We start from the raw sequence: 57,671 nt of genomic DNA on the forward strand, positions 1-57,671 counted from the left end.
TAAACAGTATCCAGACGGTCACGGTGTTACACCGGAAAATTTACGTGATTTAACTGCATTTTTAGCACAGGAATTACAAGATAATATTCAATGAAATGAAAAGCCGAGACATGAATGATGTCTCGGCTTCATTTTTTACTTTAGTAGATCAATCAAGCGCTATTTTGATAAGCTTCGATCTTTGTTAGTCACTGCAGCTACTGCATCGTGAATCGTTGTTTCAAAATGATTGCTTTGTAATGAGGATACACCTTGAATAGTTGTCCCTCCCGGTGAGCATACCTGATCTACGAGTGCCCAGGGATGTTCTTGTGATTGTATAATCATTTTTGCACTGCCGAGTACTGCATTTGCCGCAATATCAAGCGCCATGCTTTTTGGCATCCCTTCACGTACAGCAGCACGTGCTAAAGCGTCAATATACATATAAGTGAAGGCTGGTGAAGCACCACCAATCGTTGTGAATATGGAAAATAAATGTTCAGGTACCTCGATTATTGTGCCAACTGTTTCAAACAGGGAAACGACATGCTGTAGCTGGATATCTGAGACTGGTTCACTCGCTGTAAAGCAGCTTGTGGAGGCACCAATAATCGCATTAATGTTTGGCATTACACGAACAATAGGGGTAGCTTCAGATAGATAACCTTGAAAATATGAAATATTTTTACCTGCAGCAATAGAAACAATGACATGGTTGTCTTGTAAATGTTTTTTCACCTCTGGTAAAACATCTGGTAACATTTGGGGTTTGACACCGAGGATAATGACGTCACAATTTGACATAATATCTTCAATAGAACTTGCGGCTTGAATACCGTAAGAGGCTGCTAATTTTGTTGTTTTGGCTTGGGTACGATTATAGCCATAAATAAAAGTAGGATCAAAATCTCTGCTTTTACACATTCCTTTAATAATGGCCGTTGTCATATTTCCAAGGCCGATAAATCCGTATTTCACGTGATAGACACTCCTTCATATAGTTAAAACATACACCTTAGTATAGAGTAGATTGTTTTACTTGAATAGTAATATGCAAAGAATCAAGCCAATTAGGTTCAAATTCACGTCAGTCGGTGGTATCATAGAAGATGTTGTGAATGAACGTGTATCTCTATTTTCATTATGTAGAATATAAAGAGTAAGAAAATCATGTACTTTATGTGAACATTGAGACAGACTCTATCTAAAAGAGGTAGAATAATAATTTGAAATGTCTAATGCGAAATTTGTCGCTTTCTAATGGTAAAGCGTGTAGAAATTAAGAGAGAAAAGGGATTAAGATGATGGAACAAAATCTAAAAACGGAGCATAAACCACATTCTTCCAAGGAATCGTTGGAGAAGTCCTCACGCTCTTCTATATTAGCGCAGACAGTAAAGACAGGAATCATTAAATCTAATTTAATTCCTATGTGGGCTGGTTTAACGCTAGGTATGTACAAAAATAAAATGACTTTTGTAGAGAATATACCTGAGATCATTTTCGCAACAATTGGTTCTGCACTTGTTATTGGTGCTGCCGGTGCATTTAATAATGTGTATGACCGCGACATTGACGCTATAATGCCACGTACGCAAAGTCGACCAACCGTAACTGGTGAAATGTCCGCTAAATCAGCGTTAACTTTAGCTTTTGCCATGCTCATTATCGGGGCAGCTGTATTGGCACTTGCATCACCACTAGCTGCAGGATTTGGTCTCTTAGGGGTGTTTTTATATGTAGTACCCTATACAATGTGGACAAAACGACATACGATTTATAATACGGAAATTGGGAGTATTGGAGGTGCGATTCCAGCTTTAATTGGTTGGGCCGCTGTTTCTACTGATATTACACATCCTGCGATACTTGGCCTATTTTTGGTTATGGTCATTTGGCAGATGCCCCATTTCTATGCCATTGCCATTCGTAAGCATGCCGATTACGAAGCGGCCGGTGTTCCAATGCTTCCAGTTGTAAAAGGGATGCGACGTACTTATTATCAAACGAACTTTTATTTAATCTTATTAATCTTATCAAGCCTCTTATTTGGCACTTTAAGTGTTGGCATAATGCTTGTTGCACTATTGCTAAGTATTGCTTGGCTTATTATGAGTATTTACGGTTATCACAGTAATAAAGATCAAATAAAGTGGGCGACAAAAATGTTTGTTTTCTCACTTATCCATATGACAATTTTATTTACAACGGTTATTGTGTACTCTTTAGTAGGTGTAATTTTTAAATTGTATTAAATCTTTTATCTTCATTAAACACGAAAAGCCAACAGGTTATTCTACACTTGTTGGCTTTTCTTTTTCTACCGAGATTATTTGACGACTTGGCCATTCTAATGCGTGTAACTGACCTCCAAAAACAGCTCCACCATCTATACCAATGATATTATTTTCGCCAAAATAGACACTGTAATCTGTTGGATTTTGGTGAAGTCTATAGGTAGGTGTATGGCCAAAGATTACAGTTTTCTCGCCTTGATAACCTACATGAAACTCTTCACGAATCCATAAAAATTGCATGGGATCCATTTCTGCCAAAGCTACTCCTGGAACAACGCCGCCATGTACAAAAATTGCATCCTCTAATTCGATGTAAGTATCAAAGGTTTCGATAAGCTGTAAATGTTCTTCGAGCTTTGGTAAGGTTTGAATAAAGCTAGGTAATGTCTCATTTTCGATGACTTCCTTAAAGTCGTCTAAATGATAACCATAGCTTGCAAGTGTTGCCTCGCCACCACACAGTTCCACCCAATGATTCCACGGCTTAGGATGGCCAGAGCGACAGGCTTTTAGCATAATGGCTTCATGATTTCCTAATAGAACACGTGCACCTTTTGCATGCAATTCTCCAACTAAGTTTAAAACGCCACAAGATGCAGGTCCTCGATCAACATAATCGCCAAGTAAAAATAGCTGATCTTGCATAGTATCATAATTTGCTTTTAATAATAATTCTTCAAAAAGTTCTAATTCCCCATGTATATCACTAATTGCTAGTATTCGATCCATAAAAGAGCATCCTTTCCAGTATTAGAGAAGCTATTGTTAAGTATAGAGAATAGTGTTACAAATTTCGACTAATGTAACTTTTAACCAAAAACTTGATTGTAATGTTATCATTCCATACTTTCGGTTTCTAGTTACACTTTATCATATGAAAAAGTTACTCCATTTCCGTATTCATTCGTCTATAGTATTCGAATAGAGAAGAGAGAGTATATATTTTTATTTATAGGCGGTGAGATAAATGTATTTAGTGTGTGTAAAAGAAAAGAGCTAGGAGAGGGGAAAGTGGTACAACAAATACAAAAGGAGAATAAAGATACAAATAGAGCACCATCATTGACAGTTTCCGATTCTGATACTACTTACATAGCATAGAAGTATTTGGATGCAATGCTTCTACGCTGTGTGCAAGTACAGTACATTGATTATTCTTGAAACTTTTCCCATTCTTGCTTGGCTATTGACTCGTCGAATGTTGACAGTAGTCGAAAGTTATTCGTATCTAAAATTCGAAAATGCTGACTAATGACGTTTTGTTGTAGACGATAACCTTTGTGCTCGCTAAGATTTTTCCACCATATGTATCCACCCATCGTCTTTTCCTTAGGTTGTATTGTGCCGTTATTAGCGATTAAGTCAACAACCTCAAGTGGATCCCCGCCAAGCTCATGCTGTAAAATTGAGCTTTCTCGGCATAATGCACAAATTGCAACCGCTGTAGTCCAACCAGTATAAATACGACCTTTTTCAATTTGAACAAGTGTTTTTTTAGATAGTCCTAGTAAATCACTCATCTGATCCTGTGTTAAATCTTTTTCAGTACGGATTAATTTCAGTTTTTCTGAAATAAGTGTGATTAATTGTTCACGATTCATCCAAAACACCCTTTCTTTCAGATAGTTAAATACTATTATACATGAAAGTGGTTTGAGGTGTTTTCTGTTTCGCGGGAAACTGCGGTTAAATTACGTGTACAGTACTGAATATTTGTAACGTAAAAAACAGACTGTCCCGCAATCTACTCTTAGACAGTCTGTTAAGTATTTAAATCTCGTATTTTTTCGTGTCAGAAATAACACGGAAATGGATACCTTTAATTTGAGCACTTACTTTATGACGTAGTGTATCGATATCAACTAGCTCATCATTTTCATTGACACATTCTGCAATTTCTTGTAATAGCTTCGTAAATGCCTCTTTGAAAAGTGAACGCATATTATCAAAATCTAAGCTACGGAAGCTCCCATCAATATCAAATGCCTCTACAGAATTTAATTGCTTTGAAGCACCTGCAAAGCGATCATCGTATACCGTGTAGTTTTCATCTGTTACTACGATAATATATAATACTTCACCTGTAATTGTTTTTAATTCAATGTTAGTTTTGTGTTTTTTGACGTCGGTAATGATATGAATACCGTCCGAATGATATAGTTTAAACAATTTCATATGTAATGCCCCCTGATAATAGAATCATATCCATATATCTATTATATATGGATATGTCTAATAATGGAATACTAAGAAAGTATTTGGAAACACTAGAATGGACCTATTTGAATGAAACTATGGAGTTAAAACTGTTATAAACTATTAAGAAAATCGTATCAGTCAGATTATGCTTCTAATACAGTTGGTAAAATATTGCGAAGGGGACGAACTTCGATGTAATGAATCCGATGCCCTTGCTGCTCATAAATACTAAAAATATATGGGGCCAGCTCAATATTTTTAGTTGCTCTAATGCCATTATTTACAGTTAAAAACCAACCACCTATTGTTTCGACTTCTTCTGCTTCAAGTGTTACATTTAACAGTTTTTCAACATCTTCAATGAGCATTTTTGCATTTAAAATATAATGATTGTCACTTACTTTTCGGATTTCCGCAATTTCATCATCGTCGAACTCATCGCGAATCTCACCTACTATTTCTTCTAAAATATCCTCGACTGTTACAAGCCCTGATGTCCCACCATATTCATCCATTAAAATGGCCATATGAATTCGCTCTTTTTGCATACGTACAAGTAATTCTTGAATAGGAATCGTTTCAATTACTCGTATAACAGGATTAATGAAATCTTCAAGGATTAATGAATCGTCTGTAAGTTGCTCAAGCAAACCGTGTGTAAACAATTCCTTGACGTTGATAAAGCCCAAAATATTATCACGATCACCATCATAAACAGGATAACGAGTATATTTTTCAGCGGCGATAAAATGAATCATATTTGTAAAAGATTCATTTTTTTCAATTCCAACAATCTCTGTTCGAGGAACCATAATTTCACGAGCAATACGTTCATCAAATTCAAAGACATTATTCACAAACTTTAGCTCTGTTTTATTGATTTCACCACTTTCAAAGCTTTCAGATAGCAGTAATCGTAATTCTTCCTCAGTATGTGATAACTCATGCTCTGAAGCAGGCTTCATACCGAATAGGCCAACTAATACTCGAGCTGAGCCGTTCAAGAACCAGATAAATGGATACATCACTTTATAGAACAGCATAATAGGTTTGGCAAAACGGAGTGTAATCGTTTCAGCCTTTTGAATCGCAGCAGTTTTAGGTGCCAACTCACCGACTACAACATGTAAAAATGTTGCAAGGGCAAAAGCACTACCAATTGTAAAAATCGTCATATATTTATCTGAAATACCAATCAAGTTAAAAAGAGGGTGTAGCATAAATTCAAAGGTTTTTTCGCCGACCATCCCGATACCAAGCGCTGTTACAGTAATACCAAGCTGACAGGCAGATAAGTACTCGTCTAAATGCCTGACAACATACTTTGCAGAAATGGCTCTTTTATTACCTTCCGCAATTAATTGGTCAAGTCTTGAGGAACGTACTTTTACAATAGCAAATTCTGTTGCTACGAAAAAGCCAGTTAAAGCTAATAAAATGGTGAAAATCGATAAGTTGAGTATGGTCTCCAAATAGTCGTTCTGTATGAACAGAACGTCACCTCCTAATTATGAATAAGTAAAAGTAAAGATTGCATGAGTGCAATGCTTTCGGGAGAAACATTTTTTTTAATCTTTTCAATATCTTTATTGTCTTGTTTGTTTATTCGTTCAAGTAGAAAAGTTACATCTTGCTCTAAGTTTTGCATTTTTACACGTAGCATTTGTACATCGATTTCTTCATGCGGTGTGATGTTTAGTTCATGCTGTATATCTACGAGTGAAAGACCTTGCTGTTTGCGTTGCTCAATAAAATGAAGTCGTTCAATCATTGCAGGGGCATAGTAGCGATAATTGGATGTAGAACGTTCTGCTTCTAATAAGCCAATGTGTGTATAATAATCGATTGTTCTTTTTGTAATGCCTGTTTTTTCTGCAAGCTCGCCAATTTTTAATCTCTCTGTCCCAATGCAAACACCTCCAAACCATCACGTGATACTTTGATTATAACTTGCTGGTTTGGTCGGTTTCAAATAAGAGAGTCCAATATTTCGAAATTGTAAGATTTCTATTGGGGGAGGGAGTATTTGTGAATGAACATAAAATAGCTTTCCTAACAACTGAAATGTTAGAAAAGCTATATGTTCTTGAAAAAATAATAAGCGAGTGAAATTGTTATGTTAAACAATATACGGCTCCTCGGCACGATGTTGGTCACAAAGGCGTTATTACAGGACGTGATGCTTTTAGTCTTCGTTCCTCTGCCTACTCGTTCCAGGGTTTCATCTGTGACGCTGATCCCCAAGGAGTCGCCCAGTCACTACTCCAATCAACTAATCCACATGACTTACGTTTTAACAAAATGTCATCCAACTTTTGTGTTTTATAGGCACACTTTTACGTTTTATCGACTAACTTTTGAATTTTATCGACTAACTTTTACGTTTTATCGCCCAACTTTTGATAATTATCCACATCCACCTGTCAAAGAGCAAAAAAAGATTCACACACAAAACTGTGTGCGAATCCTTTATTATGTCGCCCCGTCGCTACTCCAATCAACTACTGCGCTTAAAATGTATCTTCAGGCATTGCTTTTTAATTTATAGTGATGGAGCAAAAATAATTTAAAAACAGGGTCTTGTCTGTGCGAAAGCGTAGTGCTATCGAGGTGGCTTGACGCTCGCCCGCTAGCCTGGAACGGAAATCAACCCCATGTTTTGCCGAAGAGCTATACATTATATAAATTTTTAAAAATAGAAAACTACGAAGTTTCTTTTTGTAAATATGTATCATATAGGTGATGAAGTGCCTCTTCGTCAGTCATTTCTACAATCGTTTCATCATTAAAAATTAGTGTTACATTTGTGAGAGCGCTATCAATTTTATTGTTCTTAATAGTGCACGTAACCTTTACTACACCTGTTTCTGCTAGTTGTTTTTTCATCGTATCATCCCACGGTTGCTCAGAAAATAGTGGTGCTTGCCATGTACCTCTCACATGAAGCTCACTTTTTTCAGCGTCATAATCCCAGCGTACGTCACGTAAAATAGTTTTAAACAGGTCATTAACCGTAAAAGATGTATCTTTATAGTTAATGGCAATTGCTCGTATAGCATGTACATCACGACCAACTGCACTGGCTGCAGTTTCTGCTGCTGAATTTATGCCTGTAACCGCTTCTTTAATTTCAGATAATCGATCATCACAGCCAGCTAGCAGCGCGGAAAGACATGTTATACAAGCTACCTTTGTCATCCATCTCACAAGTAGTCCCTCCAGTATTGCAAATTGTTACTACTATATTAACGAAAAGAAAACTACGAAGAAAGGGCATGAAGGCGGTAGATTGTGACGGTTTTGCAACGATGCGACCTCCACTAGAATGTTCGGAAAAATGGGAATTTAAGTATCTGAAAATTTGGGTAATTATTCAAAGAAAGGGAGCGGTTTGTGATGAAGATTAATGATGAATTACTTGAGCGATTAGGAACTTATTTCGTGTACCATGCTGTTTATGAAAATTATGGTATTACTTTTGAAAGTTTTGTGGAGCGTTGGTTGCGAGGGATACTTGAGATATAAAAAATCAAGAGTCGTGTTCAATGCACGAACACGACCCTTGATTTATTTAAAATAGTTTGTGATAAATTGGTTGGCTTCTTGCCAGTTATAAACGCGTACTACATTGTCCGGAACAGCAAGACGATTATACGGAGTGTCAAATAATACGACCGGTATTTTTAATTCCTCCGCAAGCATGACCGCATTATCATGCTTATCTTCAAAGAATGCCTCAACACCATGTTTTTTTGCTACTGAAATCTTATCGTGACTACCAATGAGCTCGATATGATCGTAATGAATAGACTGTGATTTAAACCAATTTACCGTAACTTCTGATACATTCTCACCACGAGCAGAGATGTAATAAAGTTCGTAGTTTTCTTTCCACGTATTTAAAATATCTTTTGCATCTTTAGCTGCTTCAGAAACTTCATACATAAATGGCTCATTTTCTTTAAACCATGTATTAAATGCTACACGATCAACAGGGTGGGGAAATGCTGATAAAAAATCATATTCGCACACATCGTCGAGTGTAATATTTACATTGTATTGTTTATTGATATGTGGAATGAGAGTACTAGGACATGTCACTGTTCCATCGATATCAATACCAAAGCGGGGCTTTTTCATGCTAGCACCTCCTTAGGCGTTCGCTTTTTCTGCTTCTTCAGCCGCACGTTTTTCAGCCATTTCAGCTGCTAATTTATCGATTTCTTTTTTCAACTCTTCTACCATTGTTTCTTCAGGCACTTTACGAACTGTTTTGCCCTTCATAAATAGTAAACCTTCACCACGAGCACCAGCAATACCGATATCGGCTTCACGTGCTTCACCAGGACCGTTTACCGCACAACCAAGAACAGCTACTTTTAACGGTACACTAAGTTTAGAAATATATTCTTCTACTTCATTGGCAATTGAAATTAAATCAATTTCAATACGACCACATGTAGGGCAAGAAATAAGTGTTGCCATATTAGAAGCAAGACCGAATGATTTTAATAGCTCACGTGCTACTTTAACTTCTTCAACAGGGTCTGCTGATAGTGAAATACGTAGCGTATTACCAATACCTTTTGAAAGGATTGCGCCAAGGCCAGCCGCTGATTTTACTGTACCCGCAAATAATGTGCCTGATTCAGTAATTCCTAAATGTAGAGGATAATCAAAGGCTTTAGCCGCTTTCTCATAGGCCTCAATCGCTAGATTTACATCTGATGCCTTCATCGATACGATAATATCGTGGAAGTCCAAGTCTTCCAAAATTTTAATATGGTGAAGGGCAGATTCTACCATACCGTCTGCAGTAGGGTAACCATATTTTTCTAAAATATGACGCTCTAATGAACCGGCGTTTACCCCGATACGGATTGGAATACCTTTAGCCTTAGCTGCATTAACAACAGCTTCTACTTTTTCCTTACGCCCAATATTACCTGGGTTAATACGAACTTTATCGATGCCATTTTCAATTGCTTTTAAAGCTAATTTATAGTCAAAGTGAATATCAGCTACTAATGGAATATTGATACGTTTTTTGATTTCAGCAATCGCATCAGCTGCACGCTCATCTGGTACTGCGACGCGAACAATTTGACAGCCTGCTTCCTCAAGACGAAGAATTTCTGCTACTGTTGCTTCGACATCATGTGTTTTTGTTGTACACATACTTTGAATGAATAATTCATTACTACCACCAATTGTTAAATTACCGACACGCACGGGACGTGTATTTGTACGGTGACAAATTTCACTCATTAACTTTCTCTCCTTTTCGGGCCATACTTTCGACCGTCACTGACATTTATTTTAGCAGTGTAAGAAAATAAGGACAAGGAAGAAACGCTAACTTTTCATTTTCCACATGTGTTTTCAAATTCAAATGACAGCGGAAGCTTAATATTTTCACCAGGAACAAGCGCCTGTAACTGTAAGTGTGGATTTAATTCATAAAATAGTTGTAAACGTTCAGGGAAGGTCATTGGTACTTTGGCAGGATGTAGTGCAAATAAACTGTGGATGGTATCGCCTTGAATAGTCTGGACAGTGATATAATTTGGCTCTCGCTGCTTTTCACAAAGGGCGTTTTCAGTATTTTTCGGATTAATGGCAGCAAATTGTAATGAACCTTCTGTTAAATCTACTTTCACAACAAAAGCAAAAATAATAATGATAGCTGTTAACACTAAAGCACGCAAAAAATCCCCTCCTTTTCTAACACTATATTTAGAAGAGAGGGGAATCATGCATATTATTTTGTAATTGGTTGTTTTGGATATTTTGTGAGGGCTACGATTAGTAGAGTCACAGTTAAAAATAAAGAAAAAACAGAGATAATTGTACTGTTAATCGGTAAATAATCTGATAGCATACTTATTAGAATTGCCCAAGTCATGGCAAATGTCGTAGTTCTCCAAATGTGACGGTATTCTCCACGACGCTTCATGACATTTAAAATCAGTAGACCTGCTAAGGCATAGAGAGCAATTTGTGCAAAAATAAGCATCGTTGTAAAAACAAAAAGCATGATGAATGTCACGGGATACAATACCCATTTAACGCCTTCTATGTATTCAGTAATACCATTTAAACTATTCATATCAAGTGTATCAACAGACAATCCTGCCGTAAAACGACCAAAAGAGAAAACTGTAACAACAGTAATTAGAAGAAAGGTATATTGAATAACTTTTCCGATAGGTAATAAACGATAGGCAGCAAGTTTTTTTGGATGAATTAAGCTATCGATAAATAGTTGTGAGTGTTTCATAAGCATATCTCCTCCAATCGCTATTCTACCATGTTCAACTTTGACAAGAAATGAAATTAGTAATAATTACTGAGAATACGGTAATGAAATGTTAATATTGTGTAAAGAAGTTAAAGGTTTTCTTTACTTTTTTTAAACTATCATTTAAAGATTAGGAATAGAGAAGTAGAGATGTAGGAATTGGAGCGAATACAATTGACAATAGATTGGCAAAGCATACTGTTTCAATTTTTAGGCGGTTTAGGAGTCTTTTTATTTTCCATAAAATTTATGGGGGATGGGCTTCAAAAATCAGCAGATGATCGACTGCGTGAATGGTTAAATCGTTTTACAACAAACCCTTTAATGGGCGTTCTAGTGGGCATAATTGTAACGATTTGTATCCAGTCGAGTTCTGCAACAACGGTGATTACGGTGGGGCTAGTGAGTGCAGGTTTTTTAACATTACGTCAAGCAATCGGTGTCATTATGGGGGCAAATATTGGGACGACCATAACCGCCTTTATTATTGGTATTAATATCGGCATATATTTCTATCCATTATTGGCGATTGGTGCTGGGTTGTTATTTTTCTTTAAGAAAGCGACGTATCAGTATATCGGACAAATATTATTTGGCTTCGGTGGATTATTTTTAGGATTAGAGCTAATGAGTGCAAGCATGCAGTCACTTCATCAATTAGCGGACCTAACATCATTAACGCTTCATCTAAGGGATCAGCCCATTGTAGGAATTTTTCTAGGGACAGTGTTTACGTTGCTTGTCCAAAGCTCAACAGCCACTGTTGGTGTGCTACAGGGCTTATATGCTGAGCATTTAATTGGCTTAGATAGTGCTTTGCCTATTTTATTTGGTGAAAATATAGGCACGACCATTACGGCAGTTTTAGCTTCACTTGGTGCTTCTGTATATGCTAAACGTGCAGCGGCAGCCCATGTGCTATTTAATATTATAGGTACGATCATTTTCATGATGTTTTTTATACCCTTTATGCATTACGTTCAGTGGATTAGTGGGCTATTCCATTTAGAAGCGAAAATGCAAATAGCGATAGCGCATGGCTCATTTAACGTGATTAATATGATGATTCAGCTACCATTTATCGGAGGATTGGCTGCACTTGTCACGAAGCTAGTACCTGGGCATGATGGAAATATTAATGTGACAACGAAGCATTTAGATCCATCATTCATTGATTCTTCTCCGGCGATTGCACTTGGGCAAGCGAAAGAAGAAGTGTTACGTATGGGGGAACATGCACTTCATGGTTTAGAAGAAACATTTTTATATATGAAAACTGGTGAAGGTGCTCATATCCCTACAGTTTTACAATTAGAAGTAGCGCTCAATCATTTAGACAAGGAAATCACGAATTATTTAGTGATGGTGTCTAAGCAACCACTGTCTCGAGCAGACTCAGTAAGACACCATACACTGCTAACAAATGTACGAGACATTGAACGTATTGGCGATCATTTTGAAAATATTTTAGAGCTTTTACAATATAAAGATCATCATGAGGTAAGTTTAAGTAAGTCAGCCCGACAAGATTTAATAGGCATGTTTAGCTTGGCGATTGAAGCTGTACGAAAGAGTATAGCGGCTCTAGATACAGCTAGTTTGAGCTTGGCGCAGGAAGTAACTGAGCTCGAAAGCTTGATAGATGATATGGAAGATAAGCTAAGACAAAAGCATATTGCGCGCTTAAATACAAATGAATGTAATGGAGCGGCAGGAATCGTCTATACGGATATCGTTAGCAATTTAGAGCGTATAGGAGATCATGCTGTAAATATAGCTGATTCAATTTTAGGGATTCGACATTAAATCAACGAAACTTTTAGCTTTGTGAATCCGTATGAAAGGTAATGCACGATCAGGCTGGTTGAGAAGGAACAAGGATTTCTTTGTTAATTTAGAGCTATGTATGCTCATTTAGAGCAAATTGTAGCGAAGGAAGTGGCTCAGCTCACGTCAATAGAATAGATTAGCTTCTTCTTAGTTAACTAACCTGATGCACGACAAAAGGAGAGAATTTTTTTTATGGAAGTTGTTGGCTGGATCTTAGTGATTGCCTGCTTTATCATTTCATTTGTTGGATTGGTATACCCGATAATTCCAGGTGTGATTTTTTTAATCGGTGGTTTTATAGTATATGGATTATTTTTTTCATTTGCGGAGCTAAGCTGGTGGTTCTGGGCGACTGAAATTATATTTGTTGTCATTTTATTTGTTGCTGATTCTGTAGCAAATGCCTTTGGTATTAAAAAATTTGGTGGTTCAAATGCTGGTATGTGGGGCAGTACCATTGGTTTATTAATTGGTCCGTTCGTTATTCCGGTTGTAGGTATATTAATCGGCCCATTTTTAGGAGCTGTGATTGGAGAGTTAATCGTAGAGCGTCGTACTTTTGGAGAGGCTGTGAAAAGCGGTGTTGGCTCTCTCGTTGGCTTCTTAACATCAACACTTGCAAAAGCAGTAATTCAAATCGTCATGATTGTGGTGTTCTTTATAGCGATATGATTTTATTCCATATAGTTTTTTAAAGCCTTCGGTCGATTCCGGACGCAATTATGCCGAGGCATAATTGACAAAACAATAGGGTAGGATAGTAGACGTATTGTTTTTCAGTCAAAAGGCTGAAATCTTCAATTTGAAGTATTTTTCGTTGAATGGTTTGACCAATTTTGATAATCTAAGAATGTATTAATTATTTCTTTACTTTAGGGAGGAACTTAACAATGGCTTTTGAATTACCACAATTAACTTACGCTTATGACGCATTAGAACCACATATCGATGCAAAAACAATGGAAATTCACCATTCTAAACACCACAATACTTATGTAACAAATTTAAACGCAGCAGTAGAAGGCACTGAATTTGCTGAAAAAGATATTAATGATCTTATCGCAAATATTGATGCTCTTCCAGCTGACAAACAAACTGCTGTACGTAACAACGGTGGCGGACATGCAAACCACACATTATTCTGGGAATTAATCGCTCCAGGCGGTTCAAATACTCCAGTTGGCGAAGTTGCAAAAGCAATCGATGCTAAATTCGGTTCTTTCGATGCATTCAAAGAAGAATTTGCAAAAGCTGCTACAACTCGCTTCGGTTCAGGTTGGGCTTGGTTAATCGTTGATGGTGACTCAGTTGCTGTTACATCTACTCCAAACCAAGACTCTCCAGTTATGGAAGGTAAAACTCCAGTTCTAGGTTTAGACGTTTGGGAGCATGCTTACTACTTAAACTACCAAAACCGTCGTCCAGATTACATCGGTGCATTCTGGAACGTAGTAAACTGGGATGTAGTTGAAGCTAAATTCCAAGCTGCAAAATAATTAATGTTTATTAGAAGGCTATGCCAAAGGTGATTACTCGCCAAGGCATAGCCTTTTTTGCTGTCTTTTTTTGGGTTCTATAATGTTTGATGTATCCAATACAATTTAAGGTGAATGCCTCGATACGCCCATTAGTAGAAAGGGCGGAGCAATCGCCGGAACGTTTGGTGAAGAAGCTTCACATTGTACCTCACCCTCCAATATTTAATGTAAAAACTATTTTTCTAACAATCGATAAAAAACAGAAACTTTTCATCTTAAAGTGCCGTCAAATAAATGATGTTTTCAAGCATAAATTCTCAAGTGCATGCTTTCCTGTCGTACCTTCGAATGGTATACTAGATATCGTGTATTTAAATTGTAATTAGATGAGGAGGGGAATACATATGCGCAAAGCACCGGGAAAAAATCGCGCGACGAGTGTTAAAGCAAAACATCACTCTAATTTAACATTTCGTATGAATGTCCTTTTCTTTGCTATATTTCTCGTATTTTCAATGCTAATTTTTAGGCTTGGCTATATGCAAATCGTAAAAGGGGAAGATTATGTACGTGATTTAGAGCGTAAAGAGGAGGTATCTGTCAATACAAGTGTGCCAAGGGGACGAATGTATGATCGATACGGGCGTATTTTAGTGGATAACCAACCAGAAAACGCTATTACGTATACGAAAATGCCGGCGACAAAAACAGATGAAATCTTAGACATAGCCGAAAAGCTTGCACAATTGATTGAGCAGCCAACAAACCGTGTTACTTTACGTGACAAACAGGATTTTTGGATTATAAAAAACCACGACGCTGCCTATAAAAAAGTAACAGAGGCAGAAAAAAAGAAAATTAGTGCCCAAGAAAATGTACAGACAAGTCAAATCAATGCACAGATAGATAAACTTGTTCGTGAACGAATTACAAACGAAGAATTATTGCAGTTGACAGAAAAGGACTTAGAAGTATTAGCAATCTTTAGAGAGATGGTATCAGGCTACAATTTATCACCACAAATTATTAAAAGTGAAAATGTATCTGACGATGAGTTTGCACGTGTCTCTGAACGTTTAACTCAACTACCTGGCGTTAACACAACAACTGACTGGAAGCGTTTGAAATTATCATCACTCGGTATTTTAGGACGTACAACAGTACCGGCAAAAGGGATTCCGAAAGAAAACCTGAATTATTATTTAGCTCGTGATTATTCACGAAATGACCGTGTTGGTGAAAGTTATATTGAAGCGCAATATGAAGATTTACTGCAAGGACAAAAATCAGTTGTAAAAAATATTACGAATAAAAAAGGGCAGGTAGTCGATACCGTTACGACCTATGAAGGTGAGCCTGGTAAAGATTTAAAACTTACAATTGATAGTGAGCTACAATTAGAAACAGAAAAAATTGTCGAGCGTGAATTGCTTAATTTAAAATCACGAGGGGGTTCGTATTTACTTGATCGTGCCTTTTTAGTCATGATGGACCCGAATACAGGCGATATTTTATCAATGGTTGGTAAGAAGATTGAGAAAAATCCTGAAACCGGGAAAATTGAAGTAGTCGATTATTCATATGGTACCTTTACAACAGCATATGAGGCAGGTTCTGCAGTTAAGGCAGCAACTCTCCTTACTGGTTATAATCAAGGAGTTGTTTCAATGGGTACCGTAATGGGAGATGAACCTATTGTATTAGCAGGGACATCACCAAAAGCTTCAATTTTTAACCGAAATGGTTATATTTCAATGGATGACTTAACGGCTCTAGAACGTTCGTCGAATGTTTATATGTTTAAAATTGCAATGCTTATTAATGGAACACCTTATAGCTATAAGATGCCACTTCGTTTAAAAGACGATACATTCCCTAAAATGCGTAATAATTTTGCGCAATTTGGCTTAGGTGTAAAAACAGGTATTGACTTGCCGAATGAATTTAGTGGTGTAGAGGGTCCATCAGGTCCAACGATGGGTGGTAAAACACTCGACTTAGCAATTGGACAATATGATACGTATACGCCTTTACAATTGGCGCAGTATATCTCGACAATCGCAAATGGTGGTTATCGTATTCAGCCACATGTTGTAAAAGAGGTACGTGAGCCATCAAATGATGGGCAACATTTAGGTCAATTAGTGAATGAAATAGGGCCAACAATTTTAAATCGTATCGATAATCCTGTAGAAGAAATTGATTATGTGAAAAAAGGGTTACGTCTAGTTTATACAGGTTCGCAAGGTACTGCGCGAGCTCAATTTGCAAATACTCCATATACAGCGGCAGGGAAAACAGGAACAGCAGAGGTAGTGTATTTCGGACCGTTAAAAGAGTATTATGGTACGGACACACTTACTTTTACACATGTTGGTTTTGCTCCTTATGAAAATCCTGAAATTGCCTATGCTGTTGTCATTCCTTGGGCAACTACAGGTCGTGAACATTTGCCAAATAATAACATTATCGCTCGCGATGCTTTAGACAAATATTTTGAGTTAAAAGCAAAATATAACGCTGAAAAAGTGACTGACAGTAATGTGAAACAACCAATTTTACCAGCTATTACAGAAGACAAAATTGGTGAAGATGAGCAAGAATAAGAAAAACCGCTAGTGCATTTCTATGCCTAGCGGTTTTTTTACAGTTCAGAGTTATTATTGAATATCTGCGAAAAAACACGGTATGAAAGATACATTTTCATACCGTGTTTTATTTATTATATAAAAGACTTATTATACAGATAATTGTTGAATCGCTTTTTCAAATTGTTGTTTCGGTTTTAATCCATAAAGCTCTATATTATTACAGAAATAAGACTCTACCATAAAATCAACGGCTTCCTGTAAAGTATATTCCCGATGTTCCATAACAAGTGTTAAATACGTTTTAAAGTAATCGGCATTTTGTACTTTTGCATGCTTTATCACAAAGTCAAACTCCTCTTAGATTATTTCCTGACACAATTGCATATTATAGCATTTTTCCAAAGGGAAGCAAGTTTTATCTTCATTCCAAAGAAGACTTTCACCTCTTAAGATGGTGAGATGATTGTGGAGGCGGCCCATTTACAGTAAATGCTCAATTACCAACTGAAATCGAGGAACTCAAGCTAAGAACTTCACATCCTGTGGAAAATCGATTCAATTGTAAATTCATCTTTACAATCATTTACAAAGCATTACATTCCTTTACGTCTCTTTTACGAACTGTTTATACGACTTCAACATTTAGTCATTATAGTAAAGATTGTAAGACAAACAACTATAAAAATGTTAGTGACGGAGGCAAATGAGATGAAAAAGTGGAAGTACTTAACGATGACAGCGGTAATGGGTTCAGCATTAATGCTTGGTGCATGTGGTAGCGACTCTGCACAAAAAGGTAACAACACAGAAACAAACGCACCGGCGAGTTCAGGACAAGATGCTGCTGACAAAAAACTTCAAGGAGCTGTTTCTGGAGATGGTTCATCAACTGTCGCACCAATTATTGAGGCAGTAGTTGAAGAGTATGCAGGGACTCAACCGAATGTCAAAGTATCGGTAGGTGTTTCTGGTACTGGTGGTGGTTTTGAAAAATTCATCGCAGGTGAGACAGACTTTTCAAATGCATCTCGTTCAGTAAAAGATGAAGAGAAAGCAAAACTAGAGAAAGCAGGAATTGCTTTTACAGAGCTTCCTTTAGCATATGATGGGATATCGATTGTAGTGAACCCTGAAAATGATTGGGCGAAGGATCTAACAGTTGAACAATTAAAGAAAATTTGGGTTGAAGATGGTAAACAAAAAAAATGGTCGGATATAGACCCATCTTGGCCAGATGAAAAAATCGTGTATTACTCACCAGGTACTGACTCAGGGACGTACGATTACTTTGATGAAACGATTTTAGACGGTGCTGATCTAGCAAAATCAGCAACATTATCAGAGGATGATAACATGCTAGTTCAAGGTGTAGCGGGTGACAAAAACGCAATCGGCTTCTTTGGCTACGCTTACTACCTAGAAAATAAAGATAAATTAAGTATCGTGAAAGTTAACGGCATTGAGCCAACAAATAAAACAATTGAATCTGGTGAATACGCACCGCTTTCACGACCACTATTTGTATATGTGAAAAATAGTGCTATGAAAGAAAATGAAGCGGCATATGACTTTGTCAAATATACACTTGAGCACGCAGGAGATATGGCAGAAGCAGTAGGTTATGTCAGTCTACCAGAAGATAAATATAGTGAAGCTTTAAAAACTTTAGAAGGCTTAAAATAAGTAGACATGCATGGAGGGGAAGAGATGTATGCTCTTTCCCTCTCTTATTTGAAAGGAGCACCCAATGGTTTCTCAAAAAGAAAACAAGACATCATCTGTGCAGCAATTAATTGCAAATTCGCGCAATAAAAAAACAAAGAAAATAGTGGAAAAAGCAATGCCAACCCTATTATTTTCTGCGGCACTTATTTCTATATTGACGACATTTGGCATTGTTTTCACCCTTATTTTTGAAACGTTTGAATTCTTTAAACGTGTTTCGATTACGGATTTCCTATTTGGTACACAGTGGCTACCGTTTTCAGGGAAGGAACCGTTATTTGGGATATTACCTTTAATCGCTGGAACATTGAAAGTCACACTTATTGCAGTTGTCGTAGCAGTACCGTTTGGCATTGCTTCTGCAATCTATTTAAGTGAATATGCAAGCGAAAAAATAAGACGTACGGTTAAGCCTATTTTAGAGGTGTTAGCAGGTGTACCAACGATCGTTTATGGCTTCTTCGCATTAACATTTGTCACGCCGATGTTACAGCAAATTATTCCAGGGCTGAAACTTTTTAATGCACTTAGTCCGGGGATTGTTGTAGGTATTATGATTTTACCAATGATTACATCACTTTCTGAGGATGCGATGTCATCTGTCCCAAACAGTATGCGTGAAGGTGCTTTAGCTCTTGGAGCAACAAAATTTGAAGTAGCTATAAAAGTAGTATTACCAGCTGCATTATCGGGCATTATCGCTTCGGTTGTCCTCGCCATTTCCCGGGCAATTGGAGAAACTATGATCGTATCACTTGCAGGTGGATCTACACCTAAATTCGATTTAGATGTGACAGACTCGATTCAAACGATGACTGCGTATATTGTACAAGTCGCAACAGGCGATGCTGGTTATGGTACGACGATTTATTATTCGATTTATTCAGTAGGATTCACATTATTTATCTTTACTTTAGTGATGAATTTACTTGCTCAATATATTTCTAAACGCTTCAGGGAGGTTTACTAACATGCGCTATATTGATGACACGGTCGTCATGAAACGAATGACAAAGCGTATTACGTTTAATAAAGTTTGGAAGTCATTATTCTTCTTAGCTACGACCTTTGCATTAGTGACACTAGCTATTTTGCTTTATCGAATAATTACACAAGGTTTCGACTATTTAACAATCGATTTTTTAACAAATTTTGCATCACGATTCGCAGATAAAGCGGGTGTTAAGGCAGCTTTAATAGGTTCACTTTGGCTGATGGCAGTTGTTGCTCCAGTGTCGATTATTATAGGTGTAGGGACTGCGATCTATTTAGAGGAATATGCAAAGAAAAATAGACTAAATGACTTTATTCGTATGAATATTTCTAACTTAGCAGGTGTACCTTCCATTGTTTTTGGTTTACTTGGGTTAACAATTTTTGTTCGAATGTTGGGACTAGGGAAAAGTGTTTTAGCAGCTGGTTTAACAATGAGTTTATTAATTTTACCAGTGATCATTGTTGCGGCGCAGGAGGCTATTCGTGCTGTACCGAATGAACAACGCGAAGCTTCTTACGGTATGGGCGCGACAAAATGGCAAACGATATTGCATGTTGTGCTACCGGCAGCCATTCCAGGGATTTTAACAGGAAGTATATTAGCAATGTCTCGTGCGATAGGTGAAACAGCACCACTTGTTGTAATTGGTATCCCTGTTATTTTACAGTTTTTACCTAATGGTTTATTGAGTCAATTCACAGCTTTACCGATGCAAATTTACGATTGGGCAAAACGTCCGCAAGAGGCATTTCAATATGTAGCGGCAGCCGGTATTTTAGTTCTTATGACAGTGCTTTTACTGATGAACTCTATTGCCATCTTTATTCGAAATAAATTCCAAAAACGTTATTAATGAGGTGACCTTATGGTACTGGGTATAAAAGAGGAAAATTCAATTGTCAAATCGATTCATACGGCTATAAAGCCATCTGCTGATGTTGCCAAAAAAGTAGTATATGATACACGTAATTTAAATTTATGGTACGGTGATCATCATGGTTTAAAAGACATCAATTTAAGCATCTACGAAAATGAAGTAACGGCTATAATTGGCCCTTCAGGCTGTGGGAAATCTACTTATTTAAAAACTCTAAACAGAATGGTAGAGCTTGTACCAAGTGTTCGAACATCAGGTGAAATAGTATATCGTGAGCGCAATATTCTAGATAAAAGCTATACTGTTGAGGAATTACGCACTCGTGTAGGTATGGTATTTCAAAAGCCAAACCCATTCCCGAAGTCTATTTACGATAATATTGCATATGGTCCACGTATCCACGGCATAAAGAATAAGAAGATTCTTGATGAAATCGTTGAAAAATCTTTACGCGGTGCCGCAATTTGGGATGAAGTAAAAGATCGCTTAAATCAAAATGCATACGGTTTATCAGGTGGCCAGCAACAACGAATCTGTATTGCTCGCTGTTTAGCGATTGAACCAGATGTTATTTTAATGGATGAACCAACATCTGCACTTGATCCGATTTCTACATTAAAAGTCGAGGAACTTGTACAAGAGCTGAAAAAAGATTATTCAATTATTATCGTGACACATAATATGCAACAAGCGGCGCGAATTTCTGATCGTACAGCATTTTTCCTGAGTGGAGAGGTAGTTGAGTACGATAAAACAGACGTTATCTTCCAAACACCAGCAGATCAACGCACTGAAGATTATATTTCAGGTCGTTTCGGTTAAGGAGGGGATTAGATGGTAGTACGTGAACGTTTTGAAAAGGAATTAAAAGAGGTCCAAGAACAATTTATCGAGATTGCCAATAGTAGTATCAATGCTCTTAAATTAGCATTTGAAGCATTATTAAATCAGGATTTAGAGACATCCTTAAAGATTCTTGAGGACGATTTAATCATCAATCGTCTTGAAGAAGAAATCAATGACCATGTTATTTTAATGATCGCTAAGCAGCAGCCTGTAGCTACTGATTTACGTCGTCTCATGGTGCTTGTCAAAGCGTCATCTGATATGGAGAGAGTAGGGGACTATGCAGTTAATATTGCCAAAGAGACAATTCGAATTGGCAAAGAACCGCTTGTCTTTCCTACAACAAATTTGCAAACGATGTGTAACAAGACTGTAGAAATGCTAGAGAGTATTATCAAAGCTTTTACAGAGGAAGATACTGTTCATGCTAAGGAAATTGCTGAGCTAGATGATTACGTGGATGATTTATATGGAGCGACAATAACATTATTGTTGCGCGCAGGAGCTGAAAATCCAGCACATATTTCTCAAATCACACACTTAACCTTTGTTTGCCGATATTTAGAGCGCTCAGCTGACCATGCTACAAATATTGCTGAACACTTATTTTACTTAGTTAAAGGTAAGCATTATGAATTAAATAATTAGTAAGAGAAGAGCCAATTATAGGCTCTTTTTTTCATATTGTAAAAAAACAAATGGTCAAAGAAATCTTTGTAAATGTGGTGGTACTTTAAATTAGGTGATTCCATGCTACTCGCTTTCCTGTGGGTGAGCACGAGCTACTTCCTTCGCTTACAATAATGCTGCAACTTCGCTAACATTGCGCTCAGTCGGAACAGAAATCAATCCCTTGTTTTGCCGAAGAGTCATACTAAATTTAATAATAAATACCAGCAACATTATTAATCAAAATAGCGTCAAAATACTACAAATGTTATTGTATTGTCAAAAAATTATTTTGGTTATACTATAGACATTATCCGAAAAAAAGCGCTGGGAGGTGCTGCTTCGTGAAAGACGCTGTAGAATCACTCATAAAGAAATTTGATCTGGAATTCACGTCAGAACAAAGTGACTTTTTACGTTTTCTATATGAAAACTTACATCTAGAGGAATTAAGTAACAAGGAACAACATTTTTTTATTGATTTTTTTTACAAGAGTGAAGCATTACGAAATATGGCAGCATTTGCACTTGAATTGGCAGATATTATTCATGAAATTTATGAAAATATACCAGCTATTGAGCAAAACGAACGATTGGCTAATGGAAAAGAGCAGCGCTTGTATTATGAGCGAAAGTGGCAGGTAGCTAGGCGACGAAAGCTTAATCGTCAAACAATAAAAAAAGGAAACATTCTATATGTTCCGTTTGATGAATTCAAAAAAGAAGCAGGTCCTATTATTATTTGTCTTGAGCAAACAACTGGTATGGCGGCATATTCTGAGCTTTGTAAAAGCATAATTTTACCGTTATTTATGACCGCTCACCGTGAACGTCGAGATTTATATATCGTTCCATATGACTGTCAAGTTCATGTACATTTTCAATTTGAAAAAGGGCATTTAAATTTATCCGATTTTAAGGATTTTATTGATTATAAGGCAAAGGGAGAAGCTGCCTTTTTGCCAGTGCTCCATTTTGTAAAGGGCTTGCTCCAAGAAAATCAACATTGTACAGAAGCGGATATTATTATTTTTACAGAAGGCACCCCAATCGACGGGCAGCATCTTGTTGGAAAGCAAGCGAAGGCAGTGCTTGAAGAAATGAAGCGAAAGTACCATGCTGAATTTTCGGTTATCGCTATGCATGAACATAATTTTAATGAGCAACAATTTTGGTTTGCTAATAAGGCTTTTTTTGCGGATGATGCTATTCAATAAAACGGAGCTGATCGTCATTGTTGATTGGCTCCTTTTCTGTGAATATACATAGTAGTTAGAGGAGAATGAAATTTGAATTCAATGGATTGGTTATTACCTGATATTTCAACCCCAACATGGATGGAAATTATTATTGCCATTGCACTTTGTGTAATTGGTTGGCTTTTTCAGCAGTTTGTTATAAAGAAAATTATTAATCGTACTGTTACTTTTTTGAGAGATCGTCAGCGTAACTTTCAGGCAACAGTACTCGCACAATTTAATAAAGCGATTCGCTATGCATTTATGTTTGCAGTAATTGTACTTAGCTTATCAATATTATTAGAAATCTTTTTATTTACACATGTAGCAACTAAAAATTTTGTATTGTCTATTATGGTCTTTTTTGCCTTCAAAGGCGTATATGATGTATTAAATTTTTATACAAAGCAGCCACTACTGTTGAATAACGATGATGAACCAAATGTCCTGTTACCTTTTTTTCTTCGTATAGGAAAAGTGCTTATTATGATATTGGCAATGTTTACGATTGCTTCTTTCTGGAATTTTAATTTGAATGGCTTTTTAACAGGGATTGGCTTAACTGGTGTAGCAATTGCCTTTGGTATTCGAGATACACTAGCACATGTTTTTGGCGGGATGTCAGTAGCATTAGATAACCCTTTCCAAATTGGCGATTGGATAGCAACAGAGGACCAAAAAATTGAAGGAACTATCGAGGATATTAATCTTCGAAGTACTTTAATTCAAACGGGAGATAAAGGGCTTGTTTATGTACCTAACTCCTATTTGGTAAATCGACCAATCTATAATTTATCGAAACGAGAAAAACGGAAATGTGAGCAATTTTTATTTGTAGCTGCTGAAAATGAAGAAGATAAACTACGAAGTGCTTTAAGTGCTATTCAGAAGGAAATTTATTTGCATGCTCAAACAGAAAAAGAAATGATTCATGTATTTATAGATGAGTTTTATCCAACCTCTTATCGCGTCCTAGTGCGTTTCTATGTGGCAACAAACGATACGGCAGAGATGCTAAATGTGCGACAAGATATTTTATTTGCTATTCGTCAAATCTTTCAAGAACAAAATATTATACTAGCTAATCCAGATGAAGATGAATGGCTTCGTAATAAAAAAACAAATTGAATTGTTAGTTTTTTTACTTTACAATGAATACATGTAATCAGCTTTGATGAAGAGTAGTAGCTATTATTATTTGTTATAGAGAGCTAGTGGTTGGTGGAAACTAGTACAAATAAATAGTGAATGGACTTCGGAGCTCTAATCCTGAATAAAGTATGGATTAGCGTCTGCCTACGTTACAGGGTATAGAGTGGGTCTTTAACTCTTTCAGCAGGTATCCAAGCATCAGCTGATTGTAATTATGCTAGGGCATAATTGATGAAGACCAATGAAGGTGGCACCACGGCTTTTCCGTCCTTTTGTGATGGAAAGGCCTTTTTTTATTTGTTTTGGCGGAATGAATCCGGACGCGATGTTTATAGAAGTGCTAAAGAAACGGCAGCGTTCATAACGCCAATGCATAATTGATAGATTTTGGTGTAGAAGAGCAGAGCATAGAAAAGGAGAGAAAGAGTATGACAGTTGAGCTTAGGAAGTTTGCCATGAAGGCATTACAGGGTGATATGATGACGCCAATTTCCGTTTATCAATCAATTAAAGGGGAGCATAAGATGCTTTTCGAATCATCTGCAAAACATGAAGAAAGTGGGCGTTATTCGTTTATTGCGGTCAACCCAATTGCAGAACTGATTGGTGATAGGGATGGTTATTCTTTTACTAAAGGCGGAGAAACAGAAAAATCGAGCGACAATGTATTAGAAAAATTAAAGCAAGTTATGCCGTTGCATAAGGCACAGTATCCTTTCGCCTTTTTTGGAGGAGCAATTGGGTTCTTTGGTTATGAAACAGCATTTTATACAGAAAAAATAGGTGAATACTTGCAGGATGATTTAGAAATGCCGGATGTTCATATCTTTTTCTATGATACATTTATCGTTTTTGATCATTTAAAGCAAGAGATTACATTAGCGGCAATCGATTTATTTGATGAAGGGCGTTCTCCTGAAGCGATGGAATTGGCTATTTCTACGATGAAAGAGCAGCTTTATACTGGAACAACGTTTGACGATCCGACGTTTGGAAAGCTAGATTTCAGCCCAATGATCGCCAAAGAAAATTTTGTGGCACTGGTTGAACGTGCAAAGCAGCATATTCGTAAGGGGGATATATTCCAAATTGTTTTATCACAACGCTTCACTTCACCATATAAAGGTAATCCTTTCGCTTTGTATCGTCAATTACGTACTTCTAACCCTTCGCCATATATGTTCTATATGGATTTTGGAACGTATACCATTTTAGGAACATCTCCTGAAAGTCTCGTTAAGGTGAAGGATCGAAAGGTAACGACAAATCCTATAGCAGGAACGAAGCCTAGAGGTAAAACGGTGGAGCAGGATAACGCGATCGCGGAAGGTTTATTAAATGATGAAAAAGAAATTGCTGAACATCGTATGCTAGTGGATTTAGGGCGTAATGATCTTGGACGTCTTGCCAAGGTGGGTTCAGTGAAGCTTATAAAATATATGAATATTGAGCGATATAAACATGTTATGCATATTGTATCAGAGGTTATCGGCGAATTACGTGATGATGTACATGTTTTGGATGTTCTTCGAGCTTGCTTACCTGCTGGTACAGTATCAGGTGCGCCGAAAATACGCGCTATGCAGCTTATCAATGAGCTCGAGCCTGTGAAGCGAGGTATCTATGCAGGTGCAGTAGGCTATATTTCCGCTACAGGGGATATGGATTTAGCACTCGCCATTCGGACAATGATCATAAAGGATCATCGTGCCCATGTTCAGGCAGGAGCTGGTATTGTTTACGATTCTGTGCCTTTGTCTGAATATGAGGAAACGCTAAATAAAGCTCGTGCGTTATTGGAGGTGAAAAAATGATTTTACTGATCGATAACTATGATTCATTCACATATAATTTATTTCAGCAAATACAAATGCTTGGCAAAGATGTAAAAGTAGTACGAAATGATGAAATAACAATTGAAGACATTAAGAAAATGCAACCTGAAGCCATTATTTTATCACCCGGCCCAGGTACGCCAATTGATGCAGGAATAACAGTGGATGTTGTTAAAGAGCTATATACGAAATTTCCGATTTTAGGCATTTGTCTTGGACACCAATCGATAGGGCAGGCTTTTGGGGGTAGTATCGTTCAAGCTAAAAATATAATGCATGGAAAATTATCGACGATTCAATATGAAAAAACAGGCTTATTTGCTCAGTTAGACGGTAAAATCGAAGTAATGCGCTATCATTCCCTCGTTATTGAGCAGAGCACGTTACATGAGGATTTTAATATTTTAGCAAAGTCCAGTGATGATGGTGAAATTATGGCAATTCAACATAAGGAATACCCACTTTTTGGATTGCAATTTCATCCGGAATCCATTGGGACACAAGAGGGCAGTATAATGATGCGTGCTTTCTTAGAACAAATTTCATAAATTAAAAAGTCTGTCATCGAAAAATCAGTAGTTGGATTTTTGATGACAGACTTTTTTATATGAGATATTTTCCAATCAATTGGATGATAGTGTTATTGCTTTTTCCCTGTAATCAATTTTGCAATTTCCTCTAGAGACATCGAAGAATTGACCTCGTAGGAGCCAATTTGTAAGCTTCGAGAGTATTTAGGGTTAGCAAGTAAAAGTTCCATTTCAACACTATTGTCAATAATGCCATCATCTTCAAGCTTTTTCGCCACAATATATGGTGTAATACCGCTGTAAATTTGGAGTGTCATTGCTGTATCATTTGCAGGTACATCTGCGGTTTTATGAGTGTCCTTAGTCGTTGTTTTAGGTGTATCTGTCTTCTGATTAGTTTCCCTTGGGGCTTGCTTAGCTTGTTCCTTTAACAATGCAATTTCTTTATTTGCTTGTTCGAGCTTTTTTTGCAACTCATCTACATGTTCTGTATTTGTGGAAGCTTTAGTTGGAAGACCGATATTGAGATCAAAACGAGCAGCTAAAGCTAACAAGGCACCTACAAGAAAAAGCGCAATGCCGAATGCACGGATAGCGGACTTATTCATGAATTACCGACCTCCGTTTGCAATCACTTGGCAGACTTGCTCTTCAGTTAAATTTGAACGAATACTTATATCTGCGACAGAAAGACCCTGCTTATTTAGTTCAAGCACCTGACTTACAATAATTTGATGTATAGGTTTCGTTTTTGGAGCAGCTTGTCCTGTTTTCGATGCCTGAGCAGCCAGTTGAACAGCTTGCATGACTTGTTGGACCTTTGGATTTGGTATAGCGTTATTTTGTGCTGATTTAACCTGAAACTCTGGCTCTAATAACAGCTCTTCCTCAACAATTTTCAGACGTCGTTTTAAATTATTTGTCTCTTGAAAAATAGAGATGGATAGCTCCTCTACATCTTGTTCGACCTTTTTCGAGCTGTTTTTGAAAAAGAACGAAACAATAATTAGGAGAATTCCCACAATCATAAGTATGATGGATAAATCCAATAGTTTCACCTCATTAAGTATGTAATTATAAGGTATTTTACCATATGCAAACTTAATATGAAATGAAGGTAGATTTTTTTTTGTTTTATGTTATAATAGGTTAGTCGTATAAATCATGCTCAAAATTTTAATTCTTGATATAGAGTGGGAGGGTTAATAATGCGCGTAAACATTACTTTAGCTTGCACAGATTGCGGCGAACGTAACTACATTTCTAAAAAGAACAAGCGTAACAATCCAGAGCGTCTTGAACTTAAAAAATATTGCTCTCGCGAGAAGAAATACACTCTTCACCGTGAAACTAAGTAATCGCTCATTAAGCCAAAACCACTTGTGGTTTTGGCTTTCTACATTTTATCTTCATTCAACAATTTTTTTCTGTAGCGACAGGCACTGAAGACTGCTACCTCTGAAGGTTGAAAGATGAATGAGGATTTCTTTCAATGGGTAACCGAACATCAACTGAAATAGAGGAACTCAGTCTAAGAACGCCAAGTCTTGTGTTAATTTATCTGCGCGAAAGCGAAGCGGCAGCAGCAATTACGCCAAGGAGAAATTTAATAGGAGGTAGCTTAGCATGGAAAAAACAACTTTACGGAACGAAGTAAAGGAAGCTCTTGCCACAATGAGCGAAGTAGCTTACCACAATCAATCCAATGCTGTAGTTAAAAAAGTGCTACAGGAACCATATATAATAGAAGCAACTACAATAGGCATTACCATTTCCAATAAGCCAGAAGTCGACACAATTCAACTAATAGAAGAATTGTGGCAACTTGGTAAAAAAGTCGCTGTACCTAAATGCAACCCAAAAACAAGAGAAATGTTATTTTATGCCATTGAATCGTTTGCCCAGCTAGAAACTGTTTATATGCATTTGCGTGAGCCAATTCCAGAGATGTGTGAGTTTGTTGACGCAAATGAAATGGATGTCATACTTGTTCCAGGAGTTGTTTTTGATAAGTTCGGCTATCGAATAGGCTATGGCGGTGGTTATTATGATCGCTATGTATTAAACTACAAGAAGGGTAAGCTCATGTCTCTACTATTTAATGAACAGCTATATGAACGCGTACCTAAAGAAGCACACGACTGCCCAGTAGATATCATTGTGACACCGACAAAACGTATTGACTGTGTAACACAACGAGGAGCGAACTAAAATGGACAAAATGTTAGATATTTATGAACTATTGAAAACATATGGCACTTATATTTACACACGAGATCCCATTGGAGATTTGATGTTAATGGAGGATGAAATTCGTGAGTTGTATAAAGCGAATGTACTAGATATTAAAGATTACCAAATGGCATTATTACTAATTCGACAAGAAACAACAAAGCTTCGCATGAAAGAAAATAATCAGTAATGTTTTAAATATAATTCATTTGTGGTATTGTAAACATAATGTAACATGTATGTAATATTCTTAAAAAACAGTGGTTCTCCACTGTTTTTATTTTTTACGAAACTTTTTACAAACAAAAACGTATATATTACTATCAGGGCGCATAAATGAACGAGGAGCGCAATTTTTCCATAAATATATCTATTGATTATCTGTAAAAAATGGATTAAGATATATTTTGTTTCAGTAACAAATTGTTAAAAATTATTATTTTTTTGTAAGAAAGTAGGGAGGATGTTAGGGATGAAATCAATAAAGTGGCCTAAACATTCATTTATGATACTAGCAATCGTAGCAACTTGGATAAAAACGGTCATTGTTTATCACACAAGCTTTGAGATGAAAATCGAAAATGCGATGCAACAATTTATTTTGTTTATTAATCCATTAAGTTTCGTGCTATTTGCTTATGGTATATCGTTATTCTTTAAATCGCCAAAAGTTAAAAATCGTTATATTATAACTATCAGTGTTATTTTGTCGATTGTATTATACGGGAATGTCGCGTTCTATCGTTTCTACAACGACTTTATTACGTTACCGGTATTATTCCAAACAAGTAACTTTGGTGATTTAGGAACTTCAGTAGCAGCGATTGTTAGCCCTTGGGATTTATTATATTTCGTTGACGTACTTATTCTAATTTTAGCTAATAAATATGTGCCTAAAATGAAAGATGCAGTAAAAGTAAACGTGGAATTCCGTCGCGCGTACTTCGTATTAGCGATTGCTGTGTCGTTCTTAAACTTAGGATTAGCTGAAACAGAGCGTCCACAATTGTTAACGCGTAGCTTTGACCGTGAATTACTTGTGAAAAACATAGGTACTTATAACTATCATTTGTATGACATTTATATTCAATCAAAATCTTCTGCTCAACGTGCATTAGCGGATGGCAGTGAATTAGTAGAAGTGAACAACTATATTCGTTCTAATCAAGCAGCAATCAACCCTGAAATGTTTGGTAAATACAAGGGGCGTAATTTGATTGTTGTATCAATGGAGTCTTTACAGAACTTTGTGATTAATAACCAAATGGATGGTCATGAAATTACACCATTCTTAAACTCTTTATCAAAAGATAAAGATACGTATTATTTCAGTAACTTCTATCACCAAACTGGATTAGGGAAAACTTCTGACTCAGAATTTATTTTAGAAAACTCATTGTTCGGCTTAGGTCGTGGTGCGGTATTCTTCACACATGGTGGAAATACGTATAACTCAATGGCTGAACGTCTTGGTGATAATGGCTACTTTACAAATGTCATGCACCCGAATAATAAATCATTCTGGAATCGTGACATGATGTATCAATCATTACACATTAATAAATTCTATGATATAGATTCATATAAGATTGGCGAAGGGCAAGCTGTTAACTGGGGTATGAAAGATGTCCCATTCGTAGAGCAATCTGCAGCATTAATGAAAGATATGCCACAGCCGTTCTATTCTCGACTAATTACTTTAACGAACCACTATCCATTCACATTGGATCCAGATGATATAATGATTCCTGAATATACTTCAAACTCAGGTACATTAAATCGTTATTTCCAAACAGTTCGATATATGGATGAAGCCCTTAAAGACTTCTTCCAAAGTTTAAAAGATCAAGGTGTATATGATAACTCTATTATTGTAATGTATGGTGACCATTACGGTATTTCAGAAAACCATAACAAAGCGATGGCTCAATATTTAGGAAAAGATGGCATTACACCATTTGATAATGCATTGCTACAAGAAGTACCTTTATTTATCCATATCCCTGGCTCAGGTGATGGTAAAGAAATGACAGAGATTTCTGGGCAAATGGATATACGTCCAACAATTCTACACCTTCTTGGCGTTGAAACTTCAAAAGATATGCAACTTGGTGCAGACCTATTCTCACCAGAGCATGAAGACTTCGTTATTTTCCGCGATGGTCGTTTTGTAACAGATAAATATGTATATGCTGGTGAAGCTTGCTATGACAAAGCAACTGGCGAAGAAATTGATGGTGAGCCATGTCAGTCATATGCTGATCGAGCTACGAAAGAACTTGAAAATTCAGATGCCATCATTAACGGTGATTTACTCCGCTTCTATGACCAAAAGACAGGTAACTTGAAGCAAGGGGCTGCCAAGTAACAAAAAGAGAGATCTCATTTAATGAGATCTCTTTTTTGCTATAAATCAAATGTTGGGGTAGGGCACAATGTTCAATCTTCATTTGTCAGAAGTGATGAGGTACACAATTTTTGATGACGAACATAAATGATAAGAAACTCCTTTTGCACATAAATAGGGGAATGGAAAAATTTTTATGTATAATATCGAATTGATATTTAATGTTCATGTAGCCAAATAAACAGTTTGAAGGAAAGTGTTATTATCGTTAAAGGAAGGGCTGAGGCATTGTTTGTGGTGCTCAATAAAATATAAAAACAATAGAAAAAGAGCAACCTCGTAATGGAGGCTGCTCTTTTTTCTGTCTGAATTTTAGTGTAATTTTGGTGGGTATCCGCTATTAATAACAGTCATAATTACGAACCAACCGAATACTGCAGCACTTAATAAGTTGAAAACAACGCTTAAAAGGTTCTTTTCTTTAATTGCTTGGAATGTACCAACTACAGCTAAAATTGCAACAAGACCAAAAATAACCATTAATAAGTTCATTAAAAATTGACACTCCTTTCGACATCAGAAAATGAATGTCGTAAACAATATTCCTCCTTAATTGTAAACGTTCTACCTGTTTTTGTCGAGAACTGAAATAGATTAAATTATGAACATTTATCGTCAAATTGTGGCAAAGGCTGTATAATTGAAATAGAGGTGATAACAATGATAAACGTACGAAGTTATTCGCTTGGACCTGTCCAAACGAATTGTTATATCGTATCGAATAAAAATAAGGAATGCTTAATATTTGATCCAGGAGAAGAAGCAGATCGAATCATCAAGGCTATACGTAGTAACAATTTAAAGCCATTAGCCATTTTTTTAACACATGCACATTTCGACCATATCGGTGCCGTAGATGCTGTCCGCAAGGCTTTTGATGTTCCGTTATGGATTCATGAAAAAGAAGTGAGTTGGCTAGGAGATCCAACAAAAAATGGCTCTAATAAATACGCAGCATTACCAGATTATATTGTTGATGCACCAGCTGATGAAAATATTATTAAAAAAGAACAGCTATTTGAAATAAGCGATTTTTATTTTAAAGCTATTTTTACGCCAGGACATTCACCAGGTAGTATTTCATATATATTTGAAAATGATGGCTTTGCTATTGTTGGAGATACACTATTTGAACAAGGTGTAGGTCGTACTGATTTAATTGGAGGCTCGACAAAAACATTACTTACATCCATTCATGATAAGTTATTGACACTACCTGAGGATACTATTATCTACCCTGGTCATGGGAATTATACAACGGTCGGTGCAGAAATGGAGACAAATCCTTTTTTGAATGGATTTTAATGTTAGCTGATAGTTAAAAATCTCATCATCAAAGCGTGGGTTGATTTCCGTTCCGGCTGGGCGCTTTACTGAGGGCGTCCGATGAGCCGCTTCACTCGCGTTGCTCGCTCCAACTGTAAGTTGAATTTTTAACTTCATAAAGTACAAAAATCCCCCTTGCAAATCGTTGTTTAGATAAAATAAACCAAAATCTAACCATATCATTGCAAAAGGGGATTTTTTCTATTCCTTGATAATCGATCATGCATCTGGTGAATAAACTTACATAAAAAACGCATGTCTCACTTTCAGTGAGACACGCGTTTTTCTTTGTATTAATGACCGCCACCAGGTACGTGAATGAATGTAGTATAGTACGTGAAGCCAGCAAAGAACACAGTTAAATATGCTCCGAAAATGTACATGTACATACGTTCTGAAAGGTTTAAGAAGCCTAATAATAAGAATAAACCTGTATTACCTACGAATAATAGCGATACTTCGTTCATACCACCAAGGTAGAACATGACTGCAAAAATACCTGTCCAGAATGCCATAACTTTATACATATTATCCATGAAGATTTCCCCTCCTTTTGCCCACGACACAATAATCTCTTACTCATTATAAATGATATGAAAGGTATCTGTAAACTGGAACTTCTTCTTCTTTGTGACAAAGAATTGGATATTTAAAAATTAACTATCAATTTCTGTCACGTTTATTTCATACTTACATAAATCGCAATTATGTATCATGCTATCAATTTGTACAAATTCATTGCTGGAATATAACGCATCTACCTGTCCTTTTAAATAGGATTCATGTAGAGAACAAACAATTTCTGAATGAGTAGTAAGCTGCTCCTGGAATGGACAATTAAAAATGGAGAAAGTCACACTTTTACCATGCTCTGTTTGTTGTACTTGCGGAATATAGCCAATTAATGCTGCATTGTCAGTTAAAAGCTGAAGTTTTTGTTCGAAGGAAAGGGTATTATTTAATTGTAACTCAGCATTTACATGATTCTTTATTTGTTGGTAGCCATCTTGGTAGCTAATGTCCTTGCATTTTTCTAATGCAGATGGTCCGAACTCTTTAATTAATTGGATTGTCCATTTTAATAGTCGATCTTCATCACGTCTTGGGAACGATAATGATACACCTTTATCTGAGGCCTTATAAACACGCCCAGGTCTACCACCTTTCCCAGTTTTGGCGAAATCAGCCGTAATTATATTAATTTCTGTCAGTTTTGTTAAATGTAGACGCGCAACATTTGGGTGGATACCGAATCTATCAGCGATATTTTGGACCGTTACAGTTTTCTTCTCTTGCAGTATGTACTCATAAATAGAATATCTAGTTTCATCAGCCAATGTACTAGTAATTTTTAATGGATTGATCATTTGCTTCACCTCTATGTATTTTTTGAATAGTAACTCTTTTACCAAGTGTAGGAAAAAAATCATGTTAATTCTATTATATTGCATTATTGAAAAAGATACAGTTCCTTTAGACATAAATATTAACTTTTTCATAAGATTATGTTCGTATTTAGTGGAATTTTGCATGTTAACCACACTTTTATAGCAAAAAACATGTTTGATAGGATATTTTATAACAAATTTTTATTTTAAGAAAAGGGCTTTTCTCGTGATAGTTTCCTATCTATACTAGGAAATAACGAATAGAGCGGTCATATTCGAATGAACCAGAAGAGGGGGGCGAATATGCAAAATTTTGAAACGGTTGTTGAGCAACAGGCGATTTTGATGATTTAAAGTTTATAATTTTCTCAGCGGGGGTCAGTCATGAGTAACAAGAAAAATTAGCCGAGAAAGTCTTAAATCACTTAGCTTTGGTAATTATAGTTTATCCAGAAGCTGCAGATGTACTCTAGCTTTTGTAATAGCTACTTTATTAATTTTGGGGAGCAACTGTACTTTAAAGGTTGATTGTATCCTTTAAAAACTTCTCCGTTAGTATTTCTCGATTTTTATTTTTATATTTTCTTTGCTAATTGCTACGCTTTCTGTTTAAGAAACATTCTTAATAGAATCCTTGACTATTTGTTGAAACATCGTATCATCAACTTTTACATCTTTCGGGAAACTTACTGAAGCAAACTATTATTTTATCTCGTAATTTAGATAATAAATTTGATTCTGGTAAATTTGTATCATTCCCCCGTTTTTCGAAACGTCTATTACTGCCACTTCCGGCTCTCCATTACACCCAACTAACAAAATTGAATTAAATACAATTCCTGAAATTATAGCTACTTTTTTAACATCTCTAATTCCCCCTTTCAAAAATAAATTACATATTCTACAACAATTTTCCACATCTACTGAACATCAATATATTGGGCATCTATTCAGTAGAGAAAAAGCTGCCACCAGCAAAGTACAGGCAGAAGCTTCAACAAGTTGACTAGTTTTTTTACAAGCACTTCACTAAGGGTGCATTTTATTTCTCGCCAGATTTTTATTAGATACCCAGAAAATGATGAATTATTTGCAGAGATTTTACCTGATGTGAAGATTAAATAAAGATATAGCAATGTCGTTGATTCTACTTGCTTACTCGCTTAATATGGACATGTAAAGTTCATCAATAAATAGATTAAATGTTACTTACATTTAATCTTGGTTAGAATGAACTTAGAACATTAAATAAGCAGGGGATAAAAATGATTAGTCCAATATTGATTATAGAAGATGAGGATATTTTACGAGAAATTCTTAAAGATTATTTTCTGAATGCAGGTTATTCGGTATTAGAAGCTAAAGATGGTGAAGAGGCACTAAAGGTATTTCAAGAAAATGAGCTTAGTTTAATAATATTAGATATTATGCTACCTAAATTGGATGGGTGGACTATTTGCCGACGAATTAGAAAGACTTCAAATATCCCGATTATTATGTTGACTGCTCGTACAGATGAAGATGATACATTATTAGGTTTTGAATTAGGAGCCGATGATTATGTAACAAAACCTTACAATCCACTAGTTTTATTAGCACGAGCCAAAAGATTATTACATCAGCGGGAACAGAAAAATGATGTAGTAGGTGATTTTTTAGAAAGCGGTGGCATCAAAATTCATATTCCGTCTAGGACTGTACAAATAAATAATGAAGAGAGTTCTTTAACGCATACAGAATATGAAATGCTACTGTATTTAATGGAAAATAAAGGGATAGTCATAACTAGAGATCAGCTTATAACAAAAGTATGGGGTTATGAACATATTGGAGATGACCGAACGATTAATAGTCACATGCGAAACTTGCGAAACAAATTAGGTGACCATTCCACATGTATAAAAACGATTGTTCGAACAGGCTATAAATTCGAGGATATACGATGAAAAGAGGAATTGTATTTAAGTTGTTTTTATTAACAACTATGCTTTGTGTACTTATTTTGGCTACCATTTTTGTAGGACAAACAATATTCTTCAAACAATTTTATATGAATAAAAAAGTAGAAGATTTAAAATCCAATTTAACTGTATTTGAAAAAGAGTATCGAAAAAATAGTAACGACATTGCAAAAATTCAGCAGCTAGAAAGAGATTTTGCAGGAGGAAATAATGCTTGGATTACAATATTGGATCAGTATGGTCATTTAAAGCATGAGGATGATTTCTACATTGAAATCCAATTAAATGAGTATTATCAAACACAACTTGGTATGAAAACAACTAAAGTTCCTTTATACATGATTGATGATGATGATAATTCGGTCCAGTTGTCGGAATCATTATTGAAGAATAGTCAAGTATTTGTAATGGGAATCTTGAAAGATTCGCAAATAACTCCAGTCGAAATAATGATAGAACCAGCTGAAATAAATATTGAAAATGAAAGGGTGTATAGTAGAGATCAAAATATGTCTTTTACTTTCAGAAACAAAATGCTCTATAAAAAAATAGGAATAACTAGGGAAAATTTCAAAGAAATATATATATCAAATAAACATGATTTGGTTAATCTAGGAGGGGAAATTATTAATATTCAACTTCCACAAAGTAATGATTTATCCAACGTCATTTATTCTAATTCATTATTTTTAGAGCAAATTAAAGATTTTCAAAATAAGCTATTATTAGATGAACTAGATTTTCCTAATTCCACTACAGCACTACTTAATTATGAACAAAATGATATTAAATACAAGATTTTAATAACGAAATCAGATGAAACGAATTCATATATATTTTCAATGACTTCACTACAGCCAGTTGATGAAGCTGTGCAAATGATTGAAGAATATTATATTTACATTGTTGTTTTTGTTTCTTTATTAATATTATTGGTATCTTATTACTATTCAATAAAAATTGCAAAGCCATTATTAAGGATTAATCGCACAACGGAGAAAATAGCGAATTTGGATTTTTCTGAGACAATTGCTGTTCAATCAAATGATGAGATTGGAGACTTATCGAGGAATATCAACCTACTCTCGAACGGGTTGAGTATGTATATTGAGCAGCTACAGCAAGACATTGAAAAGGAAAAAAAGCTAGAAAATACGAGGAAAGAGTTTATTTCTGGTGTATCACATGAATTAAAAACACCTTTAAGTATTATGAAGAGCTGTATAACGATATTGAGAGGGAATGTCGCAAAACACAAGAAAGAGTATTATTTCGATGCATTAGAAAAAGAAGTAGATAAGATGGATTTATTGATTATCGATATGCTTGAATTAGCAAAGTATGAATCGGGTACGTATAAAATGCAAATGGATTCTTTTTATATCGATTCACTATTAGAAGAGATTTGTCAAAAACTAATGCCAGAAATACAGCAAAAACAATTGCTTGTTGAGACCCATCTATCACAGATTGAAGTAGTAGCCAACCAACGCCGTATCGAACAGGTACTTACGAACTTTTTGACGAATGCTATTCGATATTCACCTTCGCAAGAAAGAATAATTTTGGCGATAGAGGTGAAAGGAGAACTGGTGAAAATAAGTGTGGAGAATAAAGGTGCACATATTGAAAAAGAACATCTAGAGAAAATTTGGGAGCGCTTTTATCGGATTGATGCTTCTAGAAAAAGGTCAGACGGTGGTACTGGTTTAGGACTGGCAATTTCGAAAAATATATTAATGCTACATGGAGTAGAATACGGTGTTTGCAATACAAAGAATGGCGTACAGTTTTATTTTTATCTACCAATTAAAAAGTGAAAAACAGCTCATACAAACGGTTTTATAAACCATTCGTATGAGCTGTTTTTTATGGAGCTACATAATTTCATAATGATTTTATTTTGCAAAGAATTCAATAATCCCATCTACGATAGATATAGCAGTTTTGCTTTGAAAATCTTTAGAAACCATTCGGATTTCATCTTCTTTATTTGACGTAAAGCCCAGTTCTAGTAATACTGCAGGAGCAGAATTGTTCTTTAACACATAAAAATCACTGTCTTTTACACCACGATTTTTGGCATCAATACTTTGCTTAAAGATAGATGCTAGCAGGATTTTAGCTAAATTTTCACCCTTGTTTTGATGTGAACTGTAATGAACAGTTATTCCGTTAACACTAGGATCGTGAAAAGCGTCGTGATGAATACTAATAAACAAATCAGCTGAAGCATCATCGGCAATTTGAATTCTTTTTTGTAAAGCTTCTAGTTGATTACGCCCTAAATCTATATCTTTATCGCGTGTTAGGATGACTGTTGCGGCTGTTCTTTTTTCAAGCTCCTGCTTAATATTTTGCGCTACTGTAAGATTCACCGCTTTTTCTTTTGTTCCATAGGTTAAACCAGTTGTGCCATTATCAACGCCGCCATGGCCAGGATCAATTACAATTTTTTTTCCTTCTAATAAATCAAGGGTATTACTTTCTACTATAGTATTGTCAATTTCAATTATCTCAGCACGATTACCTTGAGTTACATACAATAGATAAACAATACTAGCACAAATAATAGATACTAAAAGATACTTCCAACTATTTTTCTTCATCTCTTTCATACTCCAAACTATTAAATTCGTTGCTTAACGTGAACCAATAGTAAGATACCTAAATCAAGATAAAATGAAGAAAAGATAAATATGAAGTAAAACTAATAGAGTTAGTACTTCTTTAATTTAACTCGACACAATCTGCATTTTATCTTTATATTGTTCAATTAAACTAGCTTTTGAGAAGGAGAGGTTGAACAATATGAAAACAAAAGCATCACGAAAAACTATCACGATAAGTTGGTTAATAATAATAGGAATAGTTCTAACTACTATTCTAATGTTCTATATGAGAGAGAAATTCGAAGCACCATCTGTCAAAATAATTGCAACGGAACAAAGTAAACAAATAGCACCAAAGGAACAAAGTGAAGTCATAAAAGAGGAGCCCGAAATAGAGAAAAAACTATCGATTAGACCCTTAGGAAAAGTTGTATATCTAACATTTGATGATGGTCCTAGTCAATTGACGGGGCAATTTTTAGATGTTTTAAAAGAACATGATGTAAAAGCAACTTTTTTTATGCAAGGGGCTAATTTACAGAATAAGAATTTTCAAGACAATGTAAGACGAGCTACTTCTGAAGGGCATTATGTAGGAGCACATAGCATGACACATAATAGTAAACGTTTATACACAGACGGTAAGTTTGTAGAAGAAATGAATGAAACAATTGCTATAATTCATGATATTACAGGTGAAAACCCTAAATTAGTTAGAGCTCCATATGGTTCAGTACCAGGCTTAGATAATGAACAACTTCGCAATCAAATTGCAAAAGCGAATATTAAAATATGGGATTGGACAGTTGATTCTTTAGACTGGAAATTGAAAAATAACCCGTATCAAATTGTAGAAAATATAAAAAATGGAACTTCAAGAGATATAGAAGTTGTTCTCATGCATGAAGTACGTCAAACACTTCAAGTACTTCCAAACATTATTTCTTTTTATAAGGAAAGAGGGTATAAGTTTGGGGTTTATAATGACCTTCTTCATTTCCCTTTAAATTTCCACAACGATGAACGATTGTGAAAAATATAGGTGGATGTATTTTGTAAATCAATAAAATTGAGTATACGAGAGGACGTGTCTAACTCTAAACGGTAGTTTCGCTTTTTCACTCGGATACAACTGTCAATCTACTTACTAGAGAATAATGGCATGTTATTGAACCACTTAAGGGCAATTCATAAAAGCGACTTCGCATTCTAAGTTGCAATTAGATGAATTCGGTATTGTACAGGATACATCTTTTTGATTTCTGGGAGATTTCATTCCGAATTCACCTAATCTTGATTTTATCTGTACATTGTTCTGCAATAATTATTTATGTAGTACAAATAAATGAAAAGAGGGATTAAGATGAGTAAAAAGAATTTATTCATTGTACTTGGTATTTCAACAGCATTTTTAGTAGGCGGTGTGGGTATACCTTCGCTAAAAAAATTCAGAAAGAAGAGTCAGTAAAACCCGTACAAATAGTCAACGCAAAAACGGATGATACAACAAAATAAGAAAGTAAAGAGCTACCAACTCAATTTAGTTTTACTGATGAGGTTTTGTTTACAAAGAATGGTCAGCCGAATTACTTTGCTAATGTATTCTTAAATAATCAGGACCTATTTTCTTTATTAAATATGAATACAATAGAATTAAAACAAGAATTGGCAACTGGTAAATAGGGTTGTAGAATTTGCATCATCTAAGAATATATCTACACAAGGAGTGATTGAGATTATTGCGGATGCACAAAAAGAGGTGCAGCTTAAAGGAGGAGAAACAGAAAAAACGATTGAAGAATATTATAAAAGTATCGAATTTTTATAGACTTAGTAAGAAAACAGATTATACAAATGGTTTTGTTAACCCTTCGTATAATCTGTTCTTTACATGAACTCATTTCTGGAAAGAATTCAAAAGTATGTGTGCTTCAGAGCGCTCCGTAAATATTTATTTATGAAGAAAAATTGGGTAATACTTGACTCCATACAACCTCCTGAATAACTCCATATAACCTCCTGAATAACTTCATACAAACTCCAGATAGCATATTTAGAATAACAACTGTCAAGGAGGTTAGGAAAAATGAATTTTATAAAACACGCAATTCTCAGCATGAAAAAAAGAATAGGAACATCACATCATTAATATTGATGGCCGTTTTCTTGATTGTTACAAATTTGGTGCTGGGAGGATTCGCAATTCACAATGCATCACAAAAAGCTGCTGATTCAGCAAGAAAAAAACTGGGTGCAGATGTTACTTTAGGTCTTGATTTTGATAAATTAGGAAAGCAGCAAGGGAAACTGGCGAAATGCCTATTGTGCCAGATCTCAACATAAAAGAAGCAGAGCAGTTAGCGAAGTCCCAGTATGTAAAAGACTATAATTATATTACCAGTACTTTGGGAATTTCTACTCTACAAAATGAAACAGAGGATCTAATTGATAAAATTGATGTAAGTGTAACAGGTGAGGATTTAGGAAAAATGGGGGGAATTGGACTAGGTATTGCTATATTAGCAACTCTTCTTCCGGCATTATCTATTCTACGGTTAAATCCAAAACAAATCCTTTTAATAAATGAATAAGGAGGCTCGATATGGAGACGATTTTACAATTTAAAAACTTAGAATATTATTATGAAAGTAATGGAAAAAAAGTAACGATATTAGATAATGTTAATTTTTCTTTTCAAAAAGGGCTTTTTTACACGATTTTAGGGCCATCTGGATCTGGTAAAACTACAACTCTTAGCTTAGGTTGTGGGCTGGATTTACCTAAGCAGGGTCATGTACTTTATAATGGCAAGGATATTCGAAAAATTGGTTTGGTTCGATACCGTAATCAGTATGTATCCGCGATTTTCCAAGCTTATAATTTGATTACCTATATGACTGCTCTTCAGAATGTACTAACAGCAATGGAAATTACAGGTGTGAAGGTACAAAATAAAAAAGCAAGAGCATTAGAATTATTAGAGAAGGTAGGACTCACAGAAGTAGAAGCAAAACGCAACGTCTTGCAACTAAGTGGTGGGCAACAACAACGTGTAGCAATTGCTCGATCACTATCTTGCAATGTAGATTTACTTATTGCTGACGAACCAACCGGAAACCTTGATGGAGAAACAGCAAAAGAGATTATTGAATTGTTTCAGGCGCTAGCCCATCAAGAGAATAAATGTGTAATTGTTGTTACGCATTCACAAGAAGTTGCAAAACAATCGGATCGAGCAGTTTACTTAAGCAATAAGAAATTAGAAGTAAAAGATAGAAATAATCCTCCTAAAAAAAAATCGAAAAATATTAAATGCAACCCTATTAAAAGATAACATTTAAGTGACCCTGAAAAGTTAGAATCGGTTATTTAATATAAAGTTTGCTCAAAAAGAGTCCGGTATTACAGAGGGCACTGAAAAAGTCCATATCTTCTTACATTGCGAGGTATTCAACGATTAAATCGTTGAATACCTCGCTTTTTCATTTGGCACTGTGACTCTACTGTTGTTTTCCGAAGCATTCCGCTCGCTTTCCGCGGGCGAGCGCCGAGCCTCCTCCTACGCTTCGCTTCGTGCGGGGTCTCGTCTGTCTCGCTTTCCCGCAGGAGTCAAGCGATGCTTCTCCAAACAACGCAATGTATCACACTATTATTTTAGTCTCGCTTTCCTTTATAATGAAAGAATTAATGTGCAGGTGGTGCCCCCGATGATTTCAAATCAAGAAACCCTTAATTTAAGTCCATATATGGCGATCTACGATATTGTTGTACCAAAAGATAATATACTTCGCCAAATCAATGAACTTGTTGATTTTTCATTCATTTTAGAAGAGTTAAAAACAAAATATTGTTTAGACAATGGACGTAATGCCATTCCTCCAATTCGCATGTTTAAGTACTTATTATTAAAAGCGATTTATGATGTATCAGACGTCGATCTTGTAGAGCGTTCAAAGTACGATATGTCATTCAAATATTTCTTGGATATGGCGCCAGAAGATCCAGTCATTGATTCAAGTTCGCTTACAAAATTTCGTCGGCTTCGTCTCCAAGACGTAAGCTTATTAGACATGCTCATTGGGAAAACAGTTGAGATCGCATTGGAGAAAAAAATCATCAACAGTCAAACGATTATTGTGGATGCCACACATACAAAAGCACGTTACAACCAAAAAACACCTAAAGAATTTTTACAAGAGAAATCAAAACACGCTCGAAAAGCTGTCTACAAAATTGACGAATCGATGAAAGACAAATTCCCCGCAAAGACCACTTCTAACGAAGTAAAGGATGAATTAGCTTACTGTAAGGAAGTTATTTCAGTCATTGAAAAGGAACCACAAATTGCACAAATGCCAGCTGTCAAGGAAAAGCTGAATGTTTTAAAAGAAGTCGCAGAAGATTTTCAAGAACATCTAAATTACTCTTCTGATGCGGATGCGCGAAAAGGGCATAAGACGTCGGAATCTTCTTTCTTCGAGTACAAGACACATATCGCGTTGAGTGATGAAAGTATTATTACAGCGGCTGTCATTACAACAGGTGAAAAAAACGATGGGAAATATCTTCAAGAGTTAATTGAAAAAAGCACACAAGCAGGTATGAAAATTAATACAGTTATTGGAGACGCAGCTTACTCTGAAAAGGCAAACATCGAATATACTAAAGAAGAGAAAATCGCACTTGTGGCAAAGTTGAACCCTATTCTTACACAAGGACCACGAAAAGAAGAAGACAAGTTTGAGTTTAATAAAGATGCTGGAATGTTTGTTTGTAAGGCCGGTCATCTCGCGACAAGAAAAGCACGTACTGGTAAAAAAGGAACGAGTATGAGTCAAAGTCAGACATATTATTTTGATATTGAAAAATGTAAAGTATGTCCAATGAGAGAGGACTGTTATAAAGAAGGCGCAAAAAGTAAAACGTATTCTGTCACAATTAAGTCGGATGCACATGCCGAACAAGAGGCATTTCAAAATACGGAAGCTTTTAAGCAATTAGCCGCAAATCGCTACAAAGTAGAAGCGAAGAATAGTGAATTAAAAAACGGACACGGGTACGATACGGCATCGACTGCGGGTCTATTTGGCATGAAAATTCAAGGTGCTACAACGATATTCGCCGTCAATTTGAAACGGATATTAAAGCTACTAAACGAAAATGAATAAGGAATAGAGACAGAAATAAGGCACTTCCTGTTCAAAACTGAACAAGAAGTGCCTTATTTTTATCTGAAAAAGGTTCGTTTTTATGAAAACGTAAGTTTTTCAGTGCCCTCGTATTACACGGACTCTTTCTGTTGATTTGAAATAAAGACGTGCAGTTTAGAAAAAAGACGTACTGTTTCATATTTATCAAGACTTAAATTGTAAAAGTCATAAAATATAAAGGGTGATACATATTAGTCATATATAATATGTATCACCCTATTATTTCTTGCTCAGAAATCTCGCCCGATTGGTATATTCTTGTGAAAAATTTTACTTAAACTAACGCCGCAGGTTAGTTAAGAAAATCATGAAATTATAAGAGGAAAGAACCATCGTTTTATTACTGATTGGTTATTTTATTTCTACCATGGAGTTTCAGTTTTATGCTCGATGACATGTATTACTTTTGGTTCGATATTTTTTAACATTTGCTCGTATTGTTTACTATCGACATTATTTTCACCCTTAAATTGTCCATCAGTCTGTGTTTTTGCAATGACATTAATTACTTGTTGTTTAGTAACGTTTTTAGAAGCTGCAATCTCCACTACAGATTTTCCTGTTGCTAATTCTTGTTTTAATTCTTGTGCGTTTATTTTTAATATTGACAATAAATTTTCATCGTTCAAATAAAAGTCTGCAGTATAATCAGGTTTACCATTTAAAGAAAATAAACCTTCGACTTTAATATTTGAAGGTGTAGGTTTACCTTCTAATACTTTTTGGATTTCTTCAGGGGTTGGTTCTTTCATAGAATTTACAGTTTCTACCGACTCATTTATCCATGGAGTTTCAGTTTTATGCTCGATGACACTTATTGCTATTGGTTCAATATTTTTCAACATTTGCTCATATTGTTTACTATCGACATGATTTTCACCCTTAAATTGTACATCAGTCTGTGTTTTTGTAATAACACTAATTACTTGTTGTTTAGTAACGTTTTTAGAAGCTGCAATCTCCACTACAGATTTTCCTGTTGCCAATTCTTGTTTTAATTCTTGTGCGTTTATTTTTAATAAAGACAATAAATTTTCATCGTTCAAATAAAAGTCTGCAGTATAATCAGGTTTACCATTTAAAGAAAATAAACCTTCGACTTTAATATTTGAAGGTGTAGGTTTACCTTCTAATACTTTTTGGATTTCTTCAGGGGTTGGTTCTTTCATAGAATTTACAGTTTCTACTGGCTCATTTATTTCTTTTTTTTGAGTAGCATAGGCACTGCCAGCTCCTACTAATAATGCTGCTGACATTCCAAGTGCAGTGAATAATTTTGTCTTTGGATATAACATTTTAAAACCTCTTTTCATTGTTTTATTGGGTGTTACAAGTACTAATATAAACGCAGCATGTAAAGATGAAGTGAAGATGAGATAAAGTTGAAATCAAACTTTATTCTTCCATTAATCGGTGCTTCAATTATAAGAAGCTGAAATGCTTCTTTTTTGAAAACCAAAACTTTGCGACAAATTGTCTTATCTCTTATCGGTTTTAATCAGGCTGGAGCAGAACTAGAAGTGATGTTTGAGGTGATAGAATGAGGAGAAGGGATATCCATAGAGAGAAATTTGTTTTTGGTAGGGATTAAATCTCCCTAAAAAATAAAATCATTCCCTCGAACAAAACTATTAAAAGATGATATTCCATAAGATTATGTTCATATTTAGTGGGATTTTGCATGTTATCCACATTTTTATAGCAAAAAACAAGTTTGCCAGGAAATTTTATAGCAAATTTTTATTTTAAGAAAAGGGCTTTTCTCGTAATAGTTTCCTATATATACTAGGAAATAACGAATAGAGCGGTCATATTCGAATGAACCAGAAGAGGGGTGCGAATATGCAAAATTTTGAAACGGTTGTTGAGAAAAAATGTGAGCAACTTTTACTAAAAGCCTACCATTTCGGTGCATCAGATTTATTATTAGTTCCAGAAAGTGTACGATATCGTATTTATTTTCGAAAATATGACAAGCTGCTCCAAGCTGGTGAATTACCGAACGAGCTTGCAGAGCGAATGATTTCCTTTTATAAATTTTTAGCGGCATTAGATATTAGCGAGCGACGCAAACCCCAAAGCGGCTCCTTCCAGAAAGCTATGGAACAAGATCAATATGCCTTTCGTGTCTCGACACTTCCCTCAGTATTTTTTAAAGAAAGCCTAATTATCCTGTGATGTTAAGTATATCTTTGCCGCGCTGGCAAGGATATACTTAATTTTATTTTAGGCAAGATTATACTTAAAAAGTAAGCCTTTATGCTTTATTTTATTTAGGAAGTTTTATGGTTGAATATTCACGTTTAGGATTAGTTCAACATTCTTGGACAAAAAGATTTGTACATTACTAGATAAAGTAAAAGCACAATCAAGTGGGAGATTAACATTATACACATTTAAAGTAAATGAAAATGCACAACGATTTTATGAAAAACAAGGATTTAAAATCATAGGTAGAGGACATGAAAATGAAGAAAACTTAGCTGATATTCAATACAAAAGGATATCCAAATAAATGATTATCAGGTGCTTTTGTGGTAAAAAAGCTAGAGTTCTTCTTCAACTAAAGGGGCAAGAGTTAAACAAGGTGTTGCAGCGGCAGCATCTTTTTTCTTGTTGAGCTAACGGTGCAGGTTAATGCAAGAAGGATTCTAGAGGGCATATAACAAAGGATTTACTCCATCCTAAATAGGTATATTAATCATATGATTAATATACCTATTTAGTTATGGGATGGTGTTAATTTTGAGTTTTAAAAAAAGAATCTCCTGTTTGTTAGTTGTTTTTTTAGTTTTTGTAAATTTGATTGGTAGTGAAGGAATCGCTTCAGATGGTGAAATTACGTTAAAAGAAGCGATTAATATTGGATTACAGAGAGCAAAAGAATGGAATGAAAAAGCAACACTTATAAGTGTAAACAGTGTGGATGAAAAGATGGGAGGCTCGAGAGGAGAAAAAGGGAAACGCTTTAATTGGTTTATGATTTTTATGGTTCCAGGTACAGAGGATTATGTACTAATTGGTATCTCAGAAAAGAAAATTACCGTGTTTAGACCGAGCCAGCAATCTCAGGTTCCAATAATACCCTACGATGAGATTAAGTTCGATAGCTCTGATGTTATCCAACTGGCAAAGGATAAATTCGGACTAAGACAAGGAAAAGATTGCGCAACGGGATATCATTTTACACTTGATAGTATTGATGGTATGCCTATTCTAACAGTGTTTGGAAATGATCGAGAAAACCGTTTTACTCGAATATCATTCAATGCCCAAAACGGAGATGTGGTCAGTGCCATTCATAAATTACCATACGGTGGAGGATTAATATCCAAACGCATTGGCATCGATAACATAACAAAAAAAGGGATGGCGATAACGGGGGTTGTTGCTGGAAACAACAATTTAGTGGTATGGGGAGACAAAAAGCCAACACAATTTAGTACAACCAAACAACCTTTTATTGAATGGAGCCATAACAATGGAGAAACATGGACAGAACTTCAAGCTAATAATTTTGTAACACACGCGTGGTTTGATATAAATGATCAATTATATGTAGCTACGGAAAAAGAATTAAGGGCAGTATTACATCAAAAAGTAAAGGAACGAAAATTCTTTCACTAGACCAATCTATCGAGAAAATCGATTATTCAATCAACAACCATATAGCTGTGCTATCGAATGGAAAGGTTTACTATACGACCAATCAAGGGGAGAGTTGGGAACAAGCTATAGTACCTAAACCATTTTATGTGGTTCAAATATCGGATGATGGTGATTTGATAGGACTTACAGAGGAAAAGAAGATTCTTCAAAAGACAAATGATGAGTGGAACGAGATAACTATGCCGAAAAGAAATGATGAACCTCTAGATATAAAAGTGATTAATAATAGGCTATTTATTACCACACAAAGTGGAATTTGGGTCAGAGATCTTCAAGAGGGAAATTGGAGAAAAATTAATGTTGATGAAGAGGTAGTTAAATTCGTTAAAAAAGGAGAGAAATTATTCGGAACTACACATAGAGGTGAAGCTATTTATTCCATCAACACGAAAGATGAAAGAAAATCTGAAAAAGTGTTTGATGCGAGGGATTTCATCGTTTGGGATGTGGATATCATGGGAGATACTTTATGGATTGCAACTATACCTGATTATTCGTGGGAAGAAATGCCGATTCCGCAGAGACGGTAAAAGTTTGAAGTGTATATCCATGAAAAAACCATGTGAAGCATTTCACTTAAACTAACGGGTAGCTTTACTTGAAGAACATTGAGTTGCATATGCACCTCTTTTTTTCTTTAGTGAACTAACGGAGCAGTTTAGTTGAAGAAGGAATGATTGTAACTGAACAGGATAAACTAAACCTAAATATAATTTAGGGTGATGAAATTGGATAAAAGTAAACCTCTTCTATTGGTTTTATTTAGTATATTAATTTGTGGGTTGTATTCTGGAACAGTAAATGCACAACCGAACGATACTCTTCCCTCTTTTGAGGAAAAATCTACTAAAGTAAGACAATACACCCCTTTAGAACTCCAGTTAGAGTCTTTTATAGGCGGTCTGCGCGTAGGTGAACCGAAACAAGCAGTTGAATTTTGGATATTAGGCGTAAATAATCGAAGTGGTGCCATTCAATATACGATGTTGTCCCCTTCGCTTCAAGAAAAAACAAGGAGTAAATTTGAGGAAACTCGCTGGATAACAGGGCAGTCAAGCCCTTCGGTTAATAACTTTCGTTTAACCAACGAAGAAAAGCTTAACGAATCCAAAAGGCGGTATACCGTTAAATACGATGTAGAGTCATCTACGCAGAATTTGGTAAGTGGGCAGAAGATTATTATTGTGGAAAAGAATCTAGAACCATTTAAAGAAAATTGGTTTATTTCATCAATAACAACGAAATATAACGAATGGGAAGCATTTACCCCAGCCGAGACAGTTTTAAAATAAACCATTGCAGTTAACAATTCCACAAAAATACGCTGTTGATATGATTTTTCTTATGTTTGCACCTCAAAACGGAACCCGTTAATATACATCTTGGGTTTCTCTTTTTTGAAAAACAATCAAATTAAGGGTAAAGTTTGTGAATGAATTCACTTAAACTAACGGGGTGCTTTACTTAAAGAATATTGCTTTACCTAAAGCAAATACTACCTTTTAAAAAGGTAGGTGATTAGATGAAAAAGATATCAGTAATATTTTTATTGTTATTAATTAGTTTAACATCTGTTTTAACTTGGAACAGACCACAGTTAGCAGAGAATGTCAGTGCTGAAGAAATACATTCCGATTTTTATGATGTATTATTGGTGTTATTAGACCCGTATGCAAGGAAAGTAATTAATAAGGAATATCCAAGTCGTAGTTATGCACTTTGGGATGCAGAAATATTAGAAATTAAACGATTAGCTGGTGGATATTCTCAGTATGATTTTACAGTGAAAGTAAAATATGATACGTATACAGGTCCTTTTAACCCACCTGAAGGTCCTATTACATTAACCTTTCTTGTAACAACAGAAGGGGTTTCAGTAAAAAATATTCAAAAGTAAGTCCTTATAAAGCTTTCTACCCTATTCAACTAACGGGGCTTTACTTCAATAAGAACAGGACTGGCGTTTATGATTAATTTTCATGTATGCAAGTCCTTTTGTTGTGCCTTCATAAGAATACTCCTGTAGCTCCACACAGCATTATTGGCACTAAAAAACTGACCTGAGAGCAACCCATGCAACCAAGTATCCACTTGAACAAATCTCGATGCGTCTGAGCGCTATTTGAACAGGGGGATAAAAGAAAAAAGCACATCAATTAATGATGCGCTACCTCAATCTAATCATAACTAGTTTTATAATCCTACTATCTAAGATTTAAGTTTGAACAATATTATTATTTTTCAGTTTCTCCTAACTGCACTGAAAATGTGTTGAGATTATTTTCTTTTGTAATTGTGTTAACAATGTCAGTTATTTTATTTATAGTTTTATCCTCTCTGTCAAAGTTAAATAGTGAAAATGACAGTATTTTATGTTCAGGTGAATATATTGTATAAAGAATTCTTTTGTCTGGAGAAAATCCGTTTTCTGTGAGAGCGTTTATTATTTTTTTAGTTAGTTCAGTTTCTTCGATTTTTTTTCGAATCTCGTCAACTTCTTTTATTTGTTCTTCGGAGTTTGAAACGAATATATAAGGGGTAATTTCTGTTACAGGTTGGGAATTACGATTATAAAACACGAAGATTCCGACGATTGTAATTAACAAAAGAGATGAAATTGAAAAGATAATCTTTTTCTTGATGTTAATTCCTCCTTACATGAAAGGTATGTATATTATTAAAAAATATGATTCTTGGTTCAAGTTAAATAAAAGGAGATTTTCATCGAAAAATGTTAAAGAAGCGATTATTTGTACTGAAAAATATAAAGTGATTTGCTGAACAATATGAGGAAATTAATAAATACGGTGTACTTCACTTTTCGTTGCGAATATCTAAGAATTTGTGAAGAATCACATCACACTTAAACTCCCATGAAAATAAAACTCTTCAATTTCGGAATAAAGACAACACGAAAGCAGACGCAGCTCATTTGTTTTTTTAAATTTGCAGCGTCAAAATTAGGGTGGAATTATTTGTTGGATTAGGAGGCATCTGGTTCAATGATTGTGACGTTATACCCTAAGTTTTCAAGTCTTCGAACTGAATATCGTACAATAGATTGTTCTTTTTGCTTGTCAAAGTAATCTTCACCTAAGTCTACGTACATTTCTTTGCGTGTTAAGAGATAGTAGGCGATCCTTAAAATTGCATGGGCAACGGATATTCCTGCTCGCTTTTTACCTTTTCGCGAAGCAGTTCGTCTATACATTGCACCCAAGTAGGTTTTGGATCCTCTGACAGAATGAGCAGCTTCTATTAAAGCTGATTTCAAGTATTTGTTTCCTTTTTTCATGTTAGTTGATTTCCTTTTACCAGCACTCTCGTTGTGTCCAGGTACTAGCCCTGCCCAGGAACATAAGTGAGCCGCACTGGGGAATTGCTTCTCCACGTCGGTTCCGACTTCTGCTAAGATTTGCTCAGCCATTCGGGTAGCGATGCCAGGAATGGAATCCAACCGTTCTATATCTTCTTGGTGAGAAGATAGTCTAGTAGCTACCTCCAGATTTAACAGTTCAATCTGTTCACTAAGAAAATCAATATGGGTAAGAATGGTTTTTAACATTAGCCGTTGATGTGGATTGATATACCCGCGAAGAGCGAGTTCAAGCTCATCCTTTTTCTTCTTCATTGTTCTTCGAGCGAAGCTCGCTAGTTTTTCAGGATCATCCTCTCCATCTGCGATGGCACGAAGCATGTCACGAGATGAGACACCCATAATGTCGGAGACAACGGAGCCAAGTTTGATATTTGCTCCTTCTAGTACCTTTTGAATCCGATTATGTTGTCTAGCACGCTCTTCGATAATACTACGACGGTATCGAACTAACTCTCGTAGTTCTCGTTGATTTCGGTCCGGAATAAAACTTGCTTTGAGTAGTCCGTGTCGAAGTAGTTTGGCGATCCATTCTGCGTCTTTCACATCGGTCTTGCGACCTGGTACTGCTTTCATATGTTGAGCATTCACTACTAAAAATTCAATATTCTCAGCTTCAAGTAAGTTAACGATCGGCTTCCAAAATACACCTGTACTCTCCATTGCTACGTGGGTACAACCATGCTCCTTGATCCAGTCGATTAACTGTAATAGAAATACAGTTTTAGTGGAAAATGTTTGAATCTCCTTTCCTTTTGGAGTCATAACACATGCAGTAATGGAATCCTTGTGAACGTCCATCCCACATGCGCGTTCAATGATTACTTCCATTGTAATCATCCTTTCTACGGCAAATAGTGTTGGAGGCTGGTGCAACAACCAGAGTAGGATTAATCTCCCATGAGTGCTTCCCGTAAGGGAGCGACATTCTGTGATGCACCGTGGTCGTTGGAGTCAGACTAACGGATGGGCTCTATCGCACCATAGTTCATCGACCTTCCTCTCCCAGCCGTAGTATCCTATACCCGATTTTCACATTTTCATTCTCTGTGGTGTAGCGCCGATTTTGCGCTACATGGATGGCTAACGGGTGCTTTACTTGAAGATCATTGAGTTGAATAATGCAGCTCTTTTTTCTTTATTGAACTAACGGAGCAGGCTAGTTGAAGAGTGTTGTTTAACTTGTTGTTCAACAATCGGGCCAGATTGTTGAATAATAACTTTTTATGAAAGATTACTAAATGAAGGTTTGGGAACAATTTAATTACAATTTATGTCTATATTGAAAAAGGGAGGTGTCATTATGTGGTTAATATTAGGTCTTATTGCTATAGTAGCAACTTGTATAAATCTTTTTATGTATGGGACAGGTAAAGATTATAAATTGGCAATGGCAATGGGGTTATCATTTACAGCATTGACACTCTGTGCAGAACATAGCCTTGTATCTAATTGGATAAAAGGTGAAGATTGGTCGGCTTTAAGGGAAGTACCTAATATGAATAAGGCGTTTTGGTTTCTGACAATTGTTTCTATCTTACTAAATATAGCACCTATACTTTTAGAACTAAAAAATAAAAAATAATTACTGATTGTTGTTCATTTGGATTTACAACGGTAAGCAAAATAAAGTCCCAAACATCGCTTTTGGAACTTTTTTATTTAATATTGTCTAATTAATAAAAAATTTTGACACTAAAATATGAAAGTAGGTGTAAACGATGAATGTTATTCCTATTAAGTCCACAGGTATCGCTGCTGTATTATTAAAAGAAATAAATAACGCATATCATGTTTTACTACTAAAAAGAACATCTCATAATTTAAATAATATTTGGTGCTATATAGGTGGCGGTATTGAAGATGGAGAAACGGCAATAGAAGCTGTTTATAGAGAAATTACAGAAGAAACAGGCATCACAGAACTCGAATTGTATTCTTCTAATCAATTTGACCAAATTTTTTCTCCGCAAGAGAATTACATTTACATTGCACCGGTGTTTGTAGGTTTTGTTCACGAAGAGCAATCTGTCTTTTTAAACGACGAACATAGTGAATATCAATGGATTCCTTTTGAAAAAGCAAAAGAAATTGTAAGTTTACCTGGTAATGAAGAAGTTCTTCAATCTATTGAAAATAATTTTGTTAAGAAAAAACCTTTGGGTCATTTAAAAATTTAACTGCCTTAATACAGTTGGTGAGGATAAATCGTACACCATATTGTGAGTACATCATGCATAAGAAAATAAAATAACGTTCCCAAATGAAAGTTAAGTAATAGAACAAAAAGGTACGAATGTCGTTTAAATCAATGTTCGTACCTTTTTGGGAGGAATAACGATATTCCACAATCTGGCGCAATTCTGGAACATGAATTATGCCCTTTCTATATATAGAGCCGTATTGATGAGGTATGCTTTCTAAGTATATTAATTGAATTGGATGGGGGGGAATTAGGCTTGATTTTAGATAAAGAACTACATATTCGACTTATGAAATCTGGTGATTTTGATTTAATGGTAAAATGGCTAAATGACCAGAGGGTATTAGAATTTTATGAAGAACCACCTTCAAATTTAGGTAGGGTGATAAATAAATACGGTCCAAGAATAGAAGGTAAACACTATGTTATTCCTTGTATTGTAGAATACAAAAATGAATCAATTGGTTATATACAATACTATGAGATTCCAGAAACTGAATTGAAAAAATACGACTATCAAGGAAACCAAAATATCTATGGAATAGATCAATTTATAGGTGAACCTAAATTATGGGGTAAAGGAATTGGAACCAAAATAATACAAATGATGTTAAATTACCTTTGTAATAAAGGTGCCTCAAAGGTTCTATTAGAGGTAAAAAATGATAATGTCAGAGCAATATCAAGCTATAAAAAATGTGGTTTTAAGAGAATCAAAGATCTTAACAACAATCTAGTTTTAATGGAATGGATAGCTAAAATCGATTAAAACTTATACTTCATCATTAAGCTAATGAGAGCTTTATCTTCAACAATCGGGCGCGATTGTTGAAGAAGCGTCGCTGTTCTTATTCAACTAAACCAGCTAATAGATTGTCAATAAAAATCTTTTAAATTAAAAAACACTTCATGCTATACTAAAAAGCGCAACTCAAATAACCCTCCGAATTCAATTTAGGAGGATTTTGTTGTATTTGAAAATTTTGTTTCTATATAGTTTCTTGGAATGGTGTTTTCGTTTTTAACATGGCATAAATCCAGTGTAAAAGCTTATTAGCACAAGCAATTATAGCTACTTTATATGGTTTACCTTCTTCTCGTTTTAAATCATAGAAAGTTCGTAATCGCTTATTTCTTGCTATAGTTTCAGGTGTTGTTTTCTTTTTCCGACTATCTCGAATAGAACAGCGAACAGCTGTATAAAGCATGTGGCGAAGCCTAGCTGAGCCACGTTTAGTAATGTGATTTTTCGTGCTTTTAAAGCGTCCTGATTCAAATATACTTGGATCTAGTCCCGCAAAAGCCACCAATTTTTTCGGATGATTAAACCGATCAATTTCTCCGATTTCTGAAATAATCGTTGCAGCGATTTTTTCACCAATACCGGGAATTGATTGGAGTAATTCATATTCTTCAAGTTGTGCCGCTAACTCATCAATCTCACGCTCCAACGTAGAAAGTTGTTGGTGGTACACTTGAAGTAAATCAATATACATATTCAAACTGACTAGAAGACTTTGAGAAAGAGTTGATTGAAATGGATTGCGTTCTGCAGCTCTGATTAATTTTACCGATCTTTCAAGCGCCCAATTAAACGAACGTGCTTTGCAATGTGTATCAATGAATTGTGCGATTTCTTCAACACCTGCTTCTAGTACTGATTCAGATGTAGGGAAGGACTGTAAAGTCCTTAATGAAATCTCAGCGTACAAATCACCAAAAACTCCTTTATACTCAGGGAAAACTTGATCTAATACAGCTTGAAATTGCAGCTTTGTTTGAACCATAATTCCTGTCATATTTTCATGTTGTCTTGTGAGATGTCGAAGATTTAACAGCTGAATACCGCGCTTTTTCTGAGGTTCTAAATCCTCTTTGTAATATAGTTCACCTAAATGATAAGCATCTATGACATCTGTTTTGGTTTTTCGTAAACTAGAGCTTTTGGCTCGGTATGAAACAAGGGGATTTACGATAATGACGACGTATTCTCTCGCTTCTAAAAATTGTACAACGGGGGCATGATAGTGACCCGTTGATTCCAAAACAACAGGTGGTTTTAACCCTGTTTGACGCTCTAAGTCTAGTAAATAAGAGTGTAACTCTTTAAGTCCTTCCACCGTATGTTCAATTTTCACACTGTTTTTATAGGGTATTTTTTTATCCAAGAACATTTGAACCTGACTTTCACCTTTTGCGATATCCAGACCTACAACTGGATTCATAAATTATCTCCTCCTTATGAAGTGGATTGACCAGTAACCTCTATCTACCTTGTCATTCATATCTTCGCTTGTTATACGGGATCGTAATGTCCCAACCAGCCTAATCATGTGTTAACAAGTAGAGGGCGAACAGTTTAGTTATCGGAATCAAGTCCCACGGGTGCTTCCGTTCTACTCCGGCTACTATCAATCTATAAATTGAATAAAAAATAGTCAACCAGATTTCTCCGGTTGACCTTATAATACGAACGGGTGCTTTAGTTAAATTTTGATTCACGAAATATCGAACCAAAAAGACAGAATTTAATTTCTACACATTTTGTAGATTAAATCTGCCTTTTTGTTTTAGAGAAAACAGTCCTTGATAAAAAGTAGGCTTATATAATATTTTTAATCAAACTATATTAAAAGTACACCATCGTTCTGAGTTACAAGAGAAAGATTATTTTTTGTATACAGGATTCCTGTCAATAAAATCATCTATTTCTTCCTTCAAGGTATAAACCTGAGTGAAGTAAAGATGACCTACCAAAATACCCTTAGATTTCCATTTCTCCATTTCATTATAATGGAAAGTTACAAAATACTCATACAATTTTTCCCTTCCAATTCCTTGTTTTTCAGCCATCTCTGCAATAGAAAGACCTTTTTTCCAATATACGTCATACTCTTTAGCAGTTAAACCCAATAGTTTATAAATTTCATCATATTTATATTGAAATTGGTAAACCACTTCACCTTCACTTGTAGCTATTTCATCTAAATGACTATCTTTTGCTTGAGCAATTTGGGGGGGATTCGAACAAATAGAAATTAAAAACAAGGATAAAACTGTTTTTATAAGGAGCTTCAAAATAACACCTCCTCCATTTTTGATTTTAACTATGTTTTATTTTGTGGGGTTTTCAAAATTTTATGCCGTTCACTAAATCTTATGAAAAGAATATATTTGAGTGACTCTGCTGTTTTAAAAACTGTTGTTATTTAACTAACGATGCAGTTTAGTTGAAGAGTGTTGTTTAACTTGTTGTTCAACAATCGGGCCAGATTGTGGAGTAATGCCTTTAAAGAAAATTGGATTTATAGGTTGAAATTTAGAAGAGAGCTAATAATACGGATAAATTATCAAAAGTAATATATGAATCAATGTGGGTGAAAAACTAGATACATTAGCAAAATTAATCTTTTGATTATTTCCAAAATTCAATCTAATGTCTGATATAATTAGTTAGTTGGAAAAAATACTAAGGGATGGTGAGTTTCATTGAAAATTCTTGAAACGGATCGACTTGAAACAAAAGTAATTCTAGATAGATTAACCGCCTCATTTTTCGATGCTTTTACTAATAAAAATGGAAATAAACCGAATGTACGCGCCCTCACCGAATTATTTATTCCAGAGGCAATGATCATTGCGAATACAGATTGCGCTCCTATTATTTATAGTCTTCAGCAGTTTATCGAACCCCGTGAGAAACTATTAAGTGAAGGGAACTTGATAAATTTCAAGGAAGAAGAAGTGTACGAAATCACAGAGATTTTCGGAAATATCGCTCATCGCTTCAGCCTGTATCGAAAAACAGGTGTGTTGTCTGGCGAAGCATTTGATACAATGGGCATGAAAACGATGCAGTTCATTTGCACGCCCTCTGGTTGGAAGATAAGCTCAATAGCTTGGGATGATGAAAGAAATGGCTTAACCATTCCGGAAAGGTATCGGAAAAAATAACTATGCAAAAGACTCTCTTTTCGGGATAGTCTTCATCTAATTGCTTCAAAGCATGCGGTGACATAGCTTTGGGGATTTCCAATTATCTTGAAGAAGTAGATGACGTAGCCTAGTATTTGTAATTTTCTTCAACAATCGGGCGCATTTCTTTAATAAAGAGATTCCCTATTTTTAATTAAAGGGCCAAATTGTTGAAGAAGATTGTACAATGGGAGATAGAGTTTAACGATAGGAAAACAGAGGTGGTTATAGTGAATTTAAAGCCTATTAAAGCAGCAGAACGATTTATTAATCAGTACTTTCCTCATTGTCAGGGAGCTGTACTGGCTGGAAGCGTTGTTAGAGGTGAAGAAACTGATACCTCAGATCTTGATATTGTTATTTTTGAAAAAAATATAATGGCATCTTATAGGGAGTCATTGATTGATTTCGGATGGCCAATAGAGATTTTTGTTCACAATTTAACTTCCTATAAACATTTTTTCGAAATGGATTATAAAGATGCCAAACCTTCTATGCAAAGAATGATATCTGAAGGGATTATATTAAAAGATGAAGGAATTATAGATTCTATAAAAAAAGAGGCCGAAGAGATATTAAAACAGGGTCCTGAAGAATGGACAGAAGAAGAGGTTACGATAAAACGGTATTTTATAACTGATGCTCTTGATGACTTTATAGGTTGTAATAATCGTGCTGAGGAAATATTTATAGCCAACTCCTTAGCTGATCTTGTTCAGGAGTTCGTTTTAAGAACTAATCGATATTGGATAGGTTCATCGAAAT

The 57,671-nt window shown here is 35.5% G+C and carries 60 protein-coding genes, 2 pseudogenes and 1 other annotated feature (2 of these 63 cut by a window edge); of the genes and pseudogenes, 39 read left to right on the forward strand and 23 right to left on the reverse strand.

Going from position 1 to position 57,671, the window contains the following annotated elements:
• Positions 1-94, forward strand: partial view of an alpha/beta hydrolase gene (locus ACZ11_RS03620; RefSeq protein WP_049663870.1) — the end only. 560 nt of this gene lie to the left of the window's left edge; 94 of the gene's 654 nt are visible here — the last part of the coding sequence; the start codon falls outside the window, past its left edge; its stop codon occupies positions 92-94.
• Between the two features lie 65 nt (positions 95-159).
• Here the strand turns inward: ACZ11_RS03620 and proC are convergent, their stop codons facing one another.
• Entirely contained in the window at positions 160-960 is an 801-nt protein-coding gene (gene proC / locus ACZ11_RS03625) for a pyrroline-5-carboxylate reductase (RefSeq protein WP_049663872.1), read from the reverse strand.
• Positions 961-1,286: 326 nt separating this feature from the next.
• Here proC and cyoE point away from each other — a divergent pair, with 326 nt between their 5' ends.
• Positions 1,287-2,237, forward strand: a complete 951-nt coding sequence (gene cyoE, locus ACZ11_RS03630) for a heme o synthase (RefSeq protein ID WP_049663874.1) — start codon at positions 1,287-1,289, stop codon at positions 2,235-2,237.
• Positions 2,238-2,273: 36 nt separating this feature from the next.
• Here cyoE and ACZ11_RS03635 read toward each other — a convergent pair whose 3' ends face one another.
• From ACZ11_RS03635 to ACZ11_RS03660, 6 genes are all read right to left on the reverse strand, one after another.
• Complete coding sequence (locus ACZ11_RS03635; RefSeq protein ID WP_049663876.1) at positions 2,274-3,008, reverse strand: metallophosphoesterase; 735 nt, start codon at positions 3,006-3,008, stop codon at positions 2,274-2,276.
• A gap of 422 nt (positions 3,009-3,430) precedes the next feature.
• The gene (locus tag ACZ11_RS03640) at positions 3,431-3,880 is read right to left on the reverse strand and encodes a helix-turn-helix transcriptional regulator (RefSeq protein WP_049663878.1); all 450 of its coding nucleotides are present in this window, start codon (positions 3,878-3,880) and stop codon (positions 3,431-3,433) included.
• 169 nt (positions 3,881-4,049) lie between these two features.
• On the reverse strand, positions 4,050-4,454 hold the full coding sequence (locus ACZ11_RS03645; protein WP_049663880.1) for a hypothetical protein: 405 nt from the start codon (positions 4,452-4,454) through the stop codon (positions 4,050-4,052).
• Between the two features lie 167 nt (positions 4,455-4,621).
• Entirely contained in the window at positions 4,622-5,950 is a 1,329-nt protein-coding gene (locus ACZ11_RS03650) for a hemolysin family protein (protein WP_049663881.1), read from the reverse strand.
• A 32-nt stretch (positions 5,951-5,982) separates the two neighbouring features.
• The gene (locus ACZ11_RS03655; protein WP_338048303.1) at positions 5,983-6,387 is read right to left on the reverse strand and encodes a MerR family transcriptional regulator; all 405 of its coding nucleotides are present in this window, start codon (positions 6,385-6,387) and stop codon (positions 5,983-5,985) included.
• Between the two features lie 794 nt (positions 6,388-7,181).
• Positions 7,182-7,676, reverse strand: coding sequence for a hypothetical protein (locus ACZ11_RS03660; protein WP_236690855.1), 495 nt, complete (start codon positions 7,674-7,676; stop codon positions 7,182-7,184).
• 198 nt (positions 7,677-7,874) lie between these two features.
• On the opposite strand from ACZ11_RS03660, the gene ACZ11_RS27180 reads away from it, so the two are divergent.
• Positions 7,875-8,003, forward strand: a complete 129-nt coding sequence (locus ACZ11_RS27180; RefSeq protein ID WP_268639474.1) for a hypothetical protein — start codon at positions 7,875-7,877, stop codon at positions 8,001-8,003.
• Between the two features lie 42 nt (positions 8,004-8,045).
• On the opposite strand, the gene ACZ11_RS03665 is transcribed toward ACZ11_RS27180, so the two are convergent.
• The 4 genes from ACZ11_RS03665 to ACZ11_RS03680 all read right to left on the reverse strand — a co-directional run bounded on the left by ACZ11_RS03665 (position 8,046) and on the right by ACZ11_RS03680 (position 10,758).
• Positions 8,046-8,618: a 5' nucleotidase, NT5C type gene (locus tag ACZ11_RS03665; RefSeq protein WP_049663887.1), complete on the reverse strand. Its 573-nt coding sequence runs from the start codon at positions 8,616-8,618 to the stop codon at positions 8,046-8,048.
• A 12-nt stretch (positions 8,619-8,630) separates the two neighbouring features.
• A complete protein-coding gene (gene ispG, locus ACZ11_RS03670) occupies positions 8,631-9,746 on the reverse strand; it encodes a flavodoxin-dependent (E)-4-hydroxy-3-methylbut-2-enyl-diphosphate synthase (RefSeq protein WP_049663890.1) in 1,116 nt (371 codons plus the stop codon).
• Between the two features lie 95 nt (positions 9,747-9,841).
• Positions 9,842-10,186, reverse strand: coding sequence for a hypothetical protein (locus ACZ11_RS03675; RefSeq protein ID WP_049663892.1), 345 nt, complete (start codon positions 10,184-10,186; stop codon positions 9,842-9,844).
• A 53-nt stretch (positions 10,187-10,239) separates the two neighbouring features.
• Positions 10,240-10,758 carry a DUF1189 family protein gene (locus ACZ11_RS03680; RefSeq protein ID WP_049663894.1) on the reverse strand — a complete coding sequence of 173 codons (519 nt, stop codon included), beginning with the start codon at positions 10,756-10,758 and terminating at the stop codon, positions 10,240-10,242.
• A gap of 195 nt (positions 10,759-10,953) precedes the next feature.
• Between ACZ11_RS03680 and ACZ11_RS03685 the strand changes: the two genes are divergently transcribed.
• From ACZ11_RS03685 to ACZ11_RS03700, 4 genes are all read left to right on the forward strand, one after another.
• Complete coding sequence (locus ACZ11_RS03685; protein WP_049663897.1) at positions 10,954-12,585, forward strand: Na/Pi cotransporter family protein; 1,632 nt, start codon at positions 10,954-10,956, stop codon at positions 12,583-12,585.
• Positions 12,586-12,801: 216 nt separating this feature from the next.
• The gene (locus tag ACZ11_RS03690; protein WP_049663900.1) at positions 12,802-13,281 is read left to right on the forward strand and encodes a DUF456 domain-containing protein; all 480 of its coding nucleotides are present in this window, start codon (positions 12,802-12,804) and stop codon (positions 13,279-13,281) included.
• Between the two features lie 218 nt (positions 13,282-13,499).
• Complete coding sequence (locus ACZ11_RS03695) at positions 13,500-14,105, forward strand: superoxide dismutase (RefSeq protein WP_049663902.1); 606 nt, start codon at positions 13,500-13,502, stop codon at positions 14,103-14,105.
• 386 nt (positions 14,106-14,491) lie between these two features.
• Entirely contained in the window at positions 14,492-16,693 is a 2,202-nt protein-coding gene (locus ACZ11_RS03700) for a peptidoglycan D,D-transpeptidase FtsI family protein (RefSeq protein WP_049663904.1), read from the forward strand.
• 132 nt (positions 16,694-16,825) lie between these two features.
• Here the strand turns inward: ACZ11_RS03700 and ACZ11_RS03705 are convergent, their stop codons facing one another.
• Positions 16,826-17,020, reverse strand: a complete 195-nt coding sequence (locus tag ACZ11_RS03705) for a hypothetical protein (RefSeq protein ID WP_232733170.1) — start codon at positions 17,018-17,020, stop codon at positions 16,826-16,828.
• Positions 17,021-17,386: 366 nt separating this feature from the next.
• Here ACZ11_RS03705 and ACZ11_RS03710 point away from each other — a divergent pair, with 366 nt between their 5' ends.
• The 9 genes from ACZ11_RS03710 (at position 17,387) to ACZ11_RS03750 (ending at position 26,565) form a co-directional block, all read left to right on the forward strand.
• On the forward strand, positions 17,387-18,361 hold the full coding sequence (locus ACZ11_RS03710) for a PstS family phosphate ABC transporter substrate-binding protein (protein WP_049663907.1): 975 nt from the start codon (positions 17,387-17,389) through the stop codon (positions 18,359-18,361).
• 64 nt (positions 18,362-18,425) lie between these two features.
• Positions 18,426-19,373: a phosphate ABC transporter permease subunit PstC gene (gene pstC / locus ACZ11_RS03715; RefSeq protein WP_049663908.1), complete on the forward strand. Its 948-nt coding sequence runs from the start codon at positions 18,426-18,428 to the stop codon at positions 19,371-19,373.
• A gap of 1 nt (position 19,374) precedes the next feature.
• The gene (gene pstA, locus ACZ11_RS03720) at positions 19,375-20,253 is read left to right on the forward strand and encodes a phosphate ABC transporter permease PstA (RefSeq protein ID WP_049663910.1); all 879 of its coding nucleotides are present in this window, start codon (positions 19,375-19,377) and stop codon (positions 20,251-20,253) included.
• Positions 20,254-20,265: 12 nt separating this feature from the next.
• The gene (gene pstB, locus ACZ11_RS03725; protein ID WP_049663913.1) at positions 20,266-21,099 is read left to right on the forward strand and encodes a phosphate ABC transporter ATP-binding protein PstB; all 834 of its coding nucleotides are present in this window, start codon (positions 20,266-20,268) and stop codon (positions 21,097-21,099) included.
• A 12-nt stretch (positions 21,100-21,111) separates the two neighbouring features.
• The gene (phoU, locus tag ACZ11_RS03730; protein ID WP_049663914.1) at positions 21,112-21,771 is read left to right on the forward strand and encodes a phosphate signaling complex protein PhoU; all 660 of its coding nucleotides are present in this window, start codon (positions 21,112-21,114) and stop codon (positions 21,769-21,771) included.
• 365 nt (positions 21,772-22,136) lie between these two features.
• On the forward strand, positions 22,137-23,009 hold the full coding sequence (locus ACZ11_RS03735) for a vWA domain-containing protein (RefSeq protein WP_049663915.1): 873 nt from the start codon (positions 22,137-22,139) through the stop codon (positions 23,007-23,009).
• Positions 23,010-23,090: 81 nt separating this feature from the next.
• Positions 23,091-24,158, forward strand: coding sequence for a mechanosensitive ion channel family protein (locus tag ACZ11_RS03740; protein ID WP_049667024.1), 1,068 nt, complete (start codon positions 23,091-23,093; stop codon positions 24,156-24,158).
• 34 nt (positions 24,159-24,192) lie between these two features.
• Positions 24,193-24,457: a binding site (T-box leader), on the forward strand.
• Positions 24,458-24,610: 153 nt separating this feature from the next.
• Complete coding sequence (gene trpE / locus ACZ11_RS03745; protein WP_049663917.1) at positions 24,611-25,996, forward strand: anthranilate synthase component I; 1,386 nt, start codon at positions 24,611-24,613, stop codon at positions 25,994-25,996.
• On the forward strand, positions 25,993-26,565 hold the full coding sequence (locus ACZ11_RS03750; protein WP_049663920.1) for an anthranilate synthase component II: 573 nt from the start codon (positions 25,993-25,995) through the stop codon (positions 26,563-26,565). The genes trpE and ACZ11_RS03750 overlap by 4 nt, the downstream gene beginning before the upstream one ends.
• A 92-nt stretch (positions 26,566-26,657) precedes the next feature.
• Here ACZ11_RS03750 and ACZ11_RS03755 read toward each other — a convergent pair whose 3' ends face one another.
• Positions 26,658-27,155, reverse strand: coding sequence for a hypothetical protein (locus ACZ11_RS03755; RefSeq protein ID WP_049663921.1), 498 nt, complete (start codon positions 27,153-27,155; stop codon positions 26,658-26,660).
• Positions 27,156-27,158: 3 nt separating this feature from the next.
• Positions 27,159-27,605 carry a hypothetical protein gene (locus tag ACZ11_RS03760; RefSeq protein ID WP_338048277.1) on the reverse strand — a complete coding sequence of 149 codons (447 nt, stop codon included), beginning with the start codon at positions 27,603-27,605 and terminating at the stop codon, positions 27,159-27,161.
• 150 nt (positions 27,606-27,755) lie between these two features.
• Between ACZ11_RS03760 and rpmG the strand changes: the two genes are divergently transcribed.
• The 5 genes from rpmG to ACZ11_RS03775 all read left to right on the forward strand — a co-directional run bounded on the left by rpmG (position 27,756) and on the right by ACZ11_RS03775 (position 31,147).
• A complete protein-coding gene (gene rpmG, locus ACZ11_RS24865) occupies positions 27,756-27,905 on the forward strand; it encodes a 50S ribosomal protein L33 (RefSeq protein WP_008408521.1) in 150 nt (49 codons plus the stop codon).
• Positions 27,906-28,039: 134 nt separating this feature from the next.
• The gene (locus tag ACZ11_RS26150) at positions 28,040-28,204 is read left to right on the forward strand and encodes a hypothetical protein (protein WP_161804429.1); all 165 of its coding nucleotides are present in this window, start codon (positions 28,040-28,042) and stop codon (positions 28,202-28,204) included.
• Positions 28,174-28,758: a 5-formyltetrahydrofolate cyclo-ligase gene (locus ACZ11_RS03765; protein ID WP_049663925.1), complete on the forward strand. Its 585-nt coding sequence runs from the start codon at positions 28,174-28,176 to the stop codon at positions 28,756-28,758. The genes ACZ11_RS26150 and ACZ11_RS03765 overlap by 31 nt, the downstream gene beginning before the upstream one ends.
• A gap of 1 nt (position 28,759) precedes the next feature.
• Entirely contained in the window at positions 28,760-28,969 is a 210-nt protein-coding gene (locus ACZ11_RS03770; RefSeq protein ID WP_049663926.1) for a YqgQ family protein, read from the forward strand.
• Between the two features lie 282 nt (positions 28,970-29,251).
• The gene (locus ACZ11_RS03775; RefSeq protein WP_049663927.1) at positions 29,252-31,147 is read left to right on the forward strand and encodes an LTA synthase family protein; all 1,896 of its coding nucleotides are present in this window, start codon (positions 29,252-29,254) and stop codon (positions 31,145-31,147) included.
• 351 nt (positions 31,148-31,498) lie between these two features.
• Here the strand turns inward: ACZ11_RS03775 and ACZ11_RS03780 are convergent, their stop codons facing one another.
• Entirely contained in the window at positions 31,499-31,678 is a 180-nt protein-coding gene (locus ACZ11_RS03780; RefSeq protein WP_049663929.1) for a DUF2759 domain-containing protein, read from the reverse strand.
• A gap of 168 nt (positions 31,679-31,846) precedes the next feature.
• Between ACZ11_RS03780 and ACZ11_RS03785 the strand changes: the two genes are divergently transcribed.
• Positions 31,847-32,491 (forward strand): MBL fold metallo-hydrolase, encoded by a 645-nt coding sequence (locus tag ACZ11_RS03785; RefSeq protein WP_049663931.1) that lies wholly within the window; start codon positions 31,847-31,849, stop codon positions 32,489-32,491.
• A gap of 314 nt (positions 32,492-32,805) precedes the next feature.
• Here the strand turns inward: ACZ11_RS03785 and ACZ11_RS03790 are convergent, their stop codons facing one another.
• Together ACZ11_RS03790 and ACZ11_RS03795 are read right to left on the reverse strand one after the other, a co-directional pair.
• Positions 32,806-33,048, reverse strand: coding sequence for a DUF2626 family protein (locus ACZ11_RS03790; protein WP_024361272.1), 243 nt, complete (start codon positions 33,046-33,048; stop codon positions 32,806-32,808).
• Positions 33,049-33,168: 120 nt separating this feature from the next.
• Positions 33,169-33,879, reverse strand: coding sequence for a helix-turn-helix transcriptional regulator (locus tag ACZ11_RS03795; RefSeq protein ID WP_049663934.1), 711 nt, complete (start codon positions 33,877-33,879; stop codon positions 33,169-33,171).
• A gap of 1,286 nt (positions 33,880-35,165) precedes the next feature.
• Between ACZ11_RS03795 and ACZ11_RS03800 the strand changes: the two genes are divergently transcribed.
• Both ACZ11_RS03800 and ACZ11_RS03805 read left to right on the forward strand, forming a co-directional pair.
• Complete coding sequence (locus tag ACZ11_RS03800) at positions 35,166-35,846, forward strand: response regulator transcription factor (protein WP_049663935.1); 681 nt, start codon at positions 35,166-35,168, stop codon at positions 35,844-35,846.
• Complete coding sequence (locus ACZ11_RS03805; protein ID WP_049663936.1) at positions 35,843-37,681, forward strand: sensor histidine kinase; 1,839 nt, start codon at positions 35,843-35,845, stop codon at positions 37,679-37,681. Before ACZ11_RS03800 ends, ACZ11_RS03805 begins: the two co-directional genes overlap by 4 nt.
• Before the next feature lie 78 nt (positions 37,682-37,759).
• Here the strand turns inward: ACZ11_RS03805 and ACZ11_RS03810 are convergent, their stop codons facing one another.
• A complete protein-coding gene (locus tag ACZ11_RS03810) occupies positions 37,760-38,470 on the reverse strand; it encodes an N-acetylmuramoyl-L-alanine amidase family protein (protein ID WP_082172657.1) in 711 nt (236 codons plus the stop codon).
• Positions 38,471-38,672: 202 nt separating this feature from the next.
• Between ACZ11_RS03810 and ACZ11_RS03815 the strand changes: the two genes are divergently transcribed.
• From ACZ11_RS03815 to ACZ11_RS03830, 4 genes and pseudogenes are all read left to right on the forward strand, one after another.
• Positions 38,673-39,506 (forward strand): polysaccharide deacetylase family protein, encoded by an 834-nt coding sequence (locus tag ACZ11_RS03815; RefSeq protein ID WP_049663938.1) that lies wholly within the window; start codon positions 38,673-38,675, stop codon positions 39,504-39,506.
• A 1,053-nt stretch (positions 39,507-40,559) separates the two neighbouring features.
• Positions 40,560-40,890: pseudogene (locus tag ACZ11_RS25550) on the forward strand (ABC transporter permease); the annotation flags it as partial.
• A 185-nt stretch (positions 40,891-41,075) separates the two neighbouring features.
• Positions 41,076-41,807: an ABC transporter ATP-binding protein gene (locus tag ACZ11_RS03825; RefSeq protein ID WP_049663939.1), complete on the forward strand. Its 732-nt coding sequence runs from the start codon at positions 41,076-41,078 to the stop codon at positions 41,805-41,807.
• 373 nt (positions 41,808-42,180) lie between these two features.
• Entirely contained in the window at positions 42,181-43,641 is a 1,461-nt protein-coding gene (locus ACZ11_RS03830; RefSeq protein WP_049663941.1) for an IS1182 family transposase, read from the forward strand.
• A 404-nt stretch (positions 43,642-44,045) separates the two neighbouring features.
• On the opposite strand, the gene ACZ11_RS24660 is transcribed toward ACZ11_RS03830, so the two are convergent.
• Positions 44,046-44,978, reverse strand: coding sequence for a hypothetical protein (locus tag ACZ11_RS24660; protein ID WP_053093188.1), 933 nt, complete (start codon positions 44,976-44,978; stop codon positions 44,046-44,048).
• A 547-nt stretch (positions 44,979-45,525) separates the two neighbouring features.
• On the opposite strand from ACZ11_RS24660, the gene ACZ11_RS03845 reads away from it, so the two are divergent.
• The 6 genes and pseudogenes from ACZ11_RS03845 (at position 45,526) to ACZ11_RS03870 (ending at position 49,249) form a co-directional block, all read left to right on the forward strand.
• Positions 45,526-45,861 carry an ATPase, T2SS/T4P/T4SS family gene (locus ACZ11_RS03845; protein WP_049663943.1) on the forward strand — a complete coding sequence of 112 codons (336 nt, stop codon included), beginning with the start codon at positions 45,526-45,528 and terminating at the stop codon, positions 45,859-45,861.
• 163 nt (positions 45,862-46,024) lie between these two features.
• Positions 46,025-46,198 (forward strand): annotated as a pseudogene (locus ACZ11_RS26870) (GNAT family N-acetyltransferase); the annotation flags it as partial.
• A 230-nt stretch (positions 46,199-46,428) separates the two neighbouring features.
• A complete protein-coding gene (locus ACZ11_RS03855) occupies positions 46,429-47,310 on the forward strand; it encodes a hypothetical protein (RefSeq protein ID WP_134008801.1) in 882 nt (293 codons plus the stop codon).
• A gap of 155 nt (positions 47,311-47,465) precedes the next feature.
• Positions 47,466-47,882 (forward strand): hypothetical protein, encoded by a 417-nt coding sequence (locus tag ACZ11_RS03860; protein ID WP_134008803.1) that lies wholly within the window; start codon positions 47,466-47,468, stop codon positions 47,880-47,882.
• A gap of 192 nt (positions 47,883-48,074) precedes the next feature.
• On the forward strand, positions 48,075-48,644 hold the full coding sequence (locus ACZ11_RS03865) for a hypothetical protein (protein WP_236690768.1): 570 nt from the start codon (positions 48,075-48,077) through the stop codon (positions 48,642-48,644).
• Positions 48,645-48,874: 230 nt separating this feature from the next.
• Positions 48,875-49,249, forward strand: a complete 375-nt coding sequence (locus tag ACZ11_RS03870) for a DUF3888 domain-containing protein (protein ID WP_049663951.1) — start codon at positions 48,875-48,877, stop codon at positions 49,247-49,249.
• Positions 49,250-49,586: 337 nt separating this feature from the next.
• On the opposite strand, the gene ACZ11_RS03875 is transcribed toward ACZ11_RS03870, so the two are convergent.
• Together ACZ11_RS03875 and ACZ11_RS03880 are read right to left on the reverse strand one after the other, a co-directional pair.
• On the reverse strand, positions 49,587-49,931 hold the full coding sequence (locus tag ACZ11_RS03875) for a hypothetical protein (protein WP_049663953.1): 345 nt from the start codon (positions 49,929-49,931) through the stop codon (positions 49,587-49,589).
• A gap of 404 nt (positions 49,932-50,335) precedes the next feature.
• Positions 50,336-51,559 carry an IS110 family RNA-guided transposase gene (locus ACZ11_RS03880; RefSeq protein WP_049663954.1) on the reverse strand — a complete coding sequence of 408 codons (1,224 nt, stop codon included), beginning with the start codon at positions 51,557-51,559 and terminating at the stop codon, positions 50,336-50,338.
• A gap of 472 nt (positions 51,560-52,031) precedes the next feature.
• On the opposite strand from ACZ11_RS03880, the gene ACZ11_RS03885 reads away from it, so the two are divergent.
• The 3 genes from ACZ11_RS03885 to ACZ11_RS03895 all read left to right on the forward strand — a co-directional run bounded on the left by ACZ11_RS03885 (position 52,032) and on the right by ACZ11_RS03895 (position 53,700).
• Positions 52,032-52,313 carry a hypothetical protein gene (locus ACZ11_RS03885; RefSeq protein ID WP_049663956.1) on the forward strand — a complete coding sequence of 94 codons (282 nt, stop codon included), beginning with the start codon at positions 52,032-52,034 and terminating at the stop codon, positions 52,311-52,313.
• 136 nt (positions 52,314-52,449) lie between these two features.
• Complete coding sequence (locus ACZ11_RS03890; protein ID WP_049663958.1) at positions 52,450-52,908, forward strand: NUDIX hydrolase; 459 nt, start codon at positions 52,450-52,452, stop codon at positions 52,906-52,908.
• 279 nt (positions 52,909-53,187) lie between these two features.
• The gene (locus ACZ11_RS03895; protein WP_049663960.1) at positions 53,188-53,700 is read left to right on the forward strand and encodes a GNAT family N-acetyltransferase; all 513 of its coding nucleotides are present in this window, start codon (positions 53,188-53,190) and stop codon (positions 53,698-53,700) included.
• A gap of 220 nt (positions 53,701-53,920) precedes the next feature.
• Here ACZ11_RS03895 and ACZ11_RS03900 read toward each other — a convergent pair whose 3' ends face one another.
• Entirely contained in the window at positions 53,921-55,156 is a 1,236-nt protein-coding gene (locus ACZ11_RS03900; RefSeq protein WP_049663962.1) for an IS110 family RNA-guided transposase, read from the reverse strand.
• Positions 55,157-55,598: 442 nt separating this feature from the next.
• Positions 55,599-56,009, reverse strand: coding sequence for a hypothetical protein (locus ACZ11_RS03905; RefSeq protein WP_049663963.1), 411 nt, complete (start codon positions 56,007-56,009; stop codon positions 55,599-55,601).
• 411 nt (positions 56,010-56,420) lie between these two features.
• Here ACZ11_RS03905 and ACZ11_RS03910 point away from each other — a divergent pair, with 411 nt between their 5' ends.
• Together ACZ11_RS03910 and ACZ11_RS03915 are read left to right on the forward strand one after the other, a co-directional pair.
• Complete coding sequence (locus ACZ11_RS03910; RefSeq protein ID WP_236690769.1) at positions 56,421-56,885, forward strand: nuclear transport factor 2 family protein; 465 nt, start codon at positions 56,421-56,423, stop codon at positions 56,883-56,885.
• A 200-nt stretch (positions 56,886-57,085) separates the two neighbouring features.
• Positions 57,086-57,671 carry the 5' portion of a nucleotidyltransferase domain-containing protein gene (locus tag ACZ11_RS03915; RefSeq protein WP_236690856.1) on the forward strand. Its footprint extends 179 nt past the window's final position, so only the first 586 of its 765 coding nucleotides appear in the window; the start codon lies at positions 57,086-57,088; its stop codon lies off the right edge, out of view.

This window comes from Lysinibacillus xylanilyticus (assembly GCF_001183605.1).
In the GTDB taxonomy this organism is placed as follows: domain Bacteria; phylum Bacillota; class Bacilli; order Bacillales_A; family Planococcaceae; genus Lysinibacillus; species Lysinibacillus xylanilyticus.

Excerpts from the sequence above, each read along its gene's own strand:
- cyoE (WP_049663874.1), top strand. The coding sequence starts at position 1,287 with ATGGAACAAAATCTAAAAACGGAGCATAAACCACATTCTTCCAAGGAA.
- ACZ11_RS03635 (WP_049663876.1), bottom strand. The coding sequence starts at position 3,008 with ATGGATCGAATACTAGCAATTAGTGATATACATGGGGAATTAGAACTT.
- ACZ11_RS03640 (WP_049663878.1), bottom strand. The coding sequence starts at position 3,880 with ATGAATCGTGAACAATTAATCACACTTATTTCAGAAAAACTGAAATTA.
- ACZ11_RS03645 (WP_049663880.1), bottom strand. The coding sequence starts at position 4,454 with ATGAAATTGTTTAAACTATATCATTCGGACGGTATTCATATCATTACC.
- ACZ11_RS03660 (WP_236690855.1), bottom strand. The coding sequence starts at position 7,676 with ATGACAAAGGTAGCTTGTATAACATGTCTTTCCGCGCTGCTAGCTGGC.
- ACZ11_RS27180 (WP_268639474.1), top strand. The coding sequence starts at position 7,875 with ATGAAGATTAATGATGAATTACTTGAGCGATTAGGAACTTATTTCGTG.
- ACZ11_RS03665 (WP_049663887.1), bottom strand. The coding sequence starts at position 8,618 with ATGAAAAAGCCCCGCTTTGGTATTGATATCGATGGAACAGTGACATGT.
- ispG (WP_049663890.1), bottom strand. The coding sequence starts at position 9,746 with ATGAGTGAAATTTGTCACCGTACAAATACACGTCCCGTGCGTGTCGGT.
- ACZ11_RS03680 (WP_049663894.1), bottom strand. The coding sequence starts at position 10,758 with ATGAAACACTCACAACTATTTATCGATAGCTTAATTCATCCAAAAAAA.
- ACZ11_RS03690 (WP_049663900.1), top strand. The coding sequence starts at position 12,802 with ATGGAAGTTGTTGGCTGGATCTTAGTGATTGCCTGCTTTATCATTTCA.
- ACZ11_RS03695 (WP_049663902.1), top strand. The coding sequence starts at position 13,500 with ATGGCTTTTGAATTACCACAATTAACTTACGCTTATGACGCATTAGAA.
- ACZ11_RS03700 (WP_049663904.1), top strand. The coding sequence starts at position 14,492 with ATGCGCAAAGCACCGGGAAAAAATCGCGCGACGAGTGTTAAAGCAAAA.
- ACZ11_RS03710 (WP_049663907.1), top strand. The coding sequence starts at position 17,387 with ATGAAAAAGTGGAAGTACTTAACGATGACAGCGGTAATGGGTTCAGCA.
- pstC (WP_049663908.1), top strand. The coding sequence starts at position 18,426 with ATGGTTTCTCAAAAAGAAAACAAGACATCATCTGTGCAGCAATTAATT.
- pstA (WP_049663910.1), top strand. The coding sequence starts at position 19,375 with ATGCGCTATATTGATGACACGGTCGTCATGAAACGAATGACAAAGCGT.
- pstB (WP_049663913.1), top strand. The coding sequence starts at position 20,266 with ATGGTACTGGGTATAAAAGAGGAAAATTCAATTGTCAAATCGATTCAT.
- phoU (WP_049663914.1), top strand. The coding sequence starts at position 21,112 with ATGGTAGTACGTGAACGTTTTGAAAAGGAATTAAAAGAGGTCCAAGAA.
- ACZ11_RS03740 (WP_049667024.1), top strand. The coding sequence starts at position 23,091 with ATGGATTGGTTATTACCTGATATTTCAACCCCAACATGGATGGAAATT.
- trpE (WP_049663917.1), top strand. The coding sequence starts at position 24,611 with ATGACAGTTGAGCTTAGGAAGTTTGCCATGAAGGCATTACAGGGTGAT.
- ACZ11_RS03750 (WP_049663920.1), top strand. The coding sequence starts at position 25,993 with ATGATTTTACTGATCGATAACTATGATTCATTCACATATAATTTATTT.
- ACZ11_RS03755 (WP_049663921.1), bottom strand. The coding sequence starts at position 27,155 with ATGAATAAGTCCGCTATCCGTGCATTCGGCATTGCGCTTTTTCTTGTA.
- rpmG (WP_008408521.1), top strand. The coding sequence starts at position 27,756 with ATGCGCGTAAACATTACTTTAGCTTGCACAGATTGCGGCGAACGTAAC.
- ACZ11_RS26150 (WP_161804429.1), top strand. The coding sequence starts at position 28,040 with ATGGGTAACCGAACATCAACTGAAATAGAGGAACTCAGTCTAAGAACG.
- ACZ11_RS03765 (WP_049663925.1), top strand. The coding sequence starts at position 28,174 with ATGGAAAAAACAACTTTACGGAACGAAGTAAAGGAAGCTCTTGCCACA.
- ACZ11_RS03770 (WP_049663926.1), top strand. The coding sequence starts at position 28,760 with ATGGACAAAATGTTAGATATTTATGAACTATTGAAAACATATGGCACT.
- ACZ11_RS03775 (WP_049663927.1), top strand. The coding sequence starts at position 29,252 with ATGAAATCAATAAAGTGGCCTAAACATTCATTTATGATACTAGCAATC.
- ACZ11_RS03780 (WP_049663929.1), bottom strand. The coding sequence starts at position 31,678 with ATGAACTTATTAATGGTTATTTTTGGTCTTGTTGCAATTTTAGCTGTA.
- ACZ11_RS03785 (WP_049663931.1), top strand. The coding sequence starts at position 31,847 with ATGATAAACGTACGAAGTTATTCGCTTGGACCTGTCCAAACGAATTGT.
- ACZ11_RS03790 (WP_024361272.1), bottom strand. The coding sequence starts at position 33,048 with ATGGATAATATGTATAAAGTTATGGCATTCTGGACAGGTATTTTTGCA.
- ACZ11_RS03795 (WP_049663934.1), bottom strand. The coding sequence starts at position 33,879 with ATGATCAATCCATTAAAAATTACTAGTACATTGGCTGATGAAACTAGA.
- ACZ11_RS03800 (WP_049663935.1), top strand. The coding sequence starts at position 35,166 with ATGATTAGTCCAATATTGATTATAGAAGATGAGGATATTTTACGAGAA.
- ACZ11_RS03805 (WP_049663936.1), top strand. The coding sequence starts at position 35,843 with ATGAAAAGAGGAATTGTATTTAAGTTGTTTTTATTAACAACTATGCTT.
- ACZ11_RS03810 (WP_082172657.1), bottom strand. The coding sequence starts at position 38,470 with ATGAAGAAAAATAGTTGGAAGTATCTTTTAGTATCTATTATTTGTGCT.
- ACZ11_RS03815 (WP_049663938.1), top strand. The coding sequence starts at position 38,673 with ATGAAAACAAAAGCATCACGAAAAACTATCACGATAAGTTGGTTAATA.
- ACZ11_RS03825 (WP_049663939.1), top strand. The coding sequence starts at position 41,076 with ATGGAGACGATTTTACAATTTAAAAACTTAGAATATTATTATGAAAGT.
- ACZ11_RS03830 (WP_049663941.1), top strand. The coding sequence starts at position 42,181 with ATGATTTCAAATCAAGAAACCCTTAATTTAAGTCCATATATGGCGATC.
- ACZ11_RS24660 (WP_053093188.1), bottom strand. The coding sequence starts at position 44,978 with ATGTTATATCCAAAGACAAAATTATTCACTGCACTTGGAATGTCAGCA.
- ACZ11_RS03845 (WP_049663943.1), top strand. The coding sequence starts at position 45,526 with ATGCAAAATTTTGAAACGGTTGTTGAGAAAAAATGTGAGCAACTTTTA.
- ACZ11_RS03865 (WP_236690768.1), top strand. The coding sequence starts at position 48,075 with ATGAAATTGGATAAAAGTAAACCTCTTCTATTGGTTTTATTTAGTATA.
- ACZ11_RS03870 (WP_049663951.1), top strand. The coding sequence starts at position 48,875 with ATGAAAAAGATATCAGTAATATTTTTATTGTTATTAATTAGTTTAACA.
- ACZ11_RS03880 (WP_049663954.1), bottom strand. The coding sequence starts at position 51,559 with ATGGAAGTAATCATTGAACGCGCATGTGGGATGGACGTTCACAAGGAT.
- ACZ11_RS03885 (WP_049663956.1), top strand. The coding sequence starts at position 52,032 with ATGTGGTTAATATTAGGTCTTATTGCTATAGTAGCAACTTGTATAAAT.
- ACZ11_RS03890 (WP_049663958.1), top strand. The coding sequence starts at position 52,450 with ATGAATGTTATTCCTATTAAGTCCACAGGTATCGCTGCTGTATTATTA.
- ACZ11_RS03900 (WP_049663962.1), bottom strand. The coding sequence starts at position 55,156 with ATGAATCCAGTTGTAGGTCTGGATATCGCAAAAGGTGAAAGTCAGGTT.